Here is a 45,807-nt window from a genome sequence, read left to right as displayed (position 1 = left end):
GTGCTGCCATTCTCCTTAATAATCGCCCCTTTCCGCATGAAAAAATTATCCGTCTCGTGTTCGATCAATTGCAATTGCCGCTTGTCCAAGCCAAAACATCCACAGAGCTTCTTCAAGATCGGAATAACGCCGAGGAATGCTCAGGCATCGCGGGAACCTTCTTTGGAGCTAACGTAGGATTGATAGAAATCACGAAGGAAGATCAGTCGCTATTAACCTTAAATAACCAACCAATTAGGCTACAGCTAAGGACAGGCGATTTCTTGCAGGGATATGACGAAGAGGGCAATCATGTGCTGAATCTGAAAGTGATAAGGGAAAGTGACGGATGTGTGCAGTATCTTATGATCAATAACAATCGCTGTCACCGTTACTTGTTGCCAGATGGTTGGACGTCTCTATCAGCAGAGGAAATAGAAGCTTGCTGTGGGACTTATTCACACCATGGATTTCCAGACTGGGTTTATCATGTAACGTATCAGGATCATAAACTTATCATGGAAGAGGATGGGGTTACAGATGTTCTGATCCCAATGGAACACGGTTTATTTGTCAGTGATACGTTTAAATCGGTGCAATTTCACATTGACGAGCAAGGGCAGGTTCCCTATTTTCATCTCCATGGCACTTGGAAAATGCAACGATTATAACGTCTAGAGAAATCATCTATCTCTTACATCTAGGAGGCTTGCATTCATGACGACTAGCAAAATCACAGAAAATCTCATACTCTCTCATGAAAAATTAGAAAAAGAAGAAGCATACTGGCTAGATCAAATGAACGGGATTAGTGCGCTTTCTACATTTCCTATTGAATTTTTACGTACATCGCTGGAGGAATTCCAAAAGGGAGTCATCACTCATTCGTTTTCAGCAGAGGTGACAGAAAAAATTCGGATGATTGCAAATCAATCTCCCTATGCCATATTGACGATTCTTGCTACTGCCCTTGCAGATCTTCTTTCACGCTACACCGAAGCAGATGATATTGTTTTTAGTACACCTGTCTTTAAACAAAAGCAAGAATTGAAAATCGTCAATAAATTACTACCGTTACGTATTCAGGTACAACGAAATAAGATGACGTTTAAGCAGTTACTTATGCAAATGAGTAAAAACATCAAGGAAGCTAGCCAAAATTCCAACTATCCTTTTTACCAGGTGATGAAAAAAGCTGGATTGCAGGTTGAAGATGGGATATTCCCATTATGTAATACATGCATTATGCTAGACGACATCCACGAAAAAAGCAGCGTAAGCCAAATAAAAGCTGACTCGCTCTTTAGCTTTTCTCAGAAAGAGGATCATTTACAACTCGCCCTTGAATATAATGCTAGTTTGTATAGTCATGATCGGATGCAAATGATCGTTCATCATCTAGACAATTATCTCTCTGAAGTGATGAGAGAACCGGATAAAAGCTTAATGGAAATCTCATTCCTAGATGAAGCTGAACGTCGTCAGTTACTTTATGATTTTAACGCGAGTAGCAATGACTATCCACGCGATAAATCGGTATCCCAGCTTTTCGAAGAGCAGGTAGAACGGACGCCTGATCGGATTGCTGTTGTATTCGAAGGGAAATCATTAACCTATCGTGAATTAAATGATCGTGCGAATCAAGTTGCCTGGTTCTTACATGAACAAGGGGTGAATGCGGGTACAATTGTTGGTTTTATGGTGGAGCGTTCTCTTGAATTATTAATTGGTATCCTCGGTATTGTTAAATCAGGTGCGACATATCTACAAGTTGATCCTGATTATCCAGAGGAACGAATCAACTATTTACTAACACATTCTCAAGCCTCTGTGATACTAACTCAACAAAAACATATAATGAACTGCAAACAAGAACAAGCTCGTACTTTCATCATCGAAGAAATTTTGATGCAAGGAACTGCTCCTACGGAAAACCTAAACCTACCTTATCAACCTGAAGAGATTCTGTATGTTCTCTATACATCAGGTTCTACAGGAAATCCAAAAGGAGCTATGATTAGACATCATTCGTTTGTTAATCTTTTATACTGGTATATCAAGAAGCTGTCGTTTTCAGAGAATGAACGGGCTTTGCTGATTGCTCCCAATAGTTTTGATTTGGCACAAAAAAATTTGTTTAGCGTGCTACTAGTTGGAGGAAGATTAATCATCTATTCCCCGGGTCCTTTCGATTATCGTCAGATGTCTGCTGTGATCGATAGAGAGCAGATAACTACGATTAACTGCGCTCCTAGTGCATTTTATCCCTTACTTTATGAAAATGTCGCCGATGATTTTGCTAAGCTGGGAAGTATTCGCCACATCAGTCTTGGTGGTGAACCGATCAACATGGTTAAACTACAGCCTTGGATCAAATCGTCCCATTTTAAAGCGGAGTTTTCCAACACGTATGGTCCAACAGAGTGTACAGATATTTCTGGCTACCATATCTTGAACAAAGAGGAATTACAGCAAATTACTACGGTTCCTGTTGGAAAGCCAATACATAACGTCAAGCTTTATATCTTAGATAAATATTTGCAACTGCTTCCTCCGGGGATTCCAGGTGAGTTATGTATTGGTGGGGAAGGAGTGGGGAATGGATACTTTAACGCTCCAGAGCTGACCAAAGATCGTTTTATTGATACACCGCATCTATGTGTGCCACGTGTCTATAGAACTGGTGATTTAATGCGTTGGCTCAAAAACGGTGATCTTGAATTTATGGGGAGAATGGATCATCAAGTAAAAATTCGAGGTTTTCGTATCGAGCTGGAGGAAATAGAAGCAAGGCTTTTACAATTCCCTGGCATGAGAGAAGTGATTGTTCTTGATAAAACAGATGAGGATGGGATCAAATATTTAGTTGCTTATTTCGTTTCGGAAAATGAAGTCACTCTTGATCAAATTTCCAAGTTTGCTCAAAGCCATTTACCAGATTATATGGTTCCATCTCAATTTATGCAGTTGCCTGAATTTCCGCTTACTCCAAATGGGAAAATCAATAGATTAGCACTGGCTCAATTGAAAGATTACCTTACTTCAGCTACTTTATATGAGGCTGCTAAAACTCCTCTGCAAGAGGAATTGGTACGGATTTGGAAAGATATTTTGAAGCTAGACAAAATCGGAATACAGGATCATTTTTTTCGGATAGGAGGTCATTCCCTAAAGGCAATGACGCTGGTTACTATCCTGTACAAAGAGCTTAATGTGAGTCTTTCGGTCAAACAAATTTTTGATCATCCTACCATTGAGTCGCTGGAGCAGTTGATTGAAGTGTCTGTAGATTCTGCCTTTATCCAAATCCCATTGGAACCAGTAGAAGAGCGTCCGTATTACCCAGTTTCTGCTGCCCAGAGGAGAATGCTGATTGTTGACGAACTGAATCAAGGGGATACAAGCTATAACATTCCTACTTGCGTAATCATTGAAGGACCAGTCAATCCGGAACGTTTTGAAACAGCTCTTACTCAACTAATCGAACGTCATGAAGCACTACGTACATCGTTTGAGTGGCAAGGAGAAGAGCAGGTTCAACGAATACACAAACAGGTAACCTTTCATATGAGTCAACGCAAGATACAAGAGGATGAGCTTCGTGATGCAATTCAAGAATTCATACAGCCGTTCCAGTTATCACAAGCCCCTCTGTTTCGCGTCGGCTTGTATGAGTTAGGACCAGAGCGTCATTTTTTGATCATGGACATGCACCATATCATTTCTGATGGTATATCTATGGGAATTCTGATTGAGGATTTGATTGATTTATATAAAGGAAAGGAACTTTTGCCATTACCTATACAATACAAGGATTTCACACATTGGCAGAATCAATGGTTTGCTTCTGAGCAGGTAAAGATACAAGAACAATATTGGGCGGATACGTTCGCTGTTCAGCCTCCCGTTCTACGCTTGCTGACCGATTATCCACGCCCTTCAATACGTACAAATGCAGGGGGACGAATTTCCTTTACCCTTCCTAAGGCGGAAAGTGAAGAACTTTATCAAATCGCTCAAGATAGTGGATCTACCTTATATATGCTTCTGCTAGCAGCCTATAATATCTTGCTGTTTACATGTACAGGACAGGAGGATATTGTTGTTGGCACCCCAGTAGCGGGAAGACAGCATGCTGATCTGGAAAGAGTGGTAGGGATGTTTATTAACACCCTAGCAATGCGTAATTATCCTCAAGCTTCGAAAACATTTGCAGAATTTTTTACAGAAATAAAGATACGAACACTTCAAGCGTTCGACCATCAAGATTATCCCTTTGATGCTCTAGTAGAAAAGCTTAAAATCCCAAGAGATACGAGTCGAACACCACTATTTCAAACGATGCTTACCCTGCAAAATATGAACCAAGCAAGGATAGAATCGGAAGAATTAACTTATATAGCCTATGACTTTGCGGATACTACATCTAAAATGGATTTGTCCATCATCGCTGTTGAGACGCCTGATGAGGGTCTATTATTTGATCTGTATTATTCAAGTAACTTGTTCAAAAGAGAAACGGCGGAGGACTTGGGGCAAGCTTATTTACAAATTTTAAAGCAAATCCCATCTCGGTTCGACAAGACAATCGCTAGTTTTGAGCTTAGAAGCAACTCAGATGAGCGTAATTCGTCAGCGCTACCAGATGCCTTTGAGGATGAAGAATTCGATTTTTAATGGAACGTGTAAAAATAGTGTAGTAGCAAGGGAATCTTTTCCTGCTTCTACACTGTTTTTTTATCATTTTCGAAGTGGATCGAGTTAGTAGAAAGGGGGTCTTTGCAAATTATATAAGTAATATCCAATGTTTTCTATTATGTGCATAATCCTCCATTAACAGCACATACTTAACATACACTCTAAGGACATGTAGAGGTGATTGCATGCCCAAACATCCATTTTTTAAACGAAGCATGAGAAAAGGACACGCACAAGCTGATTCTATTATTACTACATCACTGGAGGACAATATAAATCAAATACTGTCCAAGCTTGATCAGATGCCTGATCTTACCGTACAACGCTTTTCGTGGAATCAAGGTGAAGAAGCTGCCATCTTATATATGGAGGAGCTTTCTGATAAAAAATTAATCTATGAAGATGTACTTTCTCCTATGTTAAAAAACATGACGTCACTTACACAGATTGAGGATTCTTCCTTAATAAGCTGTAAGATGAAGCCAACACACTCGCTAGAGGAGATTGTACAAAGCTTATTAATTGGTAAAAGCATCTTACTGTTTCATAACTATGCTACAGCTTACCAGGTCAATACCATTTCATATCCTGATCGTTCTATTGAAGAGCCGTATCTTGAGCCAACAATCAAGGGTGCGCATGATGGCTTCGTAGAGAATGCTTCAAAAAACCTTGGTTTACTACGTAGATACATACCTAGCCCAGAATTAAAGCTTCGGCAGCTAAAAATTGGAGAGCGGGGAAAAGTCACTATTACCATGGCCTATTTGGAGGATGTAGCTAACCCAAAGGTCATAGAGGAATTGGAGCGGCGCATTCAAGCGCTGAGTCTGGATGTCATTATAAATATCGGTGAATTACAGCAATTAATCTCGAAGAATACATTTACAGTATTTCCGCAGTTTTTGGTGACAGAACGTCCTGATACTACAGCAATGCAAATTTTAAAAGGGCGTGTCGCTATTCTCATGGATCGTTCCCCAGGAGTACTCATTGCACCAATGGATCTGGTTGGTTTTTTGCAAACGAAGGATGATTATAATGTCAACTGGCTGCTAGCTTCGTTTGTGCGGCTGCTGCGTTATATTGCTTTTATGATTTCCCTTGTGCTTCCGGCTTTTTATGTGGCGACAATTTCGTTTCACTTCGAAGTAATCCCGTTAAAGCTGTTATTATCCATTGGAGAATCTAGGGAAAAAGTACCTTTTCCGCCCGTATTAGAGGCTTTAGTAATGGAATTATCTTTGGAAATGCTCCGGGAAGCGGGATTGCGTCTGCCGGGGCCAATCGGTCAAACGGTTAGTATTGTAGGTGGTATTGTAATTGGTCAGGCTGCAGTTCAGGCTGGTATCGTAAGCAACATTATGGTGATTGTGGTTTCCATTACAGCAATTGCTTCCTTTATCATTCCTTACTACGATATGTCGTCAACCATTCGTTTACTTCGCTTTCCCATGATGATGCTTGCTTATTTCTTTGGCTATGTAGGAATTATCATGGGTTTAATGATCATGTTTATCCACCTTATTACGCTAACCTCTATTGGAACGCCGTATGGTTCGCCGCTTGCTCCGGTTCGAATGAAAGAATGGAAAGATGCCGTCGTGCTTACTGCGCCAAGATACTTGACAGCCAGACCCCATAGTGCAAGTCCATTACAGGAAAAGAAGAAAAAGGCTACTGATCCAACAGATAGGTGATGGTAGATGGGTTATGTGAAGCATAATCAAATAACGCTGTATCAATATATTTTTTTAATTGCGGGTAATCAGGTAGGTTTGGGGATTTTATATATTCCGCGAGAATTAGCACGTGAAGTAGGAATCGATGGCTGGATATCTATTGTGCTGAGTTGGATCGTTGTTTGTATCGCTAGCATCATTATCACAAAAATGATGGCCAGAAATCCCGAACTTACGCTATTCCAGTCTTTACGTATCTATTGCGGTCCAATTGTTGGCTGGTTCATGTATTTTTTGATAGCGCTCCACCTCATCGTGTTTACCTATGCGATAGTAGCAGGTTCCATTTTTTTAATCCAGGTATGGGTTCTACAGAGAATTTCGAGCTTTTGGCTAATGATTTTATTTGTTATCCCGATTTATATGCTGTGTTCTCATGGATTTAAAAACATTGTTCGCTATGCTCAATTTGCTATTTTGATAAGTGTGTGGATGCCTTTGCTGTTGATTTTTCCCTTACAATATGCTAATCCATTCTATCTGCTTCCGATCATGCGAGAAGGACTAGAACCTGTGATAAAAGGTGTCATGCCTGCCATTACCTTCTTTTGGGGCTTTGAGATGATCATGTTTTTCTATCCTTTCTTAAAGGATAAATCAAAAGCAACAGCGGGTGCTCTCATCGCCAATACTGTTTCGATGCTGGTTTTGTTGTTTGTCACCATCATCTGTTTTCTCTTTTTTTCACAGGAACAAGTGGCTAACTATATGTGGCCCACGCTTACCTTATTAAAACTAGTGGAGTTTCCGTTTTTAGAGCGTTTTGAAGTCATTTTTTTGTCGTTTTATTTGTTTGTTCTTTCGATATCATGGATTACCCTCAGCTATTTTTCTGTCTATACCGTAGAGAATCTATTCCATGCTGAGATGAGGAAGAAACACTTTCTGATTTTGTTAGGATGTCTTATCGTCATTTCGCTTTTATATTCGCCTAGTTTTTTAGAAATCCGTCATTTTTTAGAGATAGCACAGCCACTCAGCTATTTCGTGAGTTATTTGTTCCCTCCAATTTTCTTACTGTATCTGGTCCTATTTCAAAAGGTCATACAGAGGAGGCGAGAGAGATGATTAACAAGCATTACGTTCACATGTTTCTGTGGATCGTTCTGCTCTCTTTTTTGATGAGTGGATGCTCGCAACGGATCAATATTGAGAATGCAACGTTTAATTTAACACTTGGTTTGGATAAAAAAGGAAAAAATCTTTATTACTATTCAGTAAGTCCTGTTTTTAATGAAGATGCATCTAAAAAAGTAGAAACACATGAAGTTAAAGCAGATAGTATTCGTAACGCACGTAATTTTTTTGATGCTAGCTCTATCGGACTTTTAACTACTGCCAAACTCCAGCAGGTTTTGATTGGAAGGGAATTATTGGAGTCGCATGATGTGTTTCCCTTATTAGATGTTTTGTATCGGGATGTGACTAGTGCTAGTAATGCGAATGTTTTAATGGTGGATGGGCAGGTAAAGGATGTGATTATGTTCGAAGCGAAAAACAAGCCCCGTCTGCCCATATATCTTGGTCAGTTAATTGATTCGACAGCAATGCGTAACCTGATTTCGCGTTCTACGTTACTCGATTTTCAATGGACGGTAATGGAGAAGACGATTACACCTTATATTGGAGTTGTCCGTAAAGAAAAAAATCAATTGGAGATAAAAGGGACCGCTTTATTAAATCAGCAAGGAAAGGCTGTAACGACGCTTTCTCTTCAGGAGACTACGATTATGCATATGCTTCAACGCTTGCATAAAGGCTTATTCTCCCTGACGTTACCCCTGAAGGAAACAAAAAATAAAGCTGACAGCAAAATCATAAGCGCCACCTTTGAACGTGTGACTCGAAAGGTGAAGCTAGTAAAAAAGGATAATCAATTCTACTATAAAATCCAGCTAAAAATGGATGCGAACCTGAATGAAAGCGTAAATTTATTTCCTGCGCAGAACACCATGCAATCAATTGAAAAGTTTCTTGAAAAGGCAGTAAAAAAAGAAACAGAGAAGGTAATAAAAAAACTCCAGCAGCACAAAGTAGATCCTCTAGGTCTAGGAGATTACATGAGAGCGTACTATTATCAGGATTGGAAAAACATGCAGATGGATTGGGGAAGTGCGCTTGCAAAAATAACTATTATGATTGAGCCAGAAATTAGGGTGATTTTCAACGGATTGGTTCAAGAATAACAGGGCAATAGTTACGCTATACAAAACAGAGAAAAGCGAGTAGAATAACTGTATTATAACAGATGAGGGGGAGAACGTGTTATGGTGTCATGGGAACAAGTAGAGCAAATGCCATTAGAACAAGTCGTAGATGAAGTAATTGAACGACACACTAGCATTCATGCAAGTTGGAGCATTCCTCCTCGATCGAAACAACTGTCTACTGCTCATCTAATCACGGCGGATACCTTATTGTGCCAGATTAGTTTATCGAAAAGCCTGCACCGTTGGCTAAATATGCAGAGCACAGAGCCTGGGGATTTATTACTTGCTTGGACGAATATCGGACTTTTGGTGGAAGGTACGATGAAATGGTTCCTTAGCGTTTTTCATGAGGAAGTCCGAATTGAATGGGAGAACCAAGTCGTAAAGTTTCAAGATCACTATTCCCAAGAATCATTTTTATACATGATGAGAAAATTTTTTCATCAGCGTATTTGGTTTGGAAAGGGAGACTTCGATCGCTGGGTGATGCATGTTCACGAATGCCGCTTCTATGGTCTTAGTGAACAGCAACAATTACAAAGTCGTATGGAGCGGTTTGATGAGGCTGTCCGTGTCTATTTACACTTTTTACGTTTTCACCAGGAGTTGGTCGAACAGCAATTCATCCATCAGGCAGAAGAGAGTACAAGGTAAACGGTAAAGATCCAAAAGGATATAGGCATCTCTTGAGGGGCTAAAAGGAGGTGCCTATTTTATTTTGGTAAAAACGTTACAACTTCTCACTATTTCTAGCAAAAACAAGTATACTAGAAGCAGAGAAAACAAGGAGGAAAAGTGCCATGCATAAAGATTTATCACCTGCTTTTGAACAATTAAAGAACGAGCATGGTCCGCTCCGGCAATTAATGGAAGAGTTGTATGAACAAGCCGTTACAATGGGGAAAACAGGAGATGAGAAGAGCTATGCTCAGAGTCTGCATTCATTAGAAGAAAAGGTAGACAGTTTTTTGCTTATGCTAGAAACGCACGCCGAGCGTGAAGAATCCTTTTTTTTCCCTATGATATTTGAGCTGACGGGTGGAGAGAACGGACCTATTGCAGTCATGGAAGAGGAACACCGAGAAGCGAAACAACATTTAGTACATTTCAAAGAAAAAATGAGCACAGTAGGCGTAACGATTGACAAGAACTCAGCTATTATGACGGCTGATCCTGTAGCGAAAGCCTACGTAGTTTTATCCGATCACTTTATGAAAGAAGAGATGGTTCTTTTTCCAATGGCAAACCAACTGCTATTAGAGGAACAGAAGGACGAGTTGCAGAGACAGTTAACGAAAGCAGACAGAAAAAAATAGGGTTAACCAAATCGGATAAAGGAGACTGTTCAACGTCTGAGCAGTCTCTGCGACAGTCACTGGTGCATGAACAAGAAACGGCTTTATTTATGACGAAACATTCTGAAAACGCATCAAACCCATATATAATAAAGAGAAATAGTGGGGAGGTATGGAAGTGAGAGAAATTCAACGAACTCGCCGCAATACATTAGGGGATATTATCAGAAGAAGTAGTCTCCGGTTTCCGAAAAAAATAGCTTTGCGCTTTAAAAGGGAGGAGGTTACCTATCAACAACTCGATTCATTAATAAACCAAACAGCTCAATACTTCTGCTCGAAGGGACTGCAAGTAGGTGATCGTGCTGCTGTACTATCCCGTAACTCACTTGACTTTGTAATTGTTACGTTCGCTTTAGCCAAAGCGGGAGTTATTATGGTCCCGATCAACTATATGCTGAATGTAGAGGATGTTGCATATATCATGGGACATGCAGAGATTCAGGCTTGTTTTGCTGCGCCAGAATTCCTAGCTGTAGCAGATAAAGCGAATGAGATTGCGAACTGTAAGTTGCGACTACGAGCCATCATATCAAGCCCTGCCGATCCTATTCGGGAATGGATGCCATTGCGTACGATGATTACTGACTTACCAACAGAAGAGCCTGATGTGAACTTGGATGATGATGACGTCGCTCACATCATGTATACAAGTGGTACGGAGTCCAAGCCAAAAGGCGTGATGCTTACTCATAAAAACTTGATAGCGCAATACATGAGTGTAATCTTAGATGGTGATATGACGGAGCAGGATATTTTGGTTCATGCTTTACCGTTATTCCACTCCGCCCAGCTTCATTGTTTCTTAGGTCCGCATTTATATGTTGGCGCAAGCGGCACTATTTTAGAACATGCTACACCTGCACTGATGCTTGAGACGGTAGAACAATACGGGGCAACACAGCTTTTTTGTCCGCCTACTGTTTGGATAGCTTTATTGCGTTCCGAGGATTTTGCAGCTCGTAATTTATCTTCTTTGCAAAAATGCTACTACGGAGCTGCCATCATGCCTGTAGAGATTATCAAAGAGCTTAGTATGCGCTTACCTCAAAGCAAGCTGTATAATTTTTATGGACAAACAGAAGTAGCTCCGCTAGCCACCGTATTAAAACCACATGATCAGCTTCGCAAAACAGGCTCGGCTGGGAAGCCTGCCTTACATGTAGAAACAAAAATTGTTGATGAGTCAGGAAACGAAGTACCGATTGGCCATATCGGCGAGATTGTACATCGGAGCAGTCATATCATGCTTGGCTATTTTAAGGATGAGGAGAAAACGAGAAGTGCTTTTCAAGGTGGCTGGTTTCATAGTGGTGACCTCGGTAGCATGGATGAAGAGGGCTATATAACAGTGGTAGATCGCAAAAAAGATATGATTAAAACGGGAGGTGAAAACGTAGCTAGTCGTGAAATTGAAGAATGGATTTATCTGCATCCCAAGGTTTCGGAGGTGGCAGTGATCGGTATTCCGCATCCGTATTGGATCGAAGCAGTTACAGCGATTGTAGTAGCGAAAGCAGGGGAAGAAATAGAAACAGAAGAATTATTGCAATTTTGTAAAAAAGGACTCTCCTCCTTTAAAGTGCCTAAATTTGTTGTGGTCACGGATCAGCTACCACGTAATCCTGGCGGGAAAATTTTGAAAAGAGAGCTACGCATACAATATCAGACGTTGAGTGAAATGGAAAAATTACATTGATAAGCTTTGTGTGGAAGCCTTTTTCGTAACGGAGAAAAGGCTTTTTTTCATATGCGGAAAGGTAAGGAGAGAGGCGATTATGAAATGTGGCTGAATGAGGATAAATTTTTAACGTATTAGTAATTCTAAAATGGATCGTATAAAATGGTTGACTTAAACTTTAGTTGTAACTATAATTGTTACATGTTAATAAGACGACAAGTACTGTATAACATTCTTTGTGAATACCCAGTCGTTGAATAGTATATTTCTTGAATCTTTTTATATGACTAGCATGGTTATGACAATAGGATTATAAATGGAAAGATGAGGTAATGTAGCGATGACGATAAAAATTAAAGCTTACTCTGATTTTATATGTCCATTTTGTTTTTTAGGAAAAGGCCCATTAGATGAGATCGTGAAGGAAAAAGATGTAGAGGTAGAATGGATGCCATTCGAATTGCGTCCAAGTCCCTATTCAAAGATTGATCCATGGAAGGAGCCTGACAAGCTTAGCTCCTGGGATTCCTTTATTCTGCCGACTGCTAAAAAGCTAGGCGTTGATATGCGTTTGCCGCGTGTTTCACCACATCCATATACACACTTGGCATTTGAAGCCTATCAGTACGCGAAGGAACAGGGAAAAGGCAATGAGTATCACCATAGAGTGTTTACAGCATTTTTCCAAGAAGAACAAAACATTGAAGATATTGATGTGCTGACAAAACTAGCGGGTGAAGTTGGACTTGATATGGATGAGTGCAGGGAAGCCTTGGTAACACGAAAATATAAAGAAGTGCATCAGAAGCTATTAAAGCATGCCTATGAAGAAGCACAAATTATGGCTGTTCCAACGCTCGTGATTGGTGACGAAGTGGTACAGGGATTAGCTAGCAAGGAAACCTTAGCAAAAATTATTGATAAGGAACTAGATAAAAATAAGACAAACGAGTTTGATGGATTGCAATGCTCTTTGGACGGAGAATGCTAATAGATTGAGATCAGACTTGCTTATCTGAATCTGGAGGATACTTATATGGGTCAACTAACTAACTTAGAAATCATTCGCAGAACATACGAGGGGCCATCTTCTTCTAACGCTCAGCATTTGCTTGCAGCCCTTTCGGATTTCGTAGAATGGACGGAGGCACCAGGTTTTCCATATGGTGGAACATACATTGGTGTAGAGGCTGTCATGCAGAATGTATTTAGCCGTTTGGCAACGGAATGGGACGATTTCAAGGCAAGCGTACACACCTATCATGAAGTAAGCGAGAAGGATATCATTATCGTTGAAGGGGTTTATTCTGGAACCTATAAAGCCACAGGGAAAGCGTTTCAAGCAGAGTTTGTACACATTTATCACCTTCATGAGGGGAAAATTATCAAATTTAAACAATATGTTGATAGTCATGTTGTGCAACAGGCTATGACCTTTTAAATCATCAGCCGTAAATAACAGCGGTAGCAATATAGAAGGAGTTGAGGCAACTAGGGATTCAATTGTTCTAGTTGCCTTTTTTATTTGTTTATATCGTTTTCGTCGTTTCCACGCAGGAAATAAAATACCAATTTATTGCTATACTACATATGAATAACCTTGCTTGAAGTTGAGGAAAAGAATCGTTCATGTACACCTGACAGGCTGATTACTTACTAAAGGACCTTTTGGGAAGAAAGGGGTATCAGTGATGATGAAACTAGTACTTATTCGGCATGGACAAAGTCTATGGAATCTCGAAAATAGGTTTACAGGATGGACAGATGTGGATTTGTCCACGAATGGACTTCAAGAAGCAAGAGAAGCAGGAATGATCCTGAAGAAAAATGGGTATGTGTTTGACGTAGGCTACACCTCTGTTTTAAAAAGAGCAATTCGTACTTTATGGATTGTTTTACATGAAATGGATCTCATGTGGATTCCTGTCCATAAAACATGGCAATTAAATGAACGTCACTACGGGGCCTTGCAAGGCTTAAATAAGGCAGAAACAAGTCAAAAATATGGAGCAGAGCAGGTTCAATTATGGAGAAGATCAACCGATGTACGCCCGCCTGCTCTGACAAAGGATGATGAGCGCTTTGAAGCCTCTCATCCAAAATATAAAGCGTTAAAGGAAGGGGAATTTCCTCTAACGGAAAACCTTGAGGATACCGAAAAACGAGTTTTAGCCTATTGGAATACGGAAATTGCCCCTACATTGAAAAAAGGCCAAAAGGTCATTATCTCCGCTCATGGAAATACGATTCGGGCCTTAATCAAATATTTAGATCAAATTTCTGAGGACGGTATTGTAAGCTTAAACATTCCGACTGGTATTCCGCTGGTATATGAATTGGATGATCAATTAAACCCAATTAATCATTACTATTTACGTATGGACGGCAAGGTTCCTGAAGGCGAAGTTCCCAAGCATATTGATATGCATTAACTAAGATTTTTTGGCATTGGAGTATCTACTTTTCCACAATGAATTGCAGGGAGTGAAGGTAAGATGAAGATGCAACGCGGAAAATTTGAAGGATTACAGAGGTTATCGAACGATAAAGGAGTAATCGCTGCTTTAGCCATTGACCAGAGGGGCTCTATGAAGAAAATGATTCAAAAAGTCAAAGGAGACTCATATCATATAGAACAGGTCAAGATTTTTAAAGAGGCTGTTTCCCGTGAATTAACTCCTTACGTTAGTGCGATCCTATTAGACCTCGAAACAGGAGAATACGGTATTCAAGCAAAGGACGATCGAGCAGGATTGTTGCTTTCTTATGAGAAAACAGGATATGATGCTACGGAACCAGGGCGTTTACCAGATGTGATAGAAGATTTGTCTGCTCTTCGAATTAAAGAACAGGGAGGAGATGCCGTTAAGATTTTAGTCTACTATGATCCTGACGAATCTACTGAGATTAATGAAAAAAAGCATGCATTCCTAGAAAGAGTAGGAGCGGAATGCAGAGCGGTAGATATACCGCTTTTTGTGGAGCCCATTGTTTATGATCAGTTTGTGGAAGACACAAAAAGCATCGAGTTTGCAAAAATAAAGCCTGTTAAAGTAAAGGCATCCATCCAAGAATTCTCGAAGCCACGTTACGGGATTGATGTATTAAAGGTAGAGGTTCCTGTTAACTTCAACTATGTTGAGGGATTTGCAGAGGGAGAGCATGCCTATACGAGAGAGGAAGCTGCCAGACATTTTAAAGAAGCTTCAGACCTAGCTACCCTACCCTTTATCTATTTAAGTGCAGGCGTTACATCGGAATTATTCCGGAAAACAATTGAGTTCGCGATCGAAGCTGAGTCTGCCTTTTGCGGTGTACTTTGTGGACGGGCTACTTGGTTTGACGGCGTAGCTGCTTATGGAGAAGGAGAAGAAGAGGGATTGCGTCAGTGGCTACAAACCAAAGGGAAGTATAATATTGATCATTTAAACGAATTATTAGATAAAGCTTCTCCATGGTGGTCCATTTATGGAAAAGCAGAAGACATCCAAATTATAGACTAGTTCAGCTACCGCTTTGTGAAGGAGAACTAAACATAGATAGAATAAAAAAGAGTAGAACCAGTGCATTGCTGCCAAAACAGGAGTGTACTGGTTTTTTTGTCTTTGTACGTAAGAAAAAAGAGAGGATTGGGGAATCATGAGAACGATTACAAAAATACCTTGACGAAAATAATTACCTTAATTTAAAATTAAAACGAAAATAATTTTCATCATAGAACTGGGGAGAAGAAAATGAGCGGATTCTTTGAACAAGCACAACGCTTTGGGAAATCATTCATGCTGCCTATCGCTGTTCTTCCTGCAGCAGGTTTATTACTTGGTATTGGAGGAGCCTTGTCAAATCCCAATACATTGGTAGCGTATCCATTTTTAGATGTACCTTGGTTACAAGCCATTTTCACCATTATGAGTTCAGCGGGTTCTATTGTGTTTGCTAACCTAGCTATCATCTTCGCTGTTGGGATTGCAGTAGGTTTGGCTCGTTCTGATAAAGGAACCGCTGGATTAGCAGCAGTATTAGGGTATTTAGTTATGAACGCCACTATTAACGCGATGCTCATTATTACGAGCAAGTTAGCAACTGAGAATTTGGCAGCCGTTGGTCAGGGAATGACGCTTGGGATTCAAACATTAGAAACTGGGGTTTTCGGAGGTGCTGTTGTTGGTGTTTTAACAGCCCTTCTGCATAATCGGTACAACAAGGTTGAACTGCCTCAATTTTTAGGATTCTTTGGTGGTTCACGTTTTATTCCTATCATTACTTCATTTGCCTCTATTTTGCTGGGAGTAGCGATGTTTCTTGTATGGCCACCTATTCAATCAGGAATTTTCAAACTAGGTGGCTTCGTTGAATCAACAGGATACATTGGAACATTCTTCTATGGATTTATTCTTCGTCTACTAGGTCCTTTTGGCCTGCATCATATTTTCTACATGCCATTCTGGACGACTGGTCTTGGCGGTTCATTGGTTGTTAATGGAACATTAGTGGAAGGAACCCAGAAAATTTTCTTTGCCCAATTGGCTGATCCAAACACAACGCAATTTTATATCGGAACGGCTCGTTTTATGTCAGGACGCTTTATCACCATGATGTTTGGACTATTGGGAGCGGTACTCGCCATGTATCAATGCGTGAAGCCAGAGAATCGCAAAAAAGTTGCCGGTCTACTGCTTTCGGCGGGTCTAACCTGTTTTTTGACAGGAATTACGGAGCCGATCGAATTTTCATTCTTGTTCATCGCACCTGCTTTATATGCTGTGCATGCATTCTTTGATGGTCTAGCGTTTATGATGGCTCATATTTTCCAGATTACGATTGGTCAAACCTTCTCTGGTGGCTTTATTGACTTTGTTCTGTTTGGAATTCTGCAAGGTACTGCCAAAACAAACTGGTTATATGTTCCGATAATTGGTGTTTTCTGGTTCTTCTTGTACTACTTCACTTTCCGCTTTGCGATTAAGAAATTTAATATTAAAACCCCGGGACGTGAAACTGATCAGGGTTTAAATGAGGCTGAAACGGATGGAGCACAAACAAGTCGTGCCGTTACTATTATTGAAGCCTTAGGTGGAAGCGAAAATATTAAAGATGTGGATTGCTGCGCGACTCGCTTGCGTATGACCGTTTTTGACGGTGAAAAAGTGTCTGAAGAAGAGCTGAAGAAGACAGGAGCAAAAGGTGTCATTTTGAAGGGAAACGGCGTTCAAGTTATTTATGGACCACATGTGACTATCATTAAAAATGAAATTGAAGAAACATTGGGAGTGTAGGTACCGTGAATGAGATCACAAATGAAGTAATAAAAGAACAAATTAAGCATGGCTTGGTCGTATCATGTCAGGCTTTGCCTGATGAACCCTTGCACAGCGCTTTTATCATGGGGAGAATGGCACGGGCGGCTGAGGAAGGCGGTGCCATTGGTATTCGTGCCAATACGCGGGAAGATATTGCAGAAATTAAAAATCAGGTCAAGCTACCAATTATGGGAATCGTCAAACGCGATTACGACGATTCAGAAATTTATATCACTCCAACCATGAAAGAAATAGATGAGCTAGTCGAGACAGGCTGCGAAATTATTGCGCTAGATGCGACTGATCGAATTCGACCAGCCGGGAAAACACTAGAACGATTTGTTCAGGAAGTAAAAGAGAAATACCCGTCCCAATTGCTAATGGCGGACGTTGCTACCTTGGCAGAAGCGAAAAAGGCAGAGGAGCTTGGTTTTGATTTTGTCTCTACTACTCTCGTTGGCTACACCCCTCAGAGTATCGGGCAAAGGCTGTACGATAACGATTTTTCCCTTTTGCAGGAAATACTTGCATGTGTTTCTGTGCCAGTCATTGCGGAGGGAAATATCTTAACTCCTGATATGGCCAAGCGCTGCTTAGAGCTAGGAGTTTATGCTGTAGTTGTAGGAGGGGCTATAACGCGTCCGCAGCAGATTACAAAGCGTTTTGTTGATCAGCTTGCGAAAGCATAATAATCGCGCTATCTTTCTATTAGGAAGAGAAAGGCAGATGTAGAGTCTAAAAAAGAAGGCTTCGCCAATTGGTGAAAGCCTTCTTTTTTTCAAAGATTATCCTTGTTTATGCTGGTAAAGAACGCGCAATGTTTCTTGGCGTTTAGCCAATAAATCAGCATCCTCGGCTAACAGCATCGAAATGACATCAATGATGAAATAGAATGCAAGCTGGCTTTGCACCAATTGTAATTCATCACTTCGTCGAAGGGTGGATGTGAACAGGACTATATCAGAGGTATCGGTGAGGGGCGTGTGATTATAGTTTGTGATGCTAATGACAGTGGCTTCATGCGACTTAGCTTCCCTAGCAGCATCAATGACTTCACGTGTCAGCCCCGTATTTGACAGGCAAATGACCAAATCATTGCTGGTTAAAAGCGAAGCATCCATCAGCATCATATGAGGATCAATAATCGCATCGACCAGCAAGCCAAACCGTACCAATCTGTTTTTCATCTCCAGAGAGGTCAAGCCTGAGCTGCCGATCCCATAGATGTGAATAACCCGTGAGTCTATAATCAATTGAACAATCTGTTTGATAATCGCTGGATCAATCATTTCAATCGTAGACTGGATGATCTGCAAATAGGTATTTCCTACTTGAGCAAATGTATTTTCACTTGTTTCTGCAGGAGCAACCTCACGACTTAACATGATTTTAAATTCGACAAAATTATTACAACCAATCTTCTTACAAAACCGGGTGATGGTTGAAGTGGATGTTTCTACTTTCTGTGCTAATTCTTTAATATTAATATTTAACATCAGATCCTTATGCTTCCGGATGTACTCTGCAATTTCTTTTTCCTTAGAAGATAGCAGGTGAAAATTAATTTGAATACGTTCGAAGACTCCTGCTGTAGACAAAAGCCGGGCACCTTCCTCTCATGCTTGAAATACTTTCATTATACTGTTTGATTTACATTTGGACAAAACATATTAACTAGGGCTTGTCTTGCAGAAGGAACATTTTTTTCGATTCTAGTAGCAAAAGAAGTTTGTTCTCAAGGAACCTTTTCTTATTTGGAGCTGATTCTGCTATCATAGGTACGAAAGTAAAACCGGATAGAGTAAATTAACATGCAAAAGGAAGGAACAATACAATGAGCTTTCAGTTGAGTCGAAGGATCATTAAAACCTTGTGCGGTCAGGTCTCTTACGAAAAAGGTGACGCATATTATCGAACGGGAAAGGTGATGATTACGCATTATGGCCCAGATCAACAAAGCTATCAAGCAACGGTAAATGCGGGGAACGGTTACCAGGTTACTGTTACATTAAACAGAGGGGAAGTGAGTGCGGAATGCACTTGTCCTACCCTTTCTTCGTACGATAAATTTTGTCAGCATATTGCTGCTGTATTGTTAAGTATACGGGATAGTAATCAGGATAGTAGCAGACCATTTAATCGTATCAATGCTAGTCAGATACTGGTTAGAGAGGAGATAGCTGAGGGGCGCGAGTATACCAGAGCAAAATTTGCCGATTCTTTGGAGCGGCCTGCAATGTTCTCTGATCCAGATGCACAAATGGCAAAACAGATGCTGAAGATATTTAGCCGCCAATCGTTGCGTCCAAGCAGTACGCGTGCACTCCTAGATACAAGGGAGGTTCTTGACGTAGAGTTTATTTGTAGACCCTTCCATTATGGTTATGGTAGGTACATGTTTGGTCTAGAGCTTAAATTAGGGCCAAAACGACTCTATGTTGTTAAAAATATAAGAGAATTTCTTGATCGAATGGATCGTCGTGAAGGGGTTATTTTCTCGAAACACTTTGCCTATGATCCTGAGCTTCATAGCTTTCAAAAAGAAAACGATGAAGTTCTTCAGCAATTAGTCCAAATTAGTAAGAACGAAAGAATGTTTCAAGATACATGGAATATTTCCGTCCATGCTAATAGTAAGAGCGGTGATCGGATGCTTTTGATTCCTCCTTTTTCATGGGAGCCTCTTCTAACCTTGCTTATGAAGGCCCCATTGGTAAAGCTTGAGCAGGGAGATCGTCTGCTTGATGGTATCCATTTATCCGATGGGCCATTACCTCTGCAATTTGAATTCGACCAAGCGCAGTCTACAGGCTATCAGTTGGATATTCGGGGCTTAGATAAGCTCACCATCATGGAATCATATGAAGTAGTCCTCTCAGATGGAAAGCTTATAAAGCTACAGCAGGAACAGTGCAAGCGTCTCCTTGAACTAAAAAGAATGCTTGATCCATCTCACAGGAATCAAGTTCAGATTCAGCCAGAGCAAATGGAACCTTTTATGGAAAAGGTTATACCTGGTCTGATAAAGCTAGGAAGTGTGCATATTGCTCAAGCTGTTTCTGAGAAAATCGTACAAACACCGTTACAGGCAAGGCTATACCTAGACCGAGTGAGAGATCGATTGCTTGCAGGTCTTGAATTTCAATATGGCGATATTATCATCAACCCTTTGGAGACTACTAGCCGGAAAAAAGATACTGATCCGATTCTCATGAGGGATGGTGATCAGGAGCAACGAATTCTGGAGCTTATGGAAAAAAGCTCCTTTGTGAAGACGGAAGCAGGATATTTTATGGATGATGAAGAGGCGGAATATGAATTTTTATACCATGTCATTCCCGTGCTAGAGAAGCTCTTAAAGGTATATGCAACCACAGCAGTAAAAGTAAGACTTCACGCTTGGCATACTCCTCCTAAGATAACAGTAGATGTAGATGACCGAATGCAATGGCTTGAATTTAATTTTGATATGGCTGGAATACCTGATTCAGACATTCGAAAGCTACTGAAATCGCTTGAAGAGAAGCGAAAATACTATCGATTACCTAATGGAGCATTATTACCGTTGGAGAGTGTGGAGTTCCAAGAGATCTCCCTCTTTATAAATGAGCTAGGTATACGAAAAGAGGAGTGGAAGGAAGCGAATCTACGTCTTCCATTAGTCCGTGGACTTCATTTGATTGATTCACATGAAAGGGGCAAGAACGTCAAGCTGAGCAAATCGCTTCGACGTCTTTTAGAGAATATTCGAAATCCTGACAATCTGGATTTTCCTGTACCCGAAAGCTTGGCTCGTGTACTTCGAGACTACCAGATATATGGATTTCAATGGATGAAAACGTTAGCGCACTATCGTTTTGGCGGTATTCTAGCAGATGATATGGGACTGGGCAAAACATTGCAAAGCATCGCTTTTATCGTGTCCGTGCTGCCAGAGATCCGAGAGCAGGGAATGCCAGTGTTAATTGTCTGCCCAGCTTCTTTGGTGTACAACTGGCGAAATGAGCTGAAAAGATTTGCACCCGAGATTCAGACTGTCATCGCTGATGGCAGCAGAGTGGAGCGCACTAGCATCATACGAGAAGCATCAGGGGCAGATGTTATCATTACCTCTTACCCACTACTGCGTAGGGATATTGATTTGTATGCTGCCTCGATGTTTCATACTCTTATTTTGGACGAGGCACAGGCTTTCAAAAATTACGTCACCCAGACGGCACAGGCAGTAAAGGAGATTCAGGCCAAGTATCGCTTTGCTCTTACTGGAACACCTGTGGAAAACAAACTGGAGGAATTGTGGTCGATCTTTGACGCCGTGTTCCCAGAACTCTTTCAGAATAGAAAGGCGTTCCATAATGTAACGCAAGAAGTGGTAGCCAAAAAGATTCGACCGTTTTTATTACGCCGCTTGAAAACCGATGTATTAAAGGAACTTCCCGAAAAGATTGAATCACTGCAAGCGTCTGCGCTTCTACCAGATCAGAAGAAATTATATGTCGCCTATCTGGCAAAATTACAGGAGGAGACATTAAAACATTTGGATGAGGATGGCTTTCAGAAAAACAAGATTAAAATTCTAGCTGGTTTGACTCGGCTTCGCCAGATATGCTGTCACCCTGCTCTGTTTGTCGAGGACTACGCAGGAAGCTCCGCCAAGCTTGAACAATTGCTAGAGGTTATTCAAGAGTGCCTAAGCGCTGGGAAACGAATTCTGGTGTTCTCTCAATTTACCCAGATGCTTGGATTAATTGGTCGAGAGCTAGGTTATTTGGGGGTACCGTACTTTTATTTGGATGGGAGTACACCCACTGCTGAACGGGTTGAGCTGTGTAACAGGTTTAATGAAGGGGAGCGAGATTTGTTTCTTCTTTCCTTAAAAGCAGGTGGTACTGGATTGAACCTGACCGGGGCAGACACGGTTATTCTCTATGATCTGTGGTGGAACCCGGCTGTAGAACAGCAAGCAGCTGATCGCGCCCATCGAATAGGACAGAAAAACGTAGTGCAGGTGGTACGTCTGGTCACCCAAGGTACAGTGGAAGAGAAAATGTACGAGCTTCAGCAGAAAAAGAAAAATCTAATTGAGGAAGTAATTCAGCCAGGTCATGAAGCTTTATCTACTTTAACTGAGCAGGAAATCAGGGAGATTTTGATGATTTGATGAAATATGTATGCACGAAGAGGATTTGTGTTTTACAAACTATCAATGATACGGACTTCTAGAAACACTCCGTATCATTGATTATGAGATAAGAAGAAAATAGAAATGATGAAAACACCTATTTTACATATAAAGAATAATAATATAAGATTATATAAATTCCAAATGTTACATGCTCATACAGTAGACTATTGTCAATACCGACATACAATATGTAAGGATAGAATGAATGTAAGATCATACAAATATAAAACAGTCATAATGAAATATTGGAGGAATCAAATGTCAGACAAGAAAGCATACGTAAACGTTGAACTATTAAAACCACTGCAACTAATTCCAACTAACATAACATGTATTCAATGTGAAGCAAATGCCTCTTACATTCAGTGTGCGATTCCTAATCGAGAAAGCAAAGCCATTCAAATAATAGCTAGATCAACGTATTGTAAAAATCATGTAGGATCAATAGCAACAAAGCGAGACATACCTATAGCAAGCACTAATGAAGAACTCAAAAATTTACGAGTAAATGGCGACTTTGATGAACTATGGAAGAAACTACTGAGCTGATGATGAATCGTTTCTAGTCGAGTGTAGGAACAAGATAGACCTGTGGGTGAACGGGTGATGATGCTTAGAGAGGCTCTTTTATCGGAAGCAGAGGAACTAAGCCAACTTGCTCTGGATTCAAAGGCAACATGGGATTATGACGAGGCGTTTATTTTAGCTTGGAAAGAAGACTTAACCATAACCCAAGCATACATAGAAAAAACATGTATATGTGCTAGAAAAGGAAGGCAGAGTCATTGGCTTTTTTCATTTGTGAGGAAAGAGCTTGATAGCCTCGATTTCCTGTACATGCATCGGGACTATAAGGGTCAGGGATACGATAGCATTTTATGGAGCTTTGTAAATGAAAAAGCAATTTGAGGCTAACAGTAACCCACCATTTCTATAATAGAAATGAAGTGCCTTTAGTTTTGGCTCGCACATTACCGAAAATGAATCTGTCGATACGGCAGATTTTTTTTGTAACAAACAAAGAACGCAAACATAAGCCCTGTAATGTGATAGAGGAGAAATACCGCCCTCTACATGTACCTTGGGCAATTTTAAAGCCTATTTGTTAGCAAATTGGAAAAAATGCAGTTGACGGACGCTTTACCCAATAATCTACATCGGTTGGAGAAGGGACCTCAGGAAGGCAGTTATCTTTATCCATTAAAACGAGCAGTAGCTTATCTTCCTTGCTATATTTCTCAGCTTCACTTAGTGGAATTAAGGTCAGGTCGATGCGGTTTCCATCAGTAAACAACATCAGGTATGAGAAGCGCCTGCCTATTCAGAGGGAAACATGGACATAGCCTCAGGAGTTTGTAAAATAATTCGATCCCCAAAAACATGAATCCACTCAGAGTCTTCAATAAAGGAATCAATGAGTTTATTTATAGCTTGGTGTATCGGATTGTCTATGCTCAGGGTACCATTAATTCTACCGTCATTTGTATATAAGGGTAAATAAATGAAAAATAATAAGAAGAAATCGTTATGCGTTATGCAAATATGATAGGAGGGATTTGAATCAAACGGCTATCCTCATCTCCAAGTGAAATAAAGCCTCATTATCAAGTTGTTGTGATTGGTTCTGGTTATGGAGGGAGCATTGCAGCCTCTAGAATGGCTCGCTCTGGGCTAAAGGTTTGCCTGTTAGAGCGCGGAAAAGAATTTTGTCCTGGGGAATTTCCTAATACTGAATTTGAAGCTTGTTAGGGAGTTATCGATTCAGTTACCGCAATTTACCATAGGCTCCTCTACGGGGTTATATAACTTTCATGTAGACGAGGATATCAATGTACTAACAGGCTGTGGCTTGGGGGGGGACATCATTAATAAATGCAAACGTTGCCATAAAAGCCGAACCTCGCGTATTTGAATGTACGTGTTGGCCAAAACAAATTCGTGAAGATGTGCATACCTTGATTGAGGACGGGTATACCCGAGCCCGGGAGATGCTAATGCCACGAGCTTATCCTGATAGCTATCCTGTATTAGCAAAAGCAAAAGCACTTGAAAAATCAACGGTAGATATGGGATATCCGTTTTATAAGCCAGAGCTTACAGTTACTTTTGAAGCGTTCAAAGATGGAAAAAACCATGTAGGTATTGAGCAGGAGCCTTGTGTATGCTGTGGAGATTGTGTGTCTGGATGCAATTATGCAGCAAAGAATACGTTGGCTATGAATTATTTGCCTGATGCTTCTAATTTCGGTGCAGAAATTTTCACTCAGGTAAGTGTTTCTCATATTGAACAAAAGGATAAGCAGCATTTCGTTTACTATAATCTCCTGCATGATGGCCGTGAGTTTCTGCATGCTCAAGATACCTTATTTGTGACCGCAGATATCGTTATTGTTTCAGCAGGATCTTTAGGAAGTACAGAAATTTTGATGCGATCTAAAAAATCTGGATTACCTCTATCCGATCAGATTGGTAAACATTTCACCGAAAATGGGGATGCTGTTGCTTTAAGTTATAATACAGAAACCCAAATCAATGGGGTAGGCTTCGGTTTCTTAGATCCTCGACACATGGAGCCCGTGGGACCATGCATCACAAGCATCATAGATATGCGAAACCAGCCAGTATTAGAAGATGGAATGGTTATTGAGGAAGGAAATCTGCCCTCGCCTTTGGCCAATCTATTGCCTGTGAACTTAGCTAAAGTGGCTAAGGAATTCGGAGAACCGCTTAGCTTACATATTGAGGATCATATAAAAGAAAAAGAAAGAGAGCTCATCAGTCTTGTTTGCGGGGCTCGTACCGGAGCTGTCCGAAATACACAAACCTACCTCGTCATGGCACATGATGATGCGAATGGGCAATTGTATCTAGATGACACACATAATCGCCTAAGAGTCCGTTGGAAGGGCGTAGGCAAGCAAGCTGTTTTTGAAACGGTGAATAGAACCTTAAAAAAGGCCAGTGAATCTCTAGGTGGAGGACAGTATGTCATTAATCCCATTTGGAGTAAATACTTCGACAAGGATTTGATAACGGTTCACCCTTTAGGAGGTTGTATTATGGCAGATAGTGCTGAGCAAGGCGCTGTTAACCATAAGGGACAACTATTTTCTGGAATAAAAGGGGATGCTGTTCACGAAGGTTTGTATGTTTGCGATGGGTCAATTATTCCACGTTCGCTTGGGGTCAATCCCTTATTAACCATTGCTTCCTTGGCGGAGCGTATCTGTTACTTGCTAGCGAAAGACCGTAATTTACAAATAGACTATGAATTCTCAATGCAGCCGTCTGAGACAAAAAAATCAAGGGACAATGGGGTTATCCTTTATCGAGACCATGAAAGGTTATTTTGCAAAAAAGGTGCTCGATGATTATCGCAAGGGCTATGAGATTGGTAAGCAACAAAATTCTTCTTTTATATTCAATCTAACCATACAAACTGACAATGTAGAAGAACTACTGGAAAGGAAAGAACATCAAGCTTCTGTTACCGGCATAGTAGAGGCTCCTGCTTTATCCAATAAGCCTTTAACCGTACATAAAGGTACATTTCATTTACTTGTAGATGATCCATCCACCCCTGATAGCAAAGAGATGTGGTATCGCTTATGTATGAGCTCAGTAGAAGGACAAGCTTATTTTATAGAGGGGTTCAAAAAGATTAGACATGACTCGAAGCTAGACATGTGGTCGGATACCACAACCCTATACATCTCTGTTTATGATGGAGAGGATCATACTGCTCCCATGCTTGGCCGAGGAATTTTGATGATGGAAAAAGAAGATTTTATGAAGCAATTAACGACGATCCGAATACTAAATGAGACCAATCAAATCGAAAAAATGAAGGCAATTGCCCGATTTGGAACGTTTTTTGCTGGCTCTCTTTATGAAACATATGGAAGTATTTTCGCTAAGGAGCATGTATTTAATCCCACAGCTCCTCCTCGTAAAAAGCGTTCATTGCGTACAGGAGCCCCAGAAATTCATTACTTTGTTACTGGGGATGGTGTAGAACTTCGCTTAAGTCGGTATCGAGGGGGGGATAAGGGACCTATTATGTTAACTCATGGGTTCGGTGTATCAAGTATTATTTTTTCACTTGATACGATCGAAACCAATCTATTGGAGTATCTTTATGCGCATGGTTATGATGTATGGCTACTGGATTGGCGTGCCAGTATCGAATTGCCATATCATCATAATCAATTTACATTGGATGCTGTTGCAAAATTTGATTATCCAGCTGCTATATCGAAAATCCAGTCGGTAACTGGAGCCGAGTACATCGATGTACTTGCCCATTGCGTCGGTGCTGCAACTTTTACCATGTCCATGCTAAATGGGCTTCAAGGAATTCGTTCTATCATTTTATCCCAAATCGCTGCTCATTTTAAACCGCCACTCCTAAACCGATTAAAAGTAGGGCTATACTTGCCTACGTTACTTAGTAAACTTGGCATAGACTCTTTACAGGCTTATTACGATACTGAAGACGATTGGTTTAATGTAATGTATAACCAAGCCTTGAAGCTTTACCCTCTGTCGTTAGAGGAAAGATGTCACAGCCCTGTTTGTAGGCGTGCAACCTTTATGTACGGACTTTTATTTGAGCATGAACAGCTCAATGAACCGACACATGATGTCTTCATGAAATGCTAGGTGGAGCTAATATTACTGCCTTTGAGCAAGTAGCTCTTATTTTTAGGGAGGGAAGATTATTGCGACATGATGGAGCGGATGTGTATATGGACCATTTAGACCGTTTAGCTATACCCATCACTTTAATTCATGGAGCAGAAAACCAAGTAAACACGCCAGAAGGGACAGAACAGACCTATCACGAGCTATGTGAAAGGAATGGAAGCTCTCTATCAACATCATATAATTCCAGAGTATGGCCATATTGATTGTCTTTTTGGAAAAAATGCCATACGAGATGTTTATCCCTACATTCTGGAGCATTTAACAAGAGTAGATAACGGTAAAGAAAAGATAGAAAAATAGATAGAAAAATAGATAGAAAAAAATGACCCTTTGGCCATGGATAATAAGAAAAGCATGTGCCGAAGGGTTATTTGCTTGAAGTCCGCGGATAAATGATGATGGGAGATTCGATTAATTTAGGAACAGCTTCCTAATCTCAGGATATTTGACATCCGGCTCAAGCAATGGACCTGTTTCTGTGAGGGGAGCTGGTTTCCAATGGGTAACAATTTTCTCCAAGCCAATTGGATATATCGTCAGGTTTCCTTCCTTGTCAATATGGATGCGAAGGAAGTTTTTCCAGTCTTCAACCTTTAAAGAGGAAAAAGCCTCATTGCTGTGCCGACCGAAAACATTTAACGATATATAGAGATAAAGCCCCATTAAAGATGATCCGATTACCCACCCACCAATTGCCATGAATAGCATGTATAGAGCAAGAGTCCCTGGGCCCCAATCCAATTTCAAGTACGATCTAAGCAAAAATATTACCCCGCCATTGATTAGTAGAGCAGCAGTTATATGGCTTAAACCATGTATACATCCTGCGATCCATTTATACCTTCGAGAATGAGTGTCGGTAAATAGCCAAAAGCCACCAACAATGATTAACATCCAAAATATAGCCTGAATGGAGTGGGTTGCTTTATAGATTGTTATCACAAGAGAGTCCCCAAAAGATCCATCTGGAGGAGAAGGGCTATCCACCCCAAAGACAGCAAAAGCTAACATGAGGTAAATAATAGAGGTCACGATGCCAAACGTTTTGTTTTTGGCCAGAAACAAAAGATTTCCTCTGCAAAGCTGTCTGGATTTTTGCTGGTCAGGGAAATCTTTCATTCGTCTAAAAATCCGCTTTTCCTTTGAAGTGATTTGTTCAGAAAAATGTTCCTTAATGTATTGCTCTTTAAAGTCGTGTGTGGGATGTAAGAATGCTCCTCCGCCACCAGCAGTTATTTTGACTACTTTTTTGCTATGGTCAGGATTCCCCTTTGAATCCTCAGGGACGAATTCAAAACGACGATAATGATGCTGGTCACCCGCAATGAACACCTGTATTTGTTTTTTCAAAAGTTTTTCCAGAAAGAATAGATTGTTTTCATTATAGGTATGATCGTACTCTCCATATTTTGAAGAGGAAACCCAATAGGGCTCTGCATTGCATAGAATAACACGGTCACCCTCTTGCATCTGTTCGGCAATACTTTCAAAAAATTTAATTTGGGGACCATCGATATCAGAGTTTAATTGTACATCTGTGCCTAACAGCCACCAATGGTGAGGGAGTTTGATGGCAAAATAGCTTTTCTGCTGTGGTGCTTGCCAGCCATTGAACCACTTACGAGAGCAGAACAATCTTGTGAATGCAACAAGTCCATCGTACCAATCATGGTTACCTGGTATGGCAAATACTTGGGGATGGGGATGCTCAGAGTATCTCATAGCAAGATAATAGGGTGTAATTAAACGTGTCTCATATGCCTTTTTATTAGCGGTAGGGTATACCTGATCGCCTCCGAAAATTAAGATGTTGCCTCTTGATGTGATGTGGCTATGATTAGAATCGTTATCTTCTAGACACAATGTCGGACGCGAAAGATAGTAGGCCACTGTGTATGTAGAATTGAAGCCATCACCCAGGTCACTAACATAATCAATCCATACCTCTTCACGTTCACGCGACTCATCTAAACAATAGAAGCCCTGTTTGTCTGTTACATAATTACCTTGCTCATCCTGTTTAATAGCTTTCGAGTAATCTTCGAAACGGGGTGCGCTTTGTCCATAAGCCTCGATCAATCTAAAATCCGAGTAGAGTCCAAATAGTGTCGAAAGCAATGTTTTGATCCCTGTTACAATCAGTTGCTTAGGATTGTACCAATTGACCATGCCTGGTCTGGCTGTATGATCGTATCGCATTCGAGCAGCTAATGGAGGGATAAAGGAAGTTTTTGGGGATGTCTCATGTTTTTTCTTCATATTGATCTAATTCTCCTCGGGAATGATGCAGATATTGTTATTGTAATAACCTGCAAAATGATAGCTTTGGACACCAGCCTAGTAGGTAAACATTATGCTATCTAGAACAATCCTTTCCAATATATCCCTGAAGTAAAAAAAAAACGGACATGTTGCCCGTTTCTAATCTTCTGGAGTGCGGTCAAGAAAAAGCTTAGTGACTGAAGTATACTCTCCTTTTTCTACCTCATCAGCGCTCGCTTTTTCTTCAAGTGGATCATGACCGTTCATACTTGGAGCTATCGTTGGTTCTTCCTTTGGGGAACGTTGTCGTGAGTCCATTATGATCACCACCCTACGGATTTGATCTTTCTAAACATGTAGTTATTTCATGTTCTAGGTTTCACTACTTTTTGAAAACCTATCCAAAATGATGGGATTTAACACTACATTACTTGTGTGTGGAGGGAAATTATGTCTAATAATATCCATTATCTATGTTAAAAAGGTGAACCAGTTGCTAGGCACACACGTGGAACATGATCATCCTAAAACCTATAGAAAGGTATAGAGATGCAAGACGGATGCAATTTAGATGCTTTTCGGCGCACAGGTATAATTATTGTTCGATTATCTTGGTTGGCTATAGTGGACCGTTCTCGACAGAATTTCTAAACTTTACTCGACAACATGGGACGGCATGGGCGTGTTGTAAAAGAATCATTAAGACAGGAGATATTTATAAAGTAGCCCTAGCCTCTATGTAACAAAGAAGAAATTTGTGTTGCAAATTACGCACCTTACCTTTAGCTAAAAAGGAAGACAGCCGGGTTTTCGCCGACCGTCATCGCTTTTCTGTTCTTAATATTATGTTCTCTATTCACACGGACGTACGATTTCTTTTGTTAACACTTTCAGGGCATCACGTACACTTTTAGCGAAGACCAAAGGTTCCTCAAGCTTTTCATAGTGGATATACCATAGATTAGGGTCGGTAAATAGCCAGTGGTTATGAAGGGCAGTTACCTTTATGCCATGTTCTCGAAGTCTTGAAATATACGGATTGATCTCCTCAGTGAGAATGACTGTCTCACCAAGACACAAAGCCCTACCATTCTTCTTACTGTTTTCAAAAGAATGAAATTGTGGGATGGTTAAGGGAGATTTCGACCTTCTGCCTAAGATAGTAGGTTTTATGTTGGTACGGAGGGTCTGGGCAGTACAGACACCATTAACGACTGTGGGTTCGGCGTTAAGAATTTCCGCGAATCTGCGGCAAAGAGGGCTAATTTTCATATTCCATACCTCCTTTCCTTATGATCCCTATTAAGATATGGGAGTCCAGAATGAAAGGTATAGGCATTGATTGTACGAGAAAAACCTAATTCTTGAGAAAATTTATGTTCACTGAAGACAATTTCGAACCCAAGTATGATCAATTGTATGATACGGTTTATTTAGGTACTGACATTGGCGCTAACCAGCAACGTTGGGCGGTTTCTGTAAAGAACTACGCTACGAAGAAAGAAGTGAAGTTACCAAGAACCACGCCGGATGGGAAAAAAATAGTCGATGCTCAAATGATACCTGGAATGGCGAGGGCTGGAGATACTAATGTTCCCAAAGGACACATTGGAAACGGAAATTTCAGCATAAGGGAAAAGGTGATGGACGGTACTGAGTATATTTCTATCTACTCGTTTAACAATGACCAATTGAAAAGGCTTAGCTCGACAAAATTTGAAACTCCTGAAGGTTTATATGCGAATTTATCAGGTAACGGGAATTACGAGCTTTTCGCCCACTTCTATAAAGATGATTTATCCGGGACCAAGCTTATGGGGGTTCGTGTTTTCCATATTTTGGGCGGTAATGAAATCGAACAATATTACGAACTATTTAAATAAGTCGGGGGTTATTCTCGATTTTTTCTTTTACCAATCAACTTCAAGACACGTAAATGAATATGATAAGGAGTTGTTGGCGACTTGTTGACCAAATTCGTCAACAAGTATTATAAAACATCACAACGCCATTAAAAGTAAGTGTAAAAACTCATATCTAATCATAAATAACTAAAAGATTACAGAGCATCAAATCAACTGCGCTTCCCTCTGAGGAGGCATGTTTTACATGATAGTAATATAACTAGTTGGTGAACCTTACAAATTTGTTATATTTGTGTAAGGTTATTCGATAGTTGAAATAGAAGGTAAATGCAATAATAGCAGCATAAGAAATCATTTGAGGTGAATGTTATGAAAGGAAATCATATTTTATCTTCTTTATGCTACTTAAGTGTCTTTTTTGCTCCATTTTTACTACCGATTATTGTTTATTTCGTAGGTGACCATGCGGTTAAAGTTCATGCTAAAAAAGCGCTGTGGACGCATCTGATTCCGTATGTAACCCTAGTTATTGGACTTGCAGTATCAGGCACCATTGGCTTGAATCAAGGAACAGAGACAGCAGTGGGATTTAGTATCATCGCTACCTATGCTATTACTGCAATTGTAATGATTTACTATTTCATTTGGAATATTGTAAAAGGTGTAAAGGTCTTAAATGAAATGTAATGTTACCAAGAGAACGTAATATCGTTTGTTCCGTTTAGAAAACCGTGTAGACAGAGAATCTATACGGTTTTTTATTTTGTTGTAATAAAACAAAAAGATCGTCCGTCTAATTTGTGTATTCTGTAAATTGGAGTGAAAAAATGTGGAGTGCAATCATGAGGTCGAACGCTTATTTGTTCAATTCAAAAATGATATTTACAATTACCTCGTCTATTACACAGGAAGCACGGATGTCGAGGATTTGGTCCAGGAGGTGTTTATCAAAGTATTAACCAATTTACATCGTTTTGAGTACAAGTCTAATCCCAAAACATGGCTCTTTACCATTGCGCGACATGCTGCGATTGACTTTTATCGAAAGCAAAAGGTAAAAAAGCTACTAGGTGGGAAACTATTCCATTATCTTATCTCAACTGAAAAAACGCCAGACGAGGCTCTGGAAGCAAGGGAAGAAAGTAGGGAGCTATATACAGCGATCAGCAAGCTAAAACAAGCATATCGCGACGTTGTGATACTGAGAGGAATTCAGCGTCTAACCGGAGCTGAAACCGCTGAAATATTAGGATGGAGTCAAACGAAGGTAAATGTCACGATGCACAGGGCAATGAAACAACTGGAACAAGAGCTACTCCATTCTGCAAAGGGAGGAATTAGACATGAATCTTTCTCATGAGCAAAAAAAGCTGTATGATCAAATACAAAATATGCCTCGTTATGCTTTAGATGGGCAGAAAAGTCAAGAGATTCAAAAAGTGATTGCAAGAAAAGTTCAACAGCGAAGAGCTATTAATAGAATGGGCCATCGTTTTAAATGGGGGGTCACATGTGCAGCCATATTATGTATTTGTGTCATGTTATATAAAAATAACACTGGAATTTTACCTGCTCTTCAGTCAACAGGTAGTTCTATCCTGCATACCTCACAGGAAGCTTCTGACAAAATGAAACGAATCTCACCATTAGATGCAATGTCAGCTCCTGCAAGAGTCACCTTTCAGAAATTTTTGACAGCATTCCCGGAATTGCAGTTGTATTCCAAGGTTAAGATAGAGGAGAAAATCGATTTTACAGAAAAACATATCTATGATGTAACTATAGAAAAGGGAGAAAACAAAATCGCTTCTATGGAGATAGACAAGATTACAGGGCAATTGAAATCATTTAATCGCTTTAAGCAGGAATCAGATTCCCAAACGGCCTTGTCTGTTTCTGAAGCTCAGAAGAAAGCTACCTTGTGGCTGAAGCGTATCGATGAGAAAATCACACAGGATTACACTGCTTCTCATGTTGAATCTGCTGCACAAATTGGTGGTATAGAAGGAAAGAAACCAACGAATGTAATTCTACGTTCTATTGTCCAATTTAAACCTGTGAATCTGCCCGAGACTTCATCGTACTATGCTTATTTTGTCACACTGGATGCTCAGGGGGAGCTATTACATATTACATTCAAACGTACGGCCGAAAGAAGTGAGGAAGTGGAGCATAAGATTCAGACAGCTTGGAATGAAACAATGAAAGCTTTTGCCTTGAATCAACCGGACTGGGTGACGATTGGTTACTTCGAAATGAGGGAATTGCTCCATCAGCCTCCAAAGAGCCTTGGCAATCCAATTGAAGCGGCTTATTTATTGGAAATAGCAGAAGGAGAGCTAATTAAACATCGAATCCGAGGGGATATTATTCCGTTACTGCTTGTCCACCCGACTCAAAAGAGGGGATATCTGATTTGGAAGAGAGAAAACGGAAATAAGGCTGCAATTGAGCTAAATTGGGTGAAAGGCAAGTGGGTCAGCAAGTTTATTGAAAAAAAGCCAGAGGATCAACAGAAAACGAAACACTGAGGAAATGACGTTCAAAAATCAAGGAATAAAAACCGAGACCTTTTTCATAAGGCTCGGTTTTTTTATTTATACACATTCAGGTCTGTGGTGAACAGTTTTTCTAGTTGATAAAAAGTTGATTTTTATTTGCTTTAATTGAAAAAAGAAAGGAGCTTTCCAATGAAAGAGATAAAAATGGAGATCAAGCATTCGAATGCTGATGGGGCTTGTTAAGCCAACAGAAGGCCAAATCCTGATAAATGGTGTAGGTAACCACAAAAAGGGAGCAGGCGCTTAGGGAGATAGGGGCAATGGTAGTGACGCCTATATATGTCAGGAAGAAAAAACCTTCAAAACTTAGCGAGATTAAATCCAGGCATGTCGAGAAAAGAGCAGGAAAACAAAGTGGAACAAGTGCTTGAAATTGTAGGGTTAAAGACGGATAAGGTCGACAGAGGAAACGACAAAGTCAAAACGTATTCGCTGGGAATGAAGCAGCGGTTAGGAATTGCTCAATCACTATTAAATAACCCTCGCATTGTCATATTGGATGAATCTGCAAACGGACTCGACCCTATGGGGATGAGAGAGCTAAGAGAGTTAATCGTAAGGCTAAAAGAAAGCTTCGGTATCACATTCTTTATTTCCAGTCATTTACTTGATGAACTTCAAAAAATATGCAACCGATTTGTGATCATAAAGGAAGGCAGAATGAAATGGTATGGCGACGATAAAGCTCTTCTTGAGCAGATGGAGGAGGGTATGACACTCAAAGTTTTGGGGAAAGAAGATAAATGTTCTTTGTTTTATCGCTGTTCCTTTTATTGTTTGGCTTGCATGCACGTTTTCGCTGGAAATGAATGCAAAAGTCAAGCTGACAGATGTGGCTTTTAGCTCCAACATGAATTTTCATATCACTAGTTTACAAGAGATGCTTCTTACCGCATGCAATGCTATTACGATTGTGTTCTTTTCATTAAGCTTTAACGAAGAGTATCGGCGTGGAAGCCTACGAATGGCTTATGTAAGACCTATTGCGATCAACCAGGTATATTGGGCCAAAACCTGTATACTTTTGATCGCACTGAAGGGGCCGTTATTCTTAGGTATGAAGATTTCTTTTTATATCATATTGGATTTTTATACAATCTGATCGAAAAAATACGAGATGAACTCTTTTTTAATCTTTTTGTTTTTTCCCATTGTGCTGCTTACTCCAATCTTAACCATTGCGATTCTATCGTATCAGTTTTCTAAGGGAATAACCGACCCCCTCAAGGAAATAATCAATGCAAGCAGCATGATTTCCAACAACGAACTAGATTTTTCAATTGATACCTCGTATAACAATGAAATGGGACAGGCCTTGAAAGCTTTTGAAAATATGCGCTCAGCTTTAGAAAGCTCTTTAAAGACACAGTGGTCAATGACAGAACAGCGTAAAGACATGATCTTAGCCTTAACCCATGATATTAAACCCCCTATAACAATCATTTGTGGTCATATAGAGCTTTTGACAGGCTCATATTCTTCTATAACAGAAGAGCAGAAGGATAAGTCATTACAAACAATAGGTACCCATGCTCAGCGAGTAAAAAGATTCATTCAAGAGTTAAATGAGGTCTGGGACTTAGAAAGACCAGAGTTTGTACTTCAGAAAAAGCAAGTTAATCTTGCCGAGTTTTTGGCAGAGATAGAAGATAAATTTTCGTATTTATGCAAACAAAAGGAAGTAGTATTTTCCGTTACGCACTCGCTTGATGCGGGGTGTCGAGGTAGCTTTGACCCGTTTCGGATAGGGGAAGTGATAGAGAACATTGTTTCCAATGCCATAAAGCATACATCGAGTGGAGATCGCATCAGGCTCGAAGCTTTTTTAACAGATGAGTCATTAACCATGAAAATAACTGACTTAGGAGCTGGTTTTGAATCACAAGAGCTCTCTACTATTTTTACTAAATATTATAAGGGTAGCAACAGTGGCATGCATAAATCAAGTGTTGGGCTTGGCTTGTACATATGTCAATTGATTGTGGAAAAACATGAAGGAGCAATTAAGGCCTATAATCACAATGAGTCTGGAGGTGCTGTGATAGAATTTACGATCCTAGTGTAAGATATAGCGCAACTGAGTAATCCTGCGTAGAATTTGTAGATGTTAGCAAGGTATTTTATGAAATGCTTTATTTACGAAAAGAAAGAGGGGAAAAAGGGATGGTATTAACCAGCCCCCTTACCTCCTTCTGTGTGTTATGCTAGAAGCCCTTATACTGAGGTTCTTCTTGTTCTAACTGTTGAACACGAGTTTCCAGTTGGTCAATAATGGTTTGTGCTTGCTCGGCAGATTTTGTAAAAGCTTGCTTTGCTTGTTTATTTTGTGTACTTAATGCAAAGGTTTCTAAATTGGCCTGTGCACTTTTTAAGCTAGCCAGAGTTTGTTTTACTGAAGAAGCTACTGTCATCGATATCACCTCCTGATTTAGTATGTCTCTAACTCTTTGGTTTAAATACAACTGCTCCTAAAAAACCAAAAATAATGGCAGCCGAAATACCTGCACTGGTTACTTCAAAAATGCCTGTAATAATCCCGACAATACCATCCCGTTGCATTTCTTCCATAGCCCCATGTACTAGAGCATTCCCAAAACTTGTAATGGGGACCGTAACACCGGCTCCGGCCCATTTGATTAACGGTTCATACCAACCTAGTCCATCCATAATGGCCCCAACTACCACTAGGGTAGACATTGTATGAGCAGGTGTTAATTTGGCAACATCCATTAATAATTGACCGATGACACAGATGATGCCTCCAACAATAAATGCCCAAATAAAGATGCTCACTCATTTCCCCCCCTCTCAATAGCTACAGCGTGTGCTATACAAGGAATCGTTTCATTTTGTTGAAAGCTGAGTGGTGAAAGCAGAGCGCCTGTTGCTACAACCAAAATTCGGTTCCATTCCCCATTAGCTAACCGATTTAACAAATGACCATATGTTACAGTGGCACAGCATGCACAGCCGCTACCCCCGGAGAAAACCTCCTGATTGTCGTTATAAATTAATAATCCACAATCTGTGAAAGCTTCCTCACGAATGGAAAATCCATGCTTTTTCAATAGTTTTCCTGCGATTGAGTGACCAAGTTTTCCAAGATCGCCCGTAGCGATCAAATCATAATAATCAGGCCCAATTTGCATATCTCGAAAATGAGCTTGTATGGTATCTACTGCCGCGGGAGCCATAGCTGCCCCCATATTTTGGGGGTCAGTCAGTCCCATATCGACAACTTTACCAATCGTAGCAGAGGAAACTCTCGGACCTGTTCCTTGAGGTGCAACCACGGCTGCTGCCGCACCAGTTACCGTCCACTGTGCAGAGGGAGGCTTTTGTGCACCATACTCTGTGGGATAACGATACTGTTTCTCAGCAGTCGAATTGTGGCTGCAAGTACTCGTAAGAACATAATTAGCTGACCTGCTATCTATCAATTGGGCTGCTAAAGCCAACCCCTCCATAGAGGTTGAACAAGCACCAAATATCCCTAGATAAGGTACCCCAATCGTACGTGCTGAAAAGCTTGAGGAGGTGATTTGGTTCATTAAGTCTCCTGTAATGAGATAATTGATATCTCCTTTTTGCAAGCTAGCTCGTTTGACAGCGAGATCACAAGCTTCTTCCAGCATCATTTTTTCTGCCTTTTCAAAGCTGTCTTGCTCCAGCCAGGTATCACTATGAAGAATATCAAAATCATTCGCAATTTTTCCTTGTGCTTCGAAAGGCCCACCAACAGTTGCGGTGGATAAAATCGTTGGCTTGCTTGGAAAAATCCATGATTGATGTCCCTTTAACATCTTCAGATCCTCCTATCCTACCGCATAAGTAACAAACCATTTTACTAACGCGATGAAAAATGCGGCAACTACACCAAAAACGATAACAGAGCCTGCTAATTTAAACATGTTGCCGCCCACACCAAGTACATATCCTTCACTTTTGTGTTCAATAGCTGCTGAAGCAATCGAATTGGCAAAACCGGTAACAGGAACAGCAGTTCCAGCACCTCCGAATTGTGCAAGCTTGTCGTATACGCCAAAACCAGTTAGGAGAACAGAAATGGCGATTAGGACAGCAGAGGTTGGGTTTCCAGCGCTTTTTTCATCAAAGTGAAAAAAGTGAATGAAAAAGGTTTGAATAAATTGTCCAAGTAAACAAATCAAACCACCAACCCAAAAAGCCCGAATGGTATTTTTAAGCACAGGTCGTGGAGGCTCTAACGCTTTTGCAAAGGCTTGATATTCGATTTGAGTTGCGGTTAATTTACTGTTTTTTGTAGCCATTGTTAACTCCTTTATTGATGTAGTCAAAGTTAATTTGGAATACAAAGCCAGTTTTTATACCTGACTTTTATAGATAAAAACCAACAAAGTAACACAATCTAAATACATAGAAGGATTAGATGTTACTAGGGAGGATATTTATGCCTGAATTCTGGGAGATTGTTATTAGGTCAATCGTTACGCTTTTTACTTTATTGTTCTTGACCCGTTTAATGGGAAAACGCCAAATTGCCCAAGCCACTTTTTTTGAATATATTGTAGGTGTTACGATTGGCTCTATTGCGGGATTCATTTCTGCTGACGTTGATGATAGGTTTTTGAACGGATTCGTTAGCATGATCATTTGGGCCCTTATTTCATTTCTTCTCAGTTATCTATCGGTCAAAAGTAAGACAGTGAGCGATATAGTTGAAGGAAATGCTCGTGTACTGATCAAAGATGGGAAAATTATGGAGGATAATCTCAAGAAAGAGAATTATACTGGTGAGGAATTGTTAGAACAATTGCGCTTAAAAAATGTATTCTCAATTGCAGATGTTGAGTATGCGCTATTAGAGCAGAACGGTCAGATTAGTGTCCTGCTCAAAAAAGAAAATCAACCGCTTACTGCCAAAGATCTGAATATCCAAGGAGCTCCAAGCCGAGAGCCTCAAACGGTCATTTTGGATGGGAATGTCATGTTAGAGCCTTTGGCAACCACAGGATTGTCGAAAAGATGGCTCCACACAACTCTCAATAAGATGGGAATACCATTGGAAAACGTTTATATAGGACAAGTAGACAGTTATGGGCAATTGAATGTAGATTTATATGATGACCAAATTACTGTACCAGTCCCTCAGGAAAAACCATTGACATTGTCTACGTTGAAAAAATGCCAAGCAGATTTGGAGACTTTTTCACTTGAAACAAAAAATAACGTGGCCAAAAAGGAATATGAGAAGGGGGCTCAAAGCTTAAAAAAAATGATAGAAGGGGTAAAACCTTTCTTACAGAGCTAACAAGGGTCGATACAGAAGCCCTTATAATAGGAACCTTGTCCAGCCAAGTTACTAAAATCATCAAGGGGCTAATGCTTAGGCTATATGACAGGAACCTGATAATGGCAGGGGTATAAAATTGATTGCAACTTACATGAAAGGTAAGCTATCCTTAATTGGATGGCTTTTTTGCCTTTCCTATTACATTCATGGAAAGATAGAAACGAAGCGTGAATAAAATGAGAAAGAAAAGAAATTTTGATATAAATTAAATAACATAATTAACATTATGTAAACAATCCACTGACTGATTACTACCAAACTTCAAACATTACGTAAATATTTTACAAAGTTCTTACAAACCTATCACAAATTAACCATTGCCTTGCCATGTTCCACCAAATCGTGTTACACTCACAAACAATTACAACAGATTTATAGCCATGTTACGGTGTTTGATTTCAGGATCAGACTTAAAAGGGAAGTTCGGTGAAAATCCGATGCGGTCCCGCCACTGTAAATGAGGAGCAACATCCGATACACCACTGTTCGCTTTTGCAGAGAATGGGAAGGGAGGATGCTTGCGAGGATTCATGAGCCAGGAGACCTGCCGTAAGATGTAACACTCCCACGAGGATGGGCAGGTGTTTGGGTAGGTCGTATGATGATAGTGTACATACACCTATAGGAATTGGTTTGTCCAAAAACCCAAGCATCTGTCTCCTTTTGGAACGGATGCTTTTTTGTGCGAATCTTTAAGTAATAACATGTTAGCGGGGCGTAGAGGTCCAATTGCGGTGCCACCTGCACTTGAAGCTTGGGTGATCACTGAGTTAGTAGTTTCATTTTGTTACTTTGTTTTAAATAGGGGGGAGAAGCATGCAACAAACCGCCACGACAGCCCCAAGGTCAGTAAACAGCATCGGTACGCAATATACAAAAAATTGGATAGCGAAATTGATGGGAAGCGGCGTGGTATTATTTTTATCGCTGACGGTTGCAATCATGCTGGGACCAGTACAAATTGACCCAGTTACCGTTTGGAAGGTCATAGGCTCACATGTTCCTTTTGTACAACAATGGGTAGGGACAGACGTGTCTAACGCGCAGATGCATATTGTTTGGGATATTCGACTGCCACGTGTTTTATTATCTGCGGTTGTAGGTGCCGGGTTGTCTATTGTTGGGATAGCCATTCAGGCATTGATTCGTAATCCTTTAGCTGATCCATATATCTTAGGCGTATCATCAGGGGCATCGGTGGGAGCAACAGCAGTGCTGTTATTTGGTAGTTTGGGAGTATTTGGTTCGTATGCGCTTTCTTTAGCGGCCTTTTTAGGTGCTTTGGCTTCCGTTATATTGGTGTTTCTTTTGTCTTTGGTAGGCGGAAGGGTGCAGCTAATACGTTTGTTGTTAGCTGGAATAGCTGTGTCTATTATGTTGTCAGCGCTTACTAGTTTTTTTATTATGCTGGCACCAAGAGCGGAAAGCCTTTCAAGTGTGCTGTACTGGATGATGGGAAGCTTCACTCGTGCCAAGTGGGAGTCACTTGTATTGCCAACGATTGCAGTACTTGCTTTCTTTATATTCTTATGGGTAAATGCACGCAATCTAAATTTGTTGATACTAGGGGAAGAAACCTCTACGCTACTTGGCTTACATCCAGAAAATATGCGTAAGATTCTACTGATTACGATTTCTCTCGTTACAGGCTTACTGGTTGCTGTAAGCGGTAGCATTGGCTTTGTTGGTTTAATGTTACCCCATATCTTTCGCTTGTGGGTGGGTTCTGATCATAGGAGGCTAATCCCTCTTTGTGCCTGTGGTGGAGCGATTTTTATGATCTGGGCGGATGTATTGGCTAGACTAATCATTGCCCCCGAAGAATTGCCGATAGGAATAGTCACAGCGCTTTGCGGCGGTCCATTTTTTATCTGGCTGCTGCGTCGTAGGGCGTATACGTTTGGAGGAAGCTAATGTGCCTACAAAATTGGACGTAGACAAGCATGTTGAGTTAAAACAAGTTGGATATGAGATTCAAGGGACATGTATCTTGCAGGATATAGATTTACACGTACAAAAAGGAGAATTCGTGGGCTTGCTTGGCCCGAATGGTAGTGGTAAATCTACTCTTCTTAAGCAGGTATATCGGACTCTTTTACCCACTACAGGCAGTATCTATTTACTGGAAAGAGAGCTTGGTCAATACCAGCAGAAGCAATTAGCAAAAGAACTGAGTGCAGTGGTTCAAGAAACGCAGATTCAATTTGATTTTAATGTATACGAGCTTGTACTGATGGGACGTTCTCCGCACAAGAGTATGTGGGAGCAGGAGAATAAGCATGATCTAGCGTTAGTAGAGCAAGCTCTAGCTCAAGTTGGCCTGCAGAACATGGGTGATCGGAGTTATCTGAGTTTATCCGGGGGAGAAAAGCAGCGCGTCTTATTAGCAAGAGCAATTGTACAAGAGACCGATCTGTTACTGCTGGATGAACCGACTAATCATTTGGACATCCATCATCAATTAGGGATGCTCAAATTGCTGAAACAACAGCAAAAAAGCGTATTGGCCGCCTTACATGATTTAAATTTGGCCGCTATGTTCTGCGATCGTCTTTATATGCTAGAAAAAGGAGTTATCGTTTGCTCTGGAACTCCTCAGGAAGTTCTTCGGCCTGAAATTTTAGAACGAGTGTACAAGATTCAAACAGAAGTAACCGTTCATCCAGTTACAGGAAGAGTGAACATTCATTATATGATCCCAGATCAGGTTATTTGTTGAATAAAGGAAAAGGTAGGAAAACAAGATGAACAAACGTACTATGCAAAGCTCCACTACGAAGAAGCAAGGCCTTTTGCATAAAGGTCAAAAGATGATGATTACAATCTTTGCCGGTCTTTCATTACTAGTAAGTGGCTGTGGAAATGGGACGATTCCTCAGGCAGCTTCTACTAATTCACAACCAGTAGCTGAGAAGATTCAAATTAAAAATGGAGAGCATACGTTAACCTTCGAACAAGCACCGAAGCGAGTAGTGAGTATGAATCAGCATGTGACCGAAATGCTACTAGCATTAGGTGTTGAAGACGTAATGGTCGGTACAGCTTATCCTGACGACGAAGTCTTGCCCGAATATAAGGAAAAATATGATCAAATCAAGCTTTTGTCTAAGCAATATCCTTCCTTAGAAGTCTTTCTAAGTGTAGATCCTGACTTCGTTATTGGCAGAAGCTCTGCATTTACAGCAAAAGGAATTGGCAGTGTAGAAGAGCTGCAAAAAATTGGTATCCCGGCTTATACCATTACAGGAACGATATCTAAGCATCCGACAGTCGACGAGGTTTATGAGGATTTGATGCAATTAGGTAAAATTCTGCATGTAGAGGATCGTGCTAAGGATATTGTTGCTAAAATGAAAACGGATATTCAGGCTATTCAACAAAAGATAGGAAACATAGAAAAGCCAGTCAAAGTTTTGGTCTTTGATAGTGTTAATTCAGGTTTGTATACAACAGGAAATTCCTTAGAAACTCGTTTAATCGAAATGGCTGGCGGACAAAACGTATTTGGTGATTTAGAAAAATCATGGAGTGAAGTGAGCTGGGAAGAAGCCATAAAACGAGCCCCCGATGTAATTGTAATCAATGATTATGATAAACCAAGTGCAGAAGAGAAGATCAAGTATTTACTAGAAAACAAAGCACTTTCCGATATCCCTGCTATTAAGAATAAGAGATTTGTTAGCTTGCCACTCTCCGATGTATTTGAAGGTGTTCGAAATGTGCGAGCGGTAGAAATACTTGCAAAAGGATTTTATCCAGAGAAGTTCTAATATAAGAGCTCATATGGTAGCTTTTACAGAAAGCATATGCTGGAATATGGTTGACCATCTTATCTTCGCATGTGCTTTTTTTATGGAGATAATGAAGAGGATTCGTCTTAGTTGTAGGTATAAATAAAAATACAATTATATTTGCAACCTTTTTGTAACCAAATCGGTCATAGATTGTGCATAGGTACATTCATACGGATTGATACCAATTGCACCAGGAATCGTGTGGGAGAATTAGCGTAACAGATTCTATGAAAGGAATTATACAAGGAAGAAAGAAGTATCTATCTTCCTGATTTTACCTTGACAAGGATTTATACCGACAAGGTAAATTCTACATTCAAGACACATTGATAAAAACAAGCTAACAAAACCATTTCACAGCAACAAGCGAAAAGTTGTTTGATAACTCAAAAGTCGATGATCTGAATATAAGCCAACTAAATTCCTTTTCGTAAAAGGAATCTGTTACCTGACACTTCTCCCATACACTTTAACCGCCATGCTGCCACCACAGCTATGGCGGTTTTTTTATGATCGATGAGACGTAAAAAAATTATTTATGGCCTCTCACGGGGAGCAGGGAAGGTAAATTTGCTTTCACAGGGAACTGATTCCGTATGGTAATCAACTCTGATACCGTAATCATTTCAAAGCCGCGTTTTTTAAGCTCCGGCAAAATGATTTTCAAGGCATCTACAGTTTGCTGACGATCTCCGCCATGGTCATGAAATAAGATGATATCGCCATTTCTTACATTTTTCAGCACCTTGTTGACAATCTTTTGTACCCCTGGATTCGTCCAATCCTTAGTATCCTGATGCCAGGACCACATTACAACCAAGTAACCCATCTCTTTTGCGGCAGCCACAATTTTTTCGTTATAACTACCACCAGGTGGACGAAATAGAGTAGGTACTATCCCTGTTGTCGTTTGAATTATGGATTGAGCAGACTCCAATTCGATTTTTAGTCGTTGTTTTGAAAGACGTCTTAAATCTGGATGGGTAAAGGTGTGGTTTGCCAGCTCGTGATTTTGCTGTATCATCTGCTTAGCTAGCTTTGGATTTTTTTGAATGCGGCTACCGACTGTAAAAAAGGTGGATTGAACGCCATATTTCTGTAGTAGCTCTAAGATTTGAGGGGTGTAGGTTTCGTTTGGTCCATCATCAAAGGTTAGAGCAATGGCCTTTTTTTCTGTAGGCAAGTCCCAAATAGCTTCTCCCCGTTTTTCATAATAATCGCGGTTTTTTTGCCGGATCGTTACTTCATAAGAGGTAGGCTGCTCGATGAATCGCATTTGTTCATCAAGAAGCGATTTTGCTTGTGTTGCGTGGGGAGTATCAGAGAAGGCTTGTATAGCTAGTAGGACTATGACAAAGAGCAGGAAGAATCTATCGCTGATTTTACGTAGCATGAAGCGCTCCTTTCTGATCGGCCTTTTCTTCTTGAACGTCCTCGTGAATTTCTTACATAAATGTTAGTATGCGCTTTTTTTAGCAAAGCATGAGACATACAAGGAAGAAAGAAAGCAAAAAGCCCTGCCAGTAAGCAGAGCGTTTGGAACGATTTCTTATTTGTAGTCACCTATTAGATAATTATAGAATGGAGCATCTACATAAAAAGGATAGGAGGTAACTTTTACCTTAGGGTCAATCTTCTTAAAACCAGCAACAACCTGTGCGGATTTCTCGTTTAACGAGAAGGATTGAGCCACATAATTGTCTTTTTCCATATAGTTATTGGTAATCTGTTTATACCCATTCATTCCATTCAGCGAGAAGTAGAGCGGTTGCCACCAAGATGAAATAAGCAAACCAGTCTGATTTTCCGTATCTTTTTTTGCATACGAATGAATGATTTTGTCAAAGGCTTGTTTATCAGCTACAGATGTGAATTCAAAACTGATATCGTATTCTTTGGAGTAGGCGATGTATTTTCCGTTATCAATCTTTACTACTTGATAATCAGGAGTGATGACAGGCTGGCCCCATTCGGCTAAATAGATAAAAGCGGATGTTTTCGGCTCTAGTTGTACTTTTGCTACCAGCCCCTCACTTTTTAGCAAACCGATCAGTTGAATGGCATGCTGTATGTCACTATGACCATAGGTGAGTGAAAGTGCCGGGTCAAACCGTGGGACGAATCGTTTATCCTTGAGATTATACCCCGTAACGATATCTTGTTTAAGTGCCTCGTCTACGATCTTTTGTAATTCCTCAGCTTTGATTAAATTGGTGGTTTTCCAGGAATGAGAAACCTTACTATAAATATCCTCATCAGTTGTTAGGCCTAGGAAATGCTTATATTCTCCTTTATATTCGAGTACTTTTCCGATCAGTAAAGCTGCTTCATCGGGCGAGACAGCTTGATTTTTGATAACTGTTTGAGCAAGAGATTCTGGGACTAGCTTTGTATCGATTGCCACAGCAATCTCTTGCGCTGCCTTAATGGGAAGCTGACCTGTTTTATATGAGAGGGCTACAGAAGCAAAGGCTTTTTTTACTTTCGCTTCCGGATACGTATAAGCTAATTCTTTCAGACCAGCAGCACGGACCGTATAAGAGATGGCATCTTGAACGGTTAAGGATTCATTTGGCTTTAGTGTAGTGGCATTAACGATCCCTTGTTCTTGCAGAGCACTAGCGGCCTGTGCTAAAGTAGAACCCTCTTTTACATCAGTAAATGAGATTTTGTTTTCTTTTGATGGTTGTAAAGCAAGTACAGTCGTTAGAGCTTGTAGATAATCAGCTCGGGTTACCTGTTTTGGAAAGGTTAGCTGATAATTGGTCTGTAAGAATTGGGCATATTCATTCAAATGAGGGGCAGTGACGGCCGAAGATGTCCCTTGAGCGGCAAGCAGTAAAGTCTCCTGAGCATAAACAGATGGAGAAGCTGTTAACACACTTAAAGCTAAAACAAAAGCTAGTCCAGACTTTTTCATTGGATGCAGGGTTCGTTTCATGTTAGTTTGACCTCCCAATTTAGATAAATTTTAACTGAACTAAACTTCTTGCAGAAAAAGGTTTAGTTTGCTACTTGTCGGTAAAATCCATAAAATTACAATAAAAAGACGTTTTTATACCCATATTATAAAGGGATAGAAGGGCTTTTTAAAAGGATTATTTTTTCGGAATGTAAGTAAAATGCATTAAAAATT

General features: G+C 40.3%; 41 protein-coding genes, 2 pseudogenes and 1 riboswitch. Of the genes and pseudogenes, 31 read left to right on the top strand and 12 right to left on the bottom strand.

Annotated elements, in window-relative coordinates; all coding sequences use genetic code 11:
* The 14 genes and pseudogenes from AYJ08_RS11830 to AYJ08_RS11765 form a co-directional block, all read left to right on the top strand.
* A pseudogene (locus AYJ08_RS11830) lies at window positions 1–650 on the top strand (serine hydrolase domain-containing protein); the annotation flags it as partial.
* Window positions 651–696: 46 nt separating this feature from the next.
* Window positions 697–4,656: a non-ribosomal peptide synthetase gene (locus AYJ08_RS11825; protein ID WP_064017888.1), complete on the top strand. Its 3,960-nt coding sequence runs from the start codon at window positions 697–699 to the stop codon at window positions 4,654–4,656.
* A 206-nt stretch (window positions 4,657–4,862) separates the two neighbouring features.
* Window positions 4,863–6,377 (top strand): spore germination protein, encoded by a 1,515-nt coding sequence (locus AYJ08_RS11820; RefSeq protein ID WP_064017887.1) that lies wholly within the window; start codon window positions 4,863–4,865, stop codon window positions 6,375–6,377.
* Between the two features lie 6 nt (window positions 6,378–6,383).
* Complete coding sequence (locus tag AYJ08_RS11815) at window positions 6,384–7,487, top strand: GerAB/ArcD/ProY family transporter (protein ID WP_064017886.1); 1,104 nt, start codon at window positions 6,384–6,386, stop codon at window positions 7,485–7,487.
* Entirely contained in the window at window positions 7,484–8,605 is a 1,122-nt protein-coding gene (locus AYJ08_RS11810; RefSeq protein WP_064017885.1) for a Ger(x)C family spore germination protein, read from the top strand. Before AYJ08_RS11815 ends, AYJ08_RS11810 begins: the two co-directional genes overlap by 4 nt.
* An 81-nt stretch (window positions 8,606–8,686) precedes the next feature.
* Window positions 8,687–9,283 carry a hypothetical protein gene (locus AYJ08_RS11805; RefSeq protein ID WP_064017884.1) on the top strand — a complete coding sequence of 199 codons (597 nt, stop codon included), beginning with the start codon at window positions 8,687–8,689 and terminating at the stop codon, window positions 9,281–9,283.
* Between the two features lie 146 nt (window positions 9,284–9,429).
* Window positions 9,430–9,945 (top strand): hemerythrin domain-containing protein, encoded by a 516-nt coding sequence (locus AYJ08_RS11800; RefSeq protein ID WP_031415329.1) that lies wholly within the window; start codon window positions 9,430–9,432, stop codon window positions 9,943–9,945.
* A 151-nt stretch (window positions 9,946–10,096) separates the two neighbouring features.
* Complete coding sequence (locus AYJ08_RS11795) at window positions 10,097–11,683, top strand: acyl-CoA synthetase (RefSeq protein ID WP_369799679.1); 1,587 nt, start codon at window positions 10,097–10,099, stop codon at window positions 11,681–11,683.
* Window positions 11,684–12,005: 322 nt separating this feature from the next.
* Window positions 12,006–12,656 (top strand): DsbA family oxidoreductase, encoded by a 651-nt coding sequence (locus AYJ08_RS11790; protein WP_064017882.1) that lies wholly within the window; start codon window positions 12,006–12,008, stop codon window positions 12,654–12,656.
* A 45-nt stretch (window positions 12,657–12,701) separates the two neighbouring features.
* Window positions 12,702–13,106, top strand: a complete 405-nt coding sequence (locus AYJ08_RS11785; RefSeq protein ID WP_064017881.1) for a nuclear transport factor 2 family protein — start codon at window positions 12,702–12,704, stop codon at window positions 13,104–13,106.
* A 250-nt stretch (window positions 13,107–13,356) separates the two neighbouring features.
* Window positions 13,357–14,097 carry a 2,3-diphosphoglycerate-dependent phosphoglycerate mutase gene (gpmA, locus tag AYJ08_RS11780; RefSeq protein WP_064017880.1) on the top strand — a complete coding sequence of 247 codons (741 nt, stop codon included), beginning with the start codon at window positions 13,357–13,359 and terminating at the stop codon, window positions 14,095–14,097.
* 63 nt (window positions 14,098–14,160) lie between these two features.
* The gene (locus AYJ08_RS11775) at window positions 14,161–15,168 is read left to right on the top strand and encodes a tagatose 1,6-diphosphate aldolase (RefSeq protein WP_064017879.1); all 1,008 of its coding nucleotides are present in this window, start codon (window positions 14,161–14,163) and stop codon (window positions 15,166–15,168) included.
* 231 nt (window positions 15,169–15,399) lie between these two features.
* Window positions 15,400–16,941 carry a PTS transporter subunit EIIC gene (locus tag AYJ08_RS11770; protein WP_064017878.1) on the top strand — a complete coding sequence of 514 codons (1,542 nt, stop codon included), beginning with the start codon at window positions 15,400–15,402 and terminating at the stop codon, window positions 16,939–16,941.
* A 29-nt stretch (window positions 16,942–16,970) separates the two neighbouring features.
* Window positions 16,971–17,654: an N-acetylmannosamine-6-phosphate 2-epimerase gene (locus AYJ08_RS11765; protein WP_197490641.1), complete on the top strand. Its 684-nt coding sequence runs from the start codon at window positions 16,971–16,973 to the stop codon at window positions 17,652–17,654.
* Between the two features lie 96 nt (window positions 17,655–17,750).
* Here the strand turns inward: AYJ08_RS11765 and AYJ08_RS11760 are convergent, their stop codons facing one another.
* A complete protein-coding gene (locus tag AYJ08_RS11760) occupies window positions 17,751–18,563 on the bottom strand; it encodes a MurR/RpiR family transcriptional regulator (protein WP_064017876.1) in 813 nt (270 codons plus the stop codon).
* 236 nt (window positions 18,564–18,799) lie between these two features.
* Here AYJ08_RS11760 and AYJ08_RS11755 point away from each other — a divergent pair, with 236 nt between their 5' ends.
* From AYJ08_RS11755 to AYJ08_RS11745, 3 genes and pseudogenes are all read left to right on the top strand, one after another.
* Window positions 18,800–22,126 (top strand): DEAD/DEAH box helicase, encoded by a 3,327-nt coding sequence (locus tag AYJ08_RS11755; RefSeq protein ID WP_064017875.1) that lies wholly within the window; start codon window positions 18,800–18,802, stop codon window positions 22,124–22,126.
* Window positions 22,127–22,408: 282 nt separating this feature from the next.
* Entirely contained in the window at window positions 22,409–22,699 is a 291-nt protein-coding gene (locus AYJ08_RS11750; RefSeq protein WP_231929094.1) for a hypothetical protein, read from the top strand.
* 57 nt (window positions 22,700–22,756) lie between these two features.
* Window positions 22,757–23,053, top strand: a pseudogene (locus AYJ08_RS11745) (GNAT family N-acetyltransferase); the annotation flags it as partial.
* A 202-nt stretch (window positions 23,054–23,255) separates the two neighbouring features.
* Here the strand turns inward: AYJ08_RS11745 and AYJ08_RS24920 are convergent.
* Entirely contained in the window at window positions 23,256–23,447 is a 192-nt protein-coding gene (locus tag AYJ08_RS24920; protein WP_064017874.1) for an aminoglycoside 6-adenylyltransferase, read from the bottom strand.
* Between the two features lie 20 nt (window positions 23,448–23,467).
* Entirely contained in the window at window positions 23,468–23,536 is a 69-nt protein-coding gene (locus AYJ08_RS24915) for a hypothetical protein (protein WP_369799680.1), read from the bottom strand.
* A gap of 228 nt (window positions 23,537–23,764) precedes the next feature.
* On the opposite strand from AYJ08_RS24915, the gene AYJ08_RS23990 reads away from it, so the two are divergent.
* The 4 genes from AYJ08_RS23990 to AYJ08_RS23975 all read left to right on the top strand — a co-directional run bounded on the left by AYJ08_RS23990 (window position 23,765) and on the right by AYJ08_RS23975 (window position 27,060).
* Window positions 23,765–23,899, top strand: a complete 135-nt coding sequence (locus AYJ08_RS23990) for an NAD(P)-binding protein (protein WP_231929092.1) — start codon at window positions 23,765–23,767, stop codon at window positions 23,897–23,899.
* A gap of 95 nt (window positions 23,900–23,994) precedes the next feature.
* Window positions 23,995–25,521: a GMC family oxidoreductase N-terminal domain-containing protein gene (locus AYJ08_RS23985; RefSeq protein ID WP_064017873.1), complete on the top strand. Its 1,527-nt coding sequence runs from the start codon at window positions 23,995–23,997 to the stop codon at window positions 25,519–25,521.
* Window positions 25,487–26,812, top strand: coding sequence for an alpha/beta hydrolase (locus tag AYJ08_RS23980; RefSeq protein ID WP_231929091.1), 1,326 nt, complete (start codon window positions 25,487–25,489; stop codon window positions 26,810–26,812). Before AYJ08_RS23985 ends, AYJ08_RS23980 begins: the two co-directional genes overlap by 35 nt.
* Before the next feature lie 59 nt (window positions 26,813–26,871).
* Complete coding sequence (locus AYJ08_RS23975; protein WP_197490634.1) at window positions 26,872–27,060, top strand: hypothetical protein; 189 nt, start codon at window positions 26,872–26,874, stop codon at window positions 27,058–27,060.
* Between the two features lie 208 nt (window positions 27,061–27,268).
* On the opposite strand, the gene AYJ08_RS11725 is transcribed toward AYJ08_RS23975, so the two are convergent.
* The 3 genes from AYJ08_RS11725 to AYJ08_RS11720 all read right to left on the bottom strand — a co-directional run bounded on the left by AYJ08_RS11725 (window position 27,269) and on the right by AYJ08_RS11720 (window position 30,391).
* Window positions 27,269–29,116 (bottom strand): metallophosphoesterase, encoded by a 1,848-nt coding sequence (locus AYJ08_RS11725; protein WP_064017872.1) that lies wholly within the window; start codon window positions 29,114–29,116, stop codon window positions 27,269–27,271.
* A 162-nt stretch (window positions 29,117–29,278) separates the two neighbouring features.
* Window positions 29,279–29,437 (bottom strand): hypothetical protein, encoded by a 159-nt coding sequence (locus tag AYJ08_RS23970; protein WP_197490632.1) that lies wholly within the window; start codon window positions 29,435–29,437, stop codon window positions 29,279–29,281.
* Between the two features lie 534 nt (window positions 29,438–29,971).
* Window positions 29,972–30,391, bottom strand: coding sequence for a DUF1259 domain-containing protein (locus AYJ08_RS11720; protein ID WP_064017871.1), 420 nt, complete (start codon window positions 30,389–30,391; stop codon window positions 29,972–29,974).
* Between the two features lie 92 nt (window positions 30,392–30,483).
* Here AYJ08_RS11720 and AYJ08_RS11715 point away from each other — a divergent pair, with 92 nt between their 5' ends.
* From AYJ08_RS11715 to AYJ08_RS11690, 6 genes are all read left to right on the top strand, one after another.
* Window positions 30,484–31,002, top strand: a complete 519-nt coding sequence (locus AYJ08_RS11715; RefSeq protein WP_157452855.1) for a hypothetical protein — start codon at window positions 30,484–30,486, stop codon at window positions 31,000–31,002.
* A gap of 351 nt (window positions 31,003–31,353) precedes the next feature.
* Window positions 31,354–31,671, top strand: coding sequence for a magnetosome magnetite crystal formation protein family (locus AYJ08_RS11710; RefSeq protein ID WP_064017869.1), 318 nt, complete (start codon window positions 31,354–31,356; stop codon window positions 31,669–31,671).
* Between the two features lie 142 nt (window positions 31,672–31,813).
* Window positions 31,814–32,344, top strand: coding sequence for an RNA polymerase sigma factor (locus AYJ08_RS11705; RefSeq protein ID WP_064017868.1), 531 nt, complete (start codon window positions 31,814–31,816; stop codon window positions 32,342–32,344).
* Window positions 32,328–33,515 carry a hypothetical protein gene (locus AYJ08_RS11700; RefSeq protein ID WP_064017867.1) on the top strand — a complete coding sequence of 396 codons (1,188 nt, stop codon included), beginning with the start codon at window positions 32,328–32,330 and terminating at the stop codon, window positions 33,513–33,515. Before AYJ08_RS11705 ends, AYJ08_RS11700 begins: the two co-directional genes overlap by 17 nt.
* A 384-nt stretch (window positions 33,516–33,899) precedes the next feature.
* Window positions 33,900–34,388 carry an ATP-binding cassette domain-containing protein gene (locus AYJ08_RS24450; protein ID WP_231929090.1) on the top strand — a complete coding sequence of 163 codons (489 nt, stop codon included), beginning with the start codon at window positions 33,900–33,902 and terminating at the stop codon, window positions 34,386–34,388.
* Between the two features lie 274 nt (window positions 34,389–34,662).
* Window positions 34,663–35,610: a HAMP domain-containing sensor histidine kinase gene (locus AYJ08_RS11690; protein WP_064017865.1), complete on the top strand. Its 948-nt coding sequence runs from the start codon at window positions 34,663–34,665 to the stop codon at window positions 35,608–35,610.
* 139 nt (window positions 35,611–35,749) lie between these two features.
* On the opposite strand, the gene AYJ08_RS11685 is transcribed toward AYJ08_RS11690, so the two are convergent.
* Genes AYJ08_RS11685 through spoVAC form a run of 4 tightly spaced genes read right to left on the bottom strand, consistent with a single transcriptional unit; the run spans window position 35,750 to window position 37,834 of the window.
* Window positions 35,750–35,956, bottom strand: coding sequence for a DUF1657 domain-containing protein (locus tag AYJ08_RS11685; protein ID WP_031415302.1), 207 nt, complete (start codon window positions 35,954–35,956; stop codon window positions 35,750–35,752).
* A 28-nt stretch (window positions 35,957–35,984) separates the two neighbouring features.
* Window positions 35,985–36,338, bottom strand: coding sequence for a stage V sporulation protein AE (gene spoVAE, locus AYJ08_RS11680; RefSeq protein WP_031415301.1), 354 nt, complete (start codon window positions 36,336–36,338; stop codon window positions 35,985–35,987).
* Window positions 36,335–37,348 carry a stage V sporulation protein AD gene (gene spoVAD / locus AYJ08_RS11675; RefSeq protein ID WP_031415300.1) on the bottom strand — a complete coding sequence of 338 codons (1,014 nt, stop codon included), beginning with the start codon at window positions 37,346–37,348 and terminating at the stop codon, window positions 36,335–36,337. Before spoVAD ends, spoVAE begins: the two co-directional genes overlap by 4 nt.
* A gap of 12 nt (window positions 37,349–37,360) precedes the next feature.
* Complete coding sequence (spoVAC, locus tag AYJ08_RS11670) at window positions 37,361–37,834, bottom strand: stage V sporulation protein AC (RefSeq protein ID WP_064017864.1); 474 nt, start codon at window positions 37,832–37,834, stop codon at window positions 37,361–37,363.
* A gap of 140 nt (window positions 37,835–37,974) precedes the next feature.
* On the opposite strand from spoVAC, the gene AYJ08_RS11665 reads away from it, so the two are divergent.
* The 4 genes from AYJ08_RS11665 (at window position 37,975) to AYJ08_RS11650 (ending at window position 42,647) form a co-directional block, all read left to right on the top strand.
* Window positions 37,975–38,835 (top strand): DUF421 domain-containing protein, encoded by an 861-nt coding sequence (locus tag AYJ08_RS11665; RefSeq protein ID WP_064017863.1) that lies wholly within the window; start codon window positions 37,975–37,977, stop codon window positions 38,833–38,835.
* Between the two features lie 411 nt (window positions 38,836–39,246).
* Window positions 39,247–39,443: riboswitch (cobalamin riboswitch) on the top strand.
* Window positions 39,444–39,693: 250 nt separating this feature from the next.
* Window positions 39,694–40,791, top strand: a complete 1,098-nt coding sequence (locus AYJ08_RS11660) for a FecCD family ABC transporter permease (protein WP_064017862.1) — start codon at window positions 39,694–39,696, stop codon at window positions 40,789–40,791.
* Between the two features lies 1 nt (window position 40,792).
* Entirely contained in the window at window positions 40,793–41,596 is an 804-nt protein-coding gene (locus AYJ08_RS11655; RefSeq protein WP_064017861.1) for an ABC transporter ATP-binding protein, read from the top strand.
* A gap of 25 nt (window positions 41,597–41,621) precedes the next feature.
* Window positions 41,622–42,647: an ABC transporter substrate-binding protein gene (locus AYJ08_RS11650; protein WP_064017860.1), complete on the top strand. Its 1,026-nt coding sequence runs from the start codon at window positions 41,622–41,624 to the stop codon at window positions 42,645–42,647.
* A 556-nt stretch (window positions 42,648–43,203) separates the two neighbouring features.
* Here the strand turns inward: AYJ08_RS11650 and AYJ08_RS11645 are convergent.
* A complete protein-coding gene (locus tag AYJ08_RS11645; RefSeq protein ID WP_064017859.1) occupies window positions 43,204–44,064 on the bottom strand; it encodes a polysaccharide deacetylase family protein in 861 nt (286 codons plus the stop codon).
* A gap of 156 nt (window positions 44,065–44,220) precedes the next feature.
* Entirely contained in the window at window positions 44,221–45,612 is a 1,392-nt protein-coding gene (locus AYJ08_RS11640) for a hypothetical protein (RefSeq protein ID WP_064017858.1), read from the bottom strand.
* Window positions 45,613–45,807 lie beyond the last annotated feature (195 nt).

Source organism: Brevibacillus sp. SKDU10 (genome assembly GCF_001645205.1).
GTDB classification, from domain to species: domain Bacteria; phylum Bacillota; class Bacilli; order Brevibacillales; family Brevibacillaceae; genus Brevibacillus_B; species Brevibacillus_B halotolerans.
Note: the sequence above shows the minus strand (reverse complement) of the source record. Positions and strands in the feature narration are given on the sequence as shown.

Coding starts and splice junctions, on each gene's coding strand:
- AYJ08_RS11825 (WP_064017888.1), top strand. CDS start 697: ATGACGACTAGCAAAATCACAGAAAATCTCATACTCTCTCATGAAAAA.
- AYJ08_RS11820 (WP_064017887.1), top strand. CDS start 4,863: ATGCCCAAACATCCATTTTTTAAACGAAGCATGAGAAAAGGACACGCA.
- AYJ08_RS11815 (WP_064017886.1), top strand. CDS start 6,384: ATGGGTTATGTGAAGCATAATCAAATAACGCTGTATCAATATATTTTT.
- AYJ08_RS11810 (WP_064017885.1), top strand. CDS start 7,484: ATGATTAACAAGCATTACGTTCACATGTTTCTGTGGATCGTTCTGCTC.
- AYJ08_RS11805 (WP_064017884.1), top strand. CDS start 8,687: ATGGTGTCATGGGAACAAGTAGAGCAAATGCCATTAGAACAAGTCGTA.
- AYJ08_RS11800 (WP_031415329.1), top strand. CDS start 9,430: ATGCATAAAGATTTATCACCTGCTTTTGAACAATTAAAGAACGAGCAT.
- AYJ08_RS11795 (WP_369799679.1), top strand. CDS start 10,097: ATGGAAGTGAGAGAAATTCAACGAACTCGCCGCAATACATTAGGGGAT.
- AYJ08_RS11790 (WP_064017882.1), top strand. CDS start 12,006: ATGACGATAAAAATTAAAGCTTACTCTGATTTTATATGTCCATTTTGT.
- AYJ08_RS11785 (WP_064017881.1), top strand. CDS start 12,702: ATGGGTCAACTAACTAACTTAGAAATCATTCGCAGAACATACGAGGGG.
- gpmA (WP_064017880.1), top strand. CDS start 13,357: ATGATGAAACTAGTACTTATTCGGCATGGACAAAGTCTATGGAATCTC.
- AYJ08_RS11775 (WP_064017879.1), top strand. CDS start 14,161: ATGAAGATGCAACGCGGAAAATTTGAAGGATTACAGAGGTTATCGAAC.
- AYJ08_RS11770 (WP_064017878.1), top strand. CDS start 15,400: ATGAGCGGATTCTTTGAACAAGCACAACGCTTTGGGAAATCATTCATG.
- AYJ08_RS11755 (WP_064017875.1), top strand. CDS start 18,800: ATGAGCTTTCAGTTGAGTCGAAGGATCATTAAAACCTTGTGCGGTCAG.
- AYJ08_RS11750 (WP_231929094.1), top strand. CDS start 22,409: ATGTCAGACAAGAAAGCATACGTAAACGTTGAACTATTAAAACCACTG.
- AYJ08_RS24920 (WP_064017874.1), bottom strand. CDS start 23,447: ATGTTGTTTACTGATGGAAACCGCATCGACCTGACCTTAATTCCACTA.
- AYJ08_RS23980 (WP_231929091.1), top strand. CDS start 25,487: ATGAAAGGTTATTTTGCAAAAAAGGTGCTCGATGATTATCGCAAGGGC.
- AYJ08_RS11725 (WP_064017872.1), bottom strand. CDS start 29,116: ATGAAGAAAAAACATGAGACATCCCCAAAAACTTCCTTTATCCCTCCA.
- AYJ08_RS23970 (WP_197490632.1), bottom strand. CDS start 29,437: ATGGACTCACGACAACGTTCCCCAAAGGAAGAACCAACGATAGCTCCA.
- AYJ08_RS11720 (WP_064017871.1), bottom strand. CDS start 30,391: ATGAAAATTAGCCCTCTTTGCCGCAGATTCGCGGAAATTCTTAACGCC.
- AYJ08_RS11710 (WP_064017869.1), top strand. CDS start 31,354: ATGAAAGGAAATCATATTTTATCTTCTTTATGCTACTTAAGTGTCTTT.
- AYJ08_RS11700 (WP_064017867.1), top strand. CDS start 32,328: ATGAATCTTTCTCATGAGCAAAAAAAGCTGTATGATCAAATACAAAAT.
- AYJ08_RS11690 (WP_064017865.1), top strand. CDS start 34,663: ATGAACTCTTTTTTAATCTTTTTGTTTTTTCCCATTGTGCTGCTTACT.
- AYJ08_RS11685 (WP_031415302.1), bottom strand. CDS start 35,956: ATGACAGTAGCTTCTTCAGTAAAACAAACTCTGGCTAGCTTAAAAAGT.
- spoVAD (WP_031415300.1), bottom strand. CDS start 37,348: ATGTTAAAGGGACATCAATCATGGATTTTTCCAAGCAAGCCAACGATT.
- spoVAC (WP_064017864.1), bottom strand. CDS start 37,834: ATGGCTACAAAAAACAGTAAATTAACCGCAACTCAAATCGAATATCAA.
- AYJ08_RS11665 (WP_064017863.1), top strand. CDS start 37,975: ATGCCTGAATTCTGGGAGATTGTTATTAGGTCAATCGTTACGCTTTTT.
- AYJ08_RS11660 (WP_064017862.1), top strand. CDS start 39,694: ATGCAACAAACCGCCACGACAGCCCCAAGGTCAGTAAACAGCATCGGT.
- AYJ08_RS11650 (WP_064017860.1), top strand. CDS start 41,622: ATGAACAAACGTACTATGCAAAGCTCCACTACGAAGAAGCAAGGCCTT.
- AYJ08_RS11645 (WP_064017859.1), bottom strand. CDS start 44,064: ATGCTACGTAAAATCAGCGATAGATTCTTCCTGCTCTTTGTCATAGTC.
- AYJ08_RS11640 (WP_064017858.1), bottom strand. CDS start 45,612: ATGAAACGAACCCTGCATCCAATGAAAAAGTCTGGACTAGCTTTTGTT.